Here is a 44,690-nt window from a genome sequence, read left to right as displayed (position 1 = left end):
ACCTCCATGACCGCGCCGGAGCCGAACTCCTGCTGGAGGGTCTGCAGAATCTGTTTCCGGCCATTGAGTTGATGTGGGCCGACACGGCTTATCGTGGGCTGAAGGACTGGCTCCAGAAGGCCCTGAGCTGGAGATTATCCATCCCGCAGCATTGGTGGAGCGGCGGAACCTGGATGCGGGCTGACGCGGAGCCGCCGACGCGACCGAGTGGCTTCCAGGTGCTCGCACGCAGGTGGGTTGTCGAGCGGACCATCGGTTGGCTCACCACCAACCGGCGGCTCGCCAAGGACTACGAACGCTTGGTCGAGACCGGTGAAATGCTGCTCTATCTCGCCATGAGCCGCATCCTGCTGCGTCGCCTCACGCGAAAGGAAAGATAATTGCTCACCAGCCTCTAAATGAGCCTCACGCTTCAGCCGGTGCGCGTTGCAACCGGCAGCGATGAAGAGGGCATGCTGGTCTTTGGCAAGGGGCAGCGGCTCGTGGCGGTGCTGACCCATCTTTCCGAGAGGAATGAGATTGCTCCCGGCCAATGGTTCCTGGAAGCGGGTTTTGGCCCGCTGGAAGGACCGAGCCACCCCACCTTCGTCGACTTGGAAGCGGCGCAGGCGTAGATCAACCAGCGCCTTGCCAAAGGGCGTTAGGTGTCTCTCCCCAGGTGCCAATGCTGTTTCTGCTCAATGACGTCCATTCCATGCTTCGTCAGCGTCTCTCCATGAGGACGTAGAGACCGGACACCGGCCGCCCTGCCTCAAGCCGAATGTTGCCTTCCACGGCTTCCATAATGACGAAATCGGCGGCCATCGCCTTGAGGTAGTCAAGAGAGTGAGCAAAGCGACCGGAGGGTTGCAGCGTAAAACCTTCCCGTGCTGCAACCTCAATGCTTAAGGCGAACAGCCCCCCTTGTACCATGGCCTCGGCAACGGCCCGCATAAGCGGCCCGAGTTCGCCAAAATAGATCAGCGAATCCGCCGCAAAGATGAGATCGAAGCGGTTTGGTGTCGTCTCGAGATAGGCAATTGCCTCCGACTTGACGAGTTCCGTGTATCCCCCTCGCTTTGCCGCTTCCGCCAGCATGCCCGAGGACAGATCGACCCCGATCAGGGGCTGGCCGAACGGCAGCAATTCCCCGGCTGCAAGTCCGGTGCCACAGCCCAGGTCGAGCATTTGCTTGAAGTCGGTCCGGTGCCCGGCCACAAGCTTCGCCATCCGGCTCGGGGCATTGTATTGAAGCGTCTCGAGCAGTTTGCTGTCGAACCGGGGAGCGAACTGATCAAAATAGCGTTCGATATATTCCGTGGGAGCGGCCGTCATGGACCGCCCGAGGACGGCGTCGAGCAGATAACGCCGGACTGGATCGTCCGGCTTCTCGGCAAGCCGCATCCGGCCAATTTCGGCGGCCGCTTCGAGGTGACCGGAGGCGCTGAGAACGGAAAAGGCATCTCGCACGATGACATCGAGATCCTCACGATCCTCGCCCGCAATCTGGCCGTAGTTTTGAAGGGCTTCTTGGACGCGGCCTTCGATCATGGCCTGAAACGTCAAAGCCCGCGCCCGCTTCTGCCGGGTTGGCGGATCGAGCGGCAGGGTCAGTCGAGCGGCTTCGTCGAACGCTCTCGCGCAACCCGCGAAATCGGATGCGATCAAGGACAGGTGGCCGAGAGCGAAATGAGCCAAGCCGTTGACGGGGTCAAGATCAACGGACATCCGCACGGCAGCCAGGGCCTCTGCATAGCTCTTGCGCCGGAACAACAGCAGGCCAAGCCCGAGATGGGCAGCGGCGGCTTTCGGATTCAGAGCGATCGTGCGGCGGTAGGCGCCTTCGGCCGCCTCAACGTCGTCCAGCCGGTCTGCCACACTGGCGAGGGTCTGCCAGGATTGAGCGCTGTGCGGATTGACTTCCAGGGACTTCCGTATCGCCGCCAGCGCCTGCTCGTCGCGATCCGAAGCGCTGTAGACGCTTGCCAGATCGCGCCAGAGGTCAGGATCTTCAGGCCTGAGAGAGAGTGCGGCTTCAAACGTCCGAGCGGCTGTGTCGAACCGTCCATTCTCCCAATGAACGAGACCGAGCTGTCGCAAGGCGGGGGCCGGATGCCCGAACTGATCGACGATGCGGCCGAAGTCTGGCAGGTTCGCCTGTAAGCTGGCCACCAGCGCCATCGTGACGCTGACGTCAGGAAGTTGGATGTTCGTCATGGAAAGGATCCGAATGTCATTTCTACCTGAAGCCAAATCACCTGCTCTAGGATTAATCGAGCTAGCTTTTCTGGGCCTTGCCGATCGATGCGTCGTATTGCCGAAGGCCGAGAATACCTTCACCTGTTCATGGGAAAGGGCGGAGATTGCCCAGACGCTTGTCCACAACAGGTCCGGAGGTCGGCTCCTGGCACCGGGCAGACCTCTTCGGAATTTCTGCATTGGTAACGTGAGCGGATCTTCATTGAGCGCATCGTGCAGAACCGGAGGTTCGCGTCAGCGAAAAGCAGCCCCGGTTTTCGGCGACGAACGATGCGCAAATTAAGATGCGGATCCGATGCTCCTGTCGGCTCTTGTTCGTCGGTTGATTTCGCCTGTCAGCCCGCCTCATCCTCAAAGGATACAAGTTCGGTAATCCGGTGGGATATCAGGAGCGGCCAGCCGGTCCCTGGACCCGGTCGGGTCTGGACGGCTGGCCCATTGCCTCCCAATCAGTCGGGCCAGTGCATGATCGCCTGAGAGGACCGGTTGCGACGCCCCTCGAGGGGCGTCGCAATGATCTCGTTGGATTGCCGGGCCTTCTCCAGTTCCTCGACGAGCCGCTCTGCGACGACGGTTTCCTGTCCCGGATGAAGATTGCACGGGTCGAGATAGAAATAGCCGTGCTCGACCTCGTGGTCGCGAACGATGATCGGCGTGCGCCCCGATGCGAGAGCGTCGGCGAGGTCCCAGGCTGTGATGTGGGCTCCCTTGGGCTCGATGGCGACCTTGAGACGATCGAGAGGGTTGTTGGTCGGATCCGCCTCGCGGATCGGTGTCACGCCGGGACGACCGGAAAGAGTCTGCTCCCAGAGCTGCAAGTAGCGCGTCTCGCGTTCGCGGACAGCCGCATGGTCCCGCTTCTCCCAGGCTTCGAGAGCGGCGATGGTGCCGAGAATGCCCTCTTTGCCGATCTTCATGCCGCGGCCGATGCCCATGTTCTGCATGTAGGTGGCGCGAACGAGCTCGGTGCGGCCGGCCACGATGCCGCCGGTCAGGCCGCCGAGGAATTTATGGGAGGAATAGAGCGCGATGTCGGCGCCGGCGGCCAGGAACCCCGTCAGGTCGTATTCCGAGGCCGCGTCCACGATCACAGGCACGCCCCGCGCATGGCAGATCTCGACGAATTCCTTGAGCGGGATCAGACCGTACTGCACCGTATGGTGCGATACGACATAGACCGCGGCGGCCGTCCGTTCATTGATGGCGCCATTGAGTTGGTAGCCATAGGCCGAGGTGGCTTGACCCACCGGCACGACCTTCGCGCCCGCGAGGCGGATGCCCTGCTCGACCGGTGCGCCGTAGCTGACCATGTGGCCGGTCATGAGCAGCACTTCGTTCTTGAGATCTTCCGTATTGGGAAGGCGCTCGACTGCAGCAAGATCGCAACCGGTCATGGCCCCCGCAACAGCAAGTGTAATCCCCGCCGAACAGGATGCCGTCACGAAGCCGGCTTCGGTGCCGCAGAGGCGCGCGATCACGCGGCTGGCCTTCTTCTGGAGATCGCCGATCTCGACGAATTGCGGAAGGATCGCCGAGACAGCGGCGACCGCTTCGGGCACGACGATGGATGCGCCGAGCGAGGTCATGGTGCCCGATACGTTGATGATGGGGCGGAGGCCAAGGTCCGAGCGGATGTCTGTCTGGGTCATGGGGCTCTTTGTCTCTATGTTTTATGTTGCCGGAATGGCGTATGTTCCATTATTGAGGAAGCGCGCGAGGGGATGCTGCCAGTCCTGACGGCGGGCCGCAGTTTCTGAAGATCCGGGAGAAGATCCAGTGGACACCAAGTTTCCTGAAGCCGTGAATGCTGCTGCACCCGAGAAGCGCAGCCGCGGCGCGCGCGTCAGCGGTATCGATCGTGCCTTGCAGATCCTGGATTTCCTCCAGGCGGAAATGAAACCGGTCGGTGCCTATGCTGTGGCCAAGGCTGTCGGGGCGCCACTCTCGACGGTTTACGTGATCATCGAGGATCTGGTCGAGAAGAGACTTCTGCAACGGCGCAGCGATGGCACGGTCTGGCTCGGACCGCGCCTTTATCATTACGGTTTGGCTTATGCCGAATCCCTCGACTTCCTGAACGTCGCCACGCACGAGATGCAGGATCTGTGCCGTGAGGTGGAGGAAACCATTCAGATCTGCGGGCGGGACGGAGACCATATGGTCGTGATGGCCATGGCGGACGGACCCGGGCATTTCCGGATCACGTCGAAGATCGGTTCGCGCGTGCCCCTGAACTGGACGGCCTCGGGCCGCCTTCTTCTCGGGCATCTTCCCGATAAGGAACGGCTGGAGGTCTTCAGGCACGCCTCGAAGGTGTCGCCCACAGGGCGTGCCAATACGAACCCGGAGGCACTTTGCGAAGCTTCTGCGAATGCCCTGCGGGAACGCCTGTCGATCCAAATCAACGAGTCGGATTTCTCCGTGGCCTGCATCGCTTCGCCGATCTGCCAGCCGTCCGGAGAGTGTCTTGCGACGATTTCCATTGTGCTGCCGGAGCATCGGGTCGTGCAGGATCGTGACCGCTACACCAATGCTGTCCGCAAGGCGGCCGAAAGGATCGAGGCAACGTTGGGCTGGCGCTGATCCAGGCATGAAGGAACGCCTCATTCCGCGAGAGCGATGATGGCTTCGATCTCGACCGTGATGTTGTTGGGCAGGGACCCGAAGCCGACGGCAGAGCGGGCGTGGCGCCCGGCCTCTCCGAAAACGGCCATCATGAGATCGGAGCATCCGTTGATCACCTTGGGATGCTCGCCGAAGTCGGGTGCCGCGTTCACCATGCCGAGGAGCTTCACGACGCGTTTCACGCGGGACAAGTCACCCAGCGCATCCTGCATGACGGCGAGCAGATTGATACCCGTCAGCTTGGCGTGTTCATAGGCCTTGTCCACATCGACATCGCGGCCGACCTTGCCGGTATGAAGGTAGCCATTCGCCTCCTGCGGTCCTTGTCCCGACAGGAACAGAAGGTTGCCTTCTTGAACATGCGTCACGAAGTTGGCGATCGGACTCGGAGGTTTCGGCAGCGCGAGGCCCAGTTCTTTCAGGCGCTCGTAAGGGTTCGACCCAGTCAGATATTGAACTTCGTTCACAATGTCAGTCCTTGAGAAATAACTTCAGGGTCGCCGTGGCGAATGCAGGCGACGTGATGGTTCGAGCCGACGTCCTCCAGAGGCGGAACGATCTCGGCACAAGCCTCGACGGCGTAACGGCAGCGTGTCCGGAACACGCAACCGGATGGCGGATTGAGGGGACTTGGAATATCGCCTTTCAAAACGATCCGCTGTCGGCTCGCGTTCGGGTCCGGCACCGGAGCAGCCGAGAGAAGCGCCTGCGTATAGGGGTGGCGCGGCATCGCATAGATCTCGCGGCTCGGACCGCGCTCCATGACACGCCCCAGATACATGACGACGACCTCGTCGCAGAGATATTCGACCACCGACAGGTCGTGAGCGATGAAGAGCATCGTCAGGCCGAAATCCTGCTGCAGATCCTGGATCAGGTTGAGGACCTGGGCCTGCACCGAGACATCGAGAGCAGAGACCGGCTCATCCGCCACGATGAAGTCGGGCTCCACCGCCAGGGCACGGGCGATGCCGATGCGCTGCCTCTGCCCGCCTGAGAATTCATGCGGGAAGCGGCGCGCGGCATCCGGATTGAGACCCACTCTCTGCAGCAGTTCTGCGATCCGGTCCCGCCGGGCGCTGCCCTTGACGGGCCGATGGATATCCAGCGCCTCACCGATGATCTGATCGATGCGAAGGCGGGGATTGAGGCTCGAATAGGGATCCTGGAAAATGATCTGGAGCCGGCTCCGATAGTCCCGCATCTCCCGTTCCCGCAAAGTGCGCAGGTCGACACCGTCGAAAAGGATCCGTCCCTCGTCAGGCTCGACGAGGCGGAGGGTGCAGCGGCCGGCGGTGGTCTTGCCCGATCCGGACTCACCGACGAGACCCACGATGGTGCCGCGCTTCACGTCGAAGCTGACGCCGTCGACGGCCTTGACCGTGCCGTTGCGGGTCTGGAACTGCTTGGTGAGCCCCTGGACGCTCAGGAGAGTTTCTGCACTCATAGGGCTTCATGCCTCCAGCACCGGCTGAGATGGGAGGGGCCTGCCGTCATCAGCGGCGGCGGCTCGTCGCAATGCGGGATGCGATAGGGGCAGCGTGGGGCGAAGCTGCATCCCGGCGGGAGTGCGGTCACAGGGGGCACATTGCCCGGGATAGGATTGAGGCGAAGCCTCTCGCCGACGGCGTTGCGATCCCGCGATGCGTTCGGGATGCAGGCCAGAAGACCGCGCGTATAGGGATGCTTCTGGTGCTCGAAGAGGCTGGCGACCGAGCTCTTCTCGACCACGCGGCCCGTATACATGACCACGACGTCGTGAGCGATCTCCGCCACCACGCCGAGATTGTGCGTGACGAACAGGATGCTCATGCCGATTTCGCGCTGCAGACGGCGCAGCAGATCGAGGATTTGCGCCTGAATGGTCACGTCGAGGGCGGTCGTGGGCTCGTCCGCGATCAGAAGGTTCGGATTGCAGGACAGGGCCAGGGCAATCATCACGCGCTGGCGCATGCCGCCCGACATCTGATGCGGGTACTCGTCGAGCCTTCGGTCGGCCGCCGGGATCTCGACGAGATCCAGCATCCGCTTCGCCCGTTGGCGGGCCTCGGCTGACGAGAGCGGCTCGTGAAGCCTGATCATCTCCACGATCTGGTCGCCCACCGTATAAAGAGGGTTGAGGCTCGTCATCGGCTCCTGAAAGATCATGGCGATCTCCCGGCCGCGGATCGCGCGCATCTTCCTCTGCGGCAGGGCCGCAATGTCGATCACCTGACCCTGGCTCGTGCGGTAGAGGATGTTGCCTCCGACGATCCGGCCCGGAGGCGAGAGAAGTCGCATGATCGACAGGCTGGTGACGGATTTGCCCGAGCCGGACTCACCGACGACCGCGACCGTCTCTCCGCGCTTCACGTCGAAGCTCACGCCATCGACCGACTTGGCGACACGGCTGCCGAGCTCGAAGTGAGTGCGCAGGTCCGAGACCTTGAGCACGGTATCGTCGGGCAATTCCGTCATCGGGCGTTGATCCACCCGCAATGCGGACAGGCGGAACTCTCCAGGGCGGACTTCTGGGGCGGGACGTAGCGACTGGCCTTGATGGCCTCCTGTCCTAGGATGGTCCAGACGGGTTCGATCAGGCGCGGCAGGTGCGCGTTGTAGCCCATGGAATCGACGATCCGGAGATCGCTGTCGTTGACCTCGAACACAGTGAACTCGGCCCCTGTGCCGGGAGAGAGAAGGTTCTCGGTCGGGAGACCGATCACTTCCATCGGCGCCCGTGTCGAAGCGTCGATGACGGCCTCGAACGGCATGCCGACGGAGAGAAGCTTCGACATGGTCGTGCCCATGTCCCAGACAGGATTGTCGAGGGAGCGCGCGTGCAGGTCGGTCGAGATCGAGAAGGGCAGGAGGCCGCGCTGAATGGCGAGTTCGGCCACCTTGAACGAGAACGATGCGCCGCCATGACCGACGTCGAGGCGGATCCCGTCCTTGGCGCAGCGTTGCGCCAGCAGGAACAGGTTCTCGTCCTCCATGATGTTCGCTGCGGCCTTGCCGTTGAAGCAGTGGGTCACCACGTCGCCGGGGCCGAGGATCTCGAGAACCTCGTCGAAGACCGGAGGCGGTTCGCCCACATGCACCATCAGCGGCAGCTTCAGGATCTTGGCGACCTTCTTGGCGATCTTCACGGGCGTGATGCCCCAGGCGCCGACGATCACGCCGCTCGCCCGCACCTTGATGCCGATAATGATGTCACGGTTGGCTTCGACGCAGGCAATGGTGCGGTCTATATCGATGGACCGCATGTCGATCAGCTCGCTGACGCGGTTGCAGGCGACAAGACCGATCGAGCCGATATTGAGGAAGGCCTTGATGCGCTCCTTGGCCGGTTCGATGATGTACTCGCGGAAGCCGTGGAAATTGGCCTCGCCGGCCGAGCCGGCGTCCACGATGGTCGTCACGCCCCGCTCGATGCCGCAGACCTGCGGCTTGATCGAGATATCGGTGCCTCCGTGCCAGACATGGGCATGGAGATCGACCCAGCCGGGTGAGACGTAAGCCCCTTTGGCATCGATGCGGCGGGCACCGTCCGGCGCCTGGAGCGAGTTGCCGACGCCGGCAATCTTCCCGTCGCCGCCGATCAGAATATCGGTGGCTTCCTGAGACACGCCTCTGCCGAAGCCGACTGGCTTCACGCCCGAGATCAGAAGAGGCGACGCTTCTGCGTGAAAAGTCATGAGATCAAAGATCCTTTCTCAGGCGCGGATCGAGAAGATCCCGGAAGCCGTCGCCGACCATTTGAAGTGAAAGAACGGATAGGATGATGGCAATGCCGGGAAACAGCGTCATCCAGTCGGCCTGTCCGATATATTGCCATCCGGCCGCAATCATCGTTCCCCAGGTCGGCACCTCGGGGCTTACGCCGAGACCGAGGAAAGACAGCCCCGCTTCCGCCAGCATGGCATAGGCAAAGATGAAGGTGCCCTGCACGAGAATGGGAGACACGAGGTTGCGCAGCACGTGCCGGGACATGATGCGCCAGGTCGGCACTCCCAGTGCACGGGCCGCTTCGACATAAGGCAGTTCACGGATGACGAGCGTGGAGGCTCGTACGATACGGGCAAGGCGCGGTGTGTAGACGATGCCGAGAGCCACGATGACGGTGATGAGGGACGGACCGAGGGCAGCGACGAGCGCAATCGCCAGGAGAATGTCCGGGAAGGCCATCATGGCATCGATGATGCGGGCAATCGGCATGTCGAGACGGCGGAAGAAGCCGGCAACGAGGCCGAGCGTCACGCCAAAAACGGCTGCGAAAGTCACGACCGAGATGCCGACGAGCAGCGAAAGCCGGCCCGCATAGATGGTACGGCTGAACACGTCCCGGCCGAACTCATCCGTTCCGAACCAGTAAATACTGCTCGGCGGCTTGAGCCGGTTCACCACGGAGAGACGGCTCGGCGAGTAGGGCGCAATCAACGGCGCCAGGATCGCCAGTGCCGCGACGATCACGAGGATCAGGAGGCCGAACATGACGGTCTTGCGGGTCACTAGCCGCGAGACGAAGCTCGCTTCGATGAGGGCGGGGGAGCTGACGGCAGCCATCAGTAACGCACCCGCGGGTCGATGAGCAGGTAGAGCATGTCGATCAGGAAGTTGATGAGAACATAGAGCGCCGCGACGATCAGGAGGGCACCCTGGATGACAGGATAATCGCGCCGCAACACGGCCGAGACGACGAGGTTTCCGACACCAGGAAGGCCGAATACGGTTTCCGTCACGACGGCACCGGACACGAGAAGCGCAGCCGTCAGGCCGATCACCGTCAATACCGGGATGAGCGCATTCTTGAAGGCGTGCTTCATGACGACCCGGAATTCGCTCATCCCCTTGGAGCGCGCGGTGCGGACGTAATCGTCGTTCAGAACGTCGAGCATGCTCGCCCGGGTGAAACGCAGGATCAGGGCAGACGACACGATGCCAAGGGAGAACGCGGGCAGTACGAGATGAGACAGCCGCGTGCCGATCCCCGCGCCGGGGCCGCCATATCCCGAGACCGGAAAGATTCCGAGTCGCACGGCGAAGAACTGGATCAGCAGCAGACCGAGCCAGAAGCTCGGCACGGACGCCGCGAGCATAGCCAGGGTCGTGGAGGCCTGATCGAAGAGCGAGCCGCGCCAGTAGGCCGACAGGACGCCGACCGGGATGGCGATCAGAGCGGCGATGAGGATGGAGAACAGCGTCAGAAAGAAGGTCGGCTCGGCCCGGTCTGCCAAAGCAGACAAGACAGGACGGTTCAGGAAGATGGATTCGCCCAGATCGCCCTGCAAAAGCTGACCGAAGAAGATGCCGTATTGAACGATGAGCGGCTGATCGAGACCGAGGCGCGTGCGCAGCATTGCGATGTCCTGAGCCGTCGCATCCGGCCCGAGCATCACGGCGGCAGGGTCACCGGGGGCGATGCGGACGATGATGAACACGATCGTGACGACCACGAACATCACGACCAGCATGCCGAGCAAACGTTGAAGGATGTATTGGCTCATGCGTCGATCTGCATAAAGGAGTGTTCGGGGAGCGCGGAGAGGAGCGCTCCCCAGCTTGCCGTGCGCTTACTTCTTCACCGTCACGTTCCAGAAGTAAGGCCAGGGCGCCGGCACGACACCTTCCAGCTTGGGAGACTGTGCCGACAGAGCATTGAAGTCGCCGATCTTGATGCTGGGGGTTTCGTCGTAGATGACCTTCTGAACTTCAGCCCAGAGAGCAGGGCGCTTCGCCGGATCGCTCTCCGTGTTGAAGGCATCGACCGCCTTCGAGCGGGCGGGGCTCGACCACCAGCCGGGCGAGCTCTCGGAGAGCTGGCCGATGAGGGCGGGTTCCGGAAGGAACGGGCTGTGGGTGATATAGATGTCCCACAGAGCCGGATCGCCGCGCCGCTGGGTCAGCGTTGCCCAGTCGACCACCTGCAGATCGACCGTGAAGCCAGCCTGCTTGAGGTACTCTGCCGCCACCTGGGCCATCTTGTAATGGAATTCGTACTGCCGGCTGGTGAGGATGCGCAAAGGCGCGCCGCTGTAATTGGCCTTCTTCAGAAGCGCCTTGGCCTTGTCCGGATCGGCGACATTGTACTTGCCTTCCACACCTGCCGTCGTGTTCCACACATAGCCCTTGGGATACATCGCTCCGTCGAGCGAATAGAACTCCGGATTGCCGAAGGCCGCAGCCAGCATGTCTTCCATGCTCAGTGCGAGACGCACGGCCATGCGGGAGTCGGCATTGGCCATCACGCCCTGCTTCGTGTTCATCACGAAGACGGGCCAGCCGAACGGCTTGAGAACGACCGGTTTCGAAGTCTGGAGATTCTTGATGCGGTCATAGGATTCGACCGGGATGGAATCGACGTAATCGAACTGCCCGGAAATCGCCCCTTCGACACGCGTATTCGGATCCGGAACCGGCACGAACCGGATCTCGTCGAGGATCGGCTTGCGTGCGCCGCCATAACCGTTCCCGGTGCCTTCGAGTGGCTTATAGGAGTCGTTGCGTACGAGCTGGATGTACTGATCGGGTTTGCGCTCCTTCAGCTTGTAAGGGCCCGTGCCGACCGGCTCCTTCATCGGAACGTCCATCTTCTCCGATGGCATGATCACCGCAGCGGAGTTGTTGAAGGACAGGAGCGCCAGGAGAGGAGCATAGGGCGTCTTCAGAGTGAGGCGCACGGTCGACGGATCCACAGCTTCCAGCTTGTCGACATTGCCGGCGACCTGCTTGCCGCGGGACGCCTGCTCCATCCAGCGCTTGAGAGAGGCGACGACGTCCTCGGACGTCATGTCCGAACCGTCGTGGAACTTGATGCCCTGGCGCAGCTTGATCGTGTAGACCTTGCCGCCCTCGGTGACCTCGGGAAGCGACGCCGCCAGGAGAGGGGTGACCTTCCAATCCTTGTCGAAGGTGAACAGCGTCTCAAAGAAGTGTTGAGTGACGATTCCAACCAGGTCTGCCGTCGAAACCATAGGGTCAAGCGTCGGCGGCTCGCCGATCGTTGCCACGTTGATGATGCCACCTGACTGAGCGAGAACCGGACCTGATGCAAGTATCGCCAAGCCGGTTAGTAATGCTTCTCTGATCCTCATAGTCACCCTCTTGCTCTATAATTATGTATTAATTGCTCTAGTTATGTCATAGTGAGCGAGCAAGGGCCCAAGGTCAATAGCGATGAAGAGGCGTAGCCTCCGCTGGATGGACACTGTCGTTCAGCAGAGACGTGCTCATTCCAGGCGAGCTGTGCCGTGATCATGTCTGGAAGAGCGCAGCACCGCTTTCGGGGCCCTGGGCTCGATCCTGGCGCCATGCCTTTCCTGTCCTGGGCGGCTTCCCGAACGAAAGAATTTGTCAGGTGTGACGCGCTTCACAGCGGTGTCGGTCAAAGTGGTTCAAAGTCCAATCATCGCCAACAGAGAGAGCATCTCAGGCGGTCTTGAGAGCAACGCCAACTTGAAGAGGCCCTATTATGGAAAATTTCCAGTTCTCCGCAAACGACATCGACCAGAGCGCCTTCAACACGTCCTTCGGCGGCAGCGCGACCTCGGCCCAGGTGGCCTCCATCTCGGACGGCGACACCCTCGTCGATGCCAGCCACGACTTCCCGGTCTACTACTAACCCATTCCTCCCGGAGCGCCACACGCGGCAAGCCGTGGCGCTCCACTCCAGCCCTCTCAGCACCCTGAGAGGGCTTTTGCGCGTGTCCTGCACGGTTCCGCTGCGCAAGCCGTCGAGCCTCTCTCGGAAATTCCCGGTCAATGAGAGCGATGTCCGGCTGTGACGCAACTCACAGCCCTATTCTCGAAAGTCATTCAAGGTTCATCGATCGCCGACTGAGAGAGTAGCTCGGGCGGTCTTGAGAGCAACGCCTACTTGAAGAGGTAATTTCATGCCGAATTTTCAGTTTTCCACAAACGACGTCAACCAAGCAGTCGCCAATACGGCCGTGGGCGGCAGCGCAACGTCGGCCCAGGTGGCCAGCATCCACGATCCCGATGCCCTGGTGGATTCCGGCGGCTATGACGGCTCTGCCGACTTAAACTTCCAGATCTCCACCAACCTGATCAATCAGACGGCGGTCAACACGGCCATCGACGTCGACGGCCTGTTCCCCTTCGGCTAACCCACGGCCGTCCCGGAGCGTCATTCTCGGAGCGCCATCGGCTGCCAAAGCCCGTGGCGCTCCTGATTCCCGACTTCCCGGGAACGCGGCAGGGTGACGTCGGCTATTTGATTCCGTTCAAGGCCAAATAAGAACGGATGACCTGGCTGTCATCTTCCTGACCGTCGCCGCGTCCGGAGGCTGCAAGGAACATCTGATGGGCCGCAGCGGCCAGGGGAAGCGCCGCCTTCGTGTCCCGGCCCGCATCGAGAACGATGCCGAGATCCTTCACGAAGATGTCGACTGCGCTGGTGACCTCGGGGGCCGACTGAAGCATGCGCGGTCCCCGGTCTTTGAGCATCCAACTTGAGGCGGCGGACCCGCTCATGATCTGCAGAAGGATATTGAGATCGACGCCGACCTTTGAGGCCAGGGCGAAAGCCTCCGCGACAACGGCAATGTGCACACCGCAGAGGAGTTGATTGACGGTCTTGACCATCGCGCCTTGGCCCGGGCGCTCACCAACATGAAAAACCTTGTCGCCCATTGCGTCGAAGACCGGTTTTACGACCTCGAACGTGTCGCGGGGCCCGGCCGCCATGATCGTCAGCGTTGCCGCCTTGGCACCCGCGACTCCGCCCGAGACGGGAGCGTCGATCAGACGCCTTCCGGCCCGACGCACCCGCTCTTCGATGGCTTCCACCGCTGCAGGAGGACAGGTTGCCATCAGGACGACCACGCCGTTCTCGCGCAGCGTCTCCAAAGCGCCGCCTTCGAAGAGCACGGCCTCGGCCTGTGCCGCGTTCACCACCATCAAAATCAGGGCATCCGCCTCGGTTGCCGCTTCACTGGCGCTTCCCGCGCGCTTCCCTCCGGCATCCTCGAGCGCGTTGAGGGCATTGGCGCTCAGATCGAACCCGGTGACCGTGAATCCTTTCCTGAGGAGGTTCGATGCCATCGGCAGTCCCATGGCACCAAGGCCGACAAATGCAACGCGGATCATTTCGTTCATCCTTCGCGGTAACGATTATCGATACTGTGCCGGCCGGATCGTCAAAAGGAGCAGAGCGTCCGACTCGTGCTTAAGTAGGACGCCCCTCGGCTCAGTAAATCGTCAGTGCCGGAATGTAGCTCACGGCAAGGAGGACCAGCATGGCGACACCGAAGTAGGGCCAGAGCTCGCGGGTGGTGTCCGCCAATGACGATCGTGTGATCGAGGAGGAGATGAACAGCGTGGTCCCGATGGGGGGAGTGTAGAGCCCGATGCCGAGGTTCAGCACCATGATGATCCCGAGTTGCACCGGATCGAGCCCGATCGTCGCCGCCAAGGGAACGAAAATCGGCCCGAGGAGCAGGATGGCGGGCGGCAGATCCAGCGGCATGCCGACGACGAGGAGCAGGATATTCATGGCCAGGATCACCAACAGAGGATTGCTGATCGTGGCCGTGACCCATTCGGCGAAGCGGATCGGCACCTCGTCGAAGGTCAGGATCCAGCCGACGATGGCGCTGCCCATAATCACGAGCATGACGACACCGGTCGCGATGCCTGACTCGATCAGGCTGTGATGGAAGCGTTTCCACGTCAGGTCGCGATAGAAGAGAGCGCTGAGGGCAAGCGCGTAGACGACAGCCAGAACCGAGATCTCGGTCGGTGTGGCGATGCCGAAGCGCAATCCGAGCAGGATCAGGATCGGCATCAGAAGGGCAGGGCCGCTCAGAACCGCAAGTTTGAGAAGCTCCATCCGACTGACAGCCGGATCCTCGGAATGGATGCCGCGCCTCCGCGCGATCCAGCTGCAGGTCATGATGAACCCGCCTGCCATGAGGATGCCTGGGAGAATTCCTGCCGTGAACAGGTCGGCGATGCTGACGCCGCTCACGAGAGAATAGAGGATCAGAGGGATCGAGGGCGGAGTCAGAATGTCGATCACCGCCGATGTGGCGTTGTTGGCCGCGCAGAGCCCGGCCGGATAACCCTGCCGCTTCTGCCAGGGGATGAGCACTGACCCGAGGGCGCTGGCGTTGGCGACCGCGCTCCCGGAGACCCCACCGAAGACCACCGAAGCGACGACCGTGGTCGAGAGCGGCCCTCCGCGCCAGCGCTGCATCGACTTGGTGGCGAAGGAAAGGAGCTCCTGTCCCAGCTTGCCGCCGAGCATCAGGCTGCCTGCCATCATGAAGAAGGGCAGGGCGAGCATCGGAAAGGATTGCGTCTGCTGATACATCTGCTGCGCGACGATCATCAGGGGCAGCTCTCTCTGCCAAGCCAGCGTCGCGCCGGCCGCGATGACCAGGGCATGGCCGACGGGGATCGCCAGCAGCATCAGGATTGTGAAGACAACGACGAGAACGATGCTCATATGCCGGTTTCCTCCGGATCAGGGGTCGGCATGGCTTCGGGGCCGATCACGGCGACCCGCAGGGCCAGGGCGAAGGTCGTCAGAATGACCGCAATGCAGCCGAGGGCGAGCGCATAGTAGCTGTAGCTGCTGGACAGGCCGAGCACGGGACTTTTTTCGATGGACACGATGTCGGCGACTCCCATCGCCTCCCAACCGAGGACAGCATAGGAGGCGATGTTGATGGCGTGACCGACGAGGAGCAGGATGCGGGCCCCTTGCCGGTTCAGGCGGGAGAGAACGGATTCGACCGCCATGTGGCCGCCCTTCTGAACGGCGAGCGCCACACCTGCCATGATGAACCACGGGAAGAGGCGCTCAGGAAGCTCCTGGGCGAAGCGGAAGCCGCCGCTCTCGAGGACGTAGCGGGCGACGACGTTCGCCGTGAGGATCGCGAGCAGTGCGATCCCCGTCAGCAGAATGACCGCTCGGCATGTGAAACCGACAACACGGTCTAGGACACCAGCCACAGCGAGCGCGCCGCCCCCCGTGGCCAGCTCTTGTTCGTGTGGGGGAGCGGGGCGACACGCGTCATGGCATCAGCTCCGGGCGGTTTTCGCAAGCCGATCGACGAAATCGCCGAAAGGCTTGGAGCGCCAGGTGTCGATCACCTTGGCGGACGCTTCCCGGAAGGCTGCCTTGTCGACTTCGTTGACCGCGAGCTTCGGATTGGCACGGAACTCGCTGTTGTACCTGGCCTCGTTCTCGGCGAACAACTTGCGCTGCAGGTCGCCGGCTTCCTTGGCGGCAGCCTTGACGATGTCCCTGTCGGCTGCGGGCAGCCGCGTCCAGGTGATCTGCGACATCAGGAAGGGAGAGCTCTCCCACTTATGGCCCGAGAGACTGATGAACTTGTTCACCTCGAAGAGCTTCGAGCTGGCGATATTGGTCAGCGGATTCTCCTGACCGTCCACGACACCCTGCTGCAGGGCGACATAGAGCTCGCCGAAGCTGATCTGCTCCGTTCCGGCCCCCAAAGCCTGGAAGATATCGATCGTCATCGGGTCCGGCGGCGTGCGGATCTTCAGGCCCTTCAGGTCGGCCGGCTTGGCGACCGGCCGCTTGCTGTTGGTGATGTGGCGTATGCCGTTGTCCCACCAGCCGAGGGGAACCATCTGGACCTTGGAAAAGCGCTGAGCGAGCTCCTCGCCGATCGGCCCTTCCAGCACCTTGAAGGCTGCGGCGCTGTCCTCGAACAGGAACGGCAGCCCGAGAGTCGCAATCTCCGGCACGAGAGCCGAGGTGGAGCCCTGGCTGTTGACGGTCATATCGACCGCACCGGTTCGGAGACTCGTCAGCAGGGACTGCTCGTTGCCGAGCTGCTCGGATCCGGCAACACGAACGCTGATGCGCCCGCCGGAGCGCTCCTTGACCAGCTCGCCGAAGCGCTCGGTCGCAATGCTTCTCGGATTGCCGGGGGCCGCGTTGTGGCCCAGCGTCAGATTTGTTGCGGCATGGGCGCCGCGGGGAAGCGACAGAACGGCCGGTGCCGCGAAGGCTCCGGCAATCAGGGTACGGCGCGAAATCGTGCTCTTCATGTGCGTTCTCCTCTGGGGTCCTGCCCGTTGGCCGGGCTTCTTGACTGTTGTGATGTTTGGCAGTTGCCACATGGGCTCTGCCGAACCTCGGAGCAGCCGGGGCGCTCCGAGGGAGATCATTCTAGAGCCAGCCTTTGATGCTGCGTGTCATGGCGCTGACGGACAGTCCGTAACGATCGTGCAATGTCGGAAGAGCGCCAGCATCCAGGAATTCATCGGGCAGGGCGATCTGGCGGAAGGCCGTCGGGAACACGCCTGAGCGCATCAGGAGCCCGGCGACCGCTTCGCCGAGGCCGCCGACGATCGTGTGGTTCTCCGCCACGACCACCATGCGGCCAGTCCGCGACGCTTCCTTCAGAATCGTCGCCTCATCCAGCGGCTTGATGGTGGGCACGTGCAGCACGCCGACGTCGACATTGTCATGGGAGAGCGCTTCGGCGGCCTCGAGCGCACGCATCGTCATCAAGCCGGACGAGACGATCAGCACGTCATGACCGTCCCGCAGCGTCTTGGCCTTCCCGAACTCGAACGTGTAGCCGTACTCGTCGAGAACGACCGGCACGTTGCCGCGCAGCAGACGCATATAGACGGGACCGTTGTGAGCCGCGATGGCCGGAACGGCCTGCTCGATCTCATGGGCGTCGCATGGATCGATAATGGCGATGTTCGGCATGCCCCGGAAGATGGCGATATCCTCGGTGGCCTGATGGCTCGGCCCGTAGCCGGTTGTCAGGCCGGGCAGGGCGCACACGATCTTCACGTTGAGGTTTTCCTCGGCGATCGCCATGCAGATGAAGTCGTAAGCCCTTCGCGCCGCAAACACCGCGTAGGTCGTGGCGAAAGGCATGAAGCCCTCCCGCGCCATGCCGGCGGCGGCGCTGATCAGGAGCTGTTCCGCCATGCCCATCTGGTAGAATCGGTCGGGGTGCGCCTTGGCGAAGACGTGCAGATCCGTGTACTTCGCGAGATCCGCCGTCAGCCCCACGATCTCCGGCCGGCTTTCGGCCAGAGCCGCCAGCGCGTGGCCGAACGGGGCCGGTTTCGTGCGCTGGTCCGGGCCGGCGAGCGAAGCGATCATCGCCGAGGTCGTCAGCCGCGGCTTGTCCGCCGTGTCCTGTCCTCCCTCGCCCTGCTCGCCGAGCCATGCTGGCCGTGTGTATTTCGAGCGCCTCATGCTGTCCTCCCGGCGTCGAGCAGTTCGAGGGCCTTCCGCCATTCGTGCGGCTCGACCCGCAGGAAGTGGTTGCGTTCGCGCTCCTCGAGGAATGGAACGCCCTTAGCCATCTTGGTGTCGCAGATGATGATGCGGGGCTTCGGCTCGGCGAGGTTTCGGGCTGCGTCGAAAGCCGCCACCAGGGCGTCGATATCGTTGCCGTTTACGCGCTGCACGTGCCAGCCGAACGACTCGAAGCGGGCTTCGAGGGGTTCGAAGCCCGTGACCTGGGAAGCGGGTCCGTCTGCCTGCTGATTGTTGACGTCGACGATCCCGATCAGGTTGTCGAGTTTCCAGTGACTGGCCGACCAGGCGCCTTCCCAGATGGAGCCCTCGCCCAATTCGCCGTCGGAAAACAGGCAATAGACGAAGGAGCTCGATTGCTTGCGCTTCAAGCCAAGGCAGAACCCGACCGCCAGGCCGAGGCCGTGCCCGAGGGATCCGCCGGTGATTTCCATGCCCGGCGTGTAGGCTGCCATGCCCGACATGGGCAAACGGCTATCGTCGGTCCCGTAGCTTTCAAGCTCGTCGTCGAGGATGATTCCGGCTTCGATCAAGGCTGCGTAAAGAGCGATGGCATAGTGGCCGATGGAGAGCAGGAAACGGTCGCGCTCCTCCCATTCCGGATTCTCGGGCCGGTAGCGCATGGCGTGGAAATACGACACCGCCAGAACGTCGGCGATTCCGAGAGCCTGGGCAATATAGCCCTGGCCCTGCACTTCGCCCATGCGCAATGCATTGCGGCGGATGCGATAGGCCCGGTCCACGAGGGATACGTTGGACAGGGCAGGCTGCGGAGCCCGTGGCATCGCTTGGCTCGTGCTCATGATTATCGATTTCTCCAGGTTTGGAGGGCGCGGGCGGACCGGCGCCCCATGCTGCCGGTCAGTGGATCAGCATTCCGCCGTTCACATCGATGACGGCGCCGGTGATGTAGGCGGACAGGTCCGAGGCGAGGAACAGGTAGGCTCCCGCCACATCCTCCGCATCGCCGAGACGGTTGAGAGGGATCCCTTTCAGGATGTCCCGGCGCATCTCATCAGTGAGCTTGCCGCCCGTGATGTCCGTCTGGATCAGACCGGGCGTGACGCAGTTGACGCGGATGCCGTCCGGCCCGAGCTCGCGCGCCATGGCCTTTGCAAGGCCGAGAACGCCGGCCTTGGCGGCCGAGTAGTGCGGGCCGCCGAAGATCCCGCCGCCGCGCTGAGCCGAAACGGACGACATGCATGCGATCGAGCCCCGGCGGCGGGAGCGCATATGCGGAATGAACGCCTGGCTCAGGTAGAGAACGCCGGTCAGGTTCACGTCGAGGATGCGGTGCCAGCTCGCCGCGTCGATCTCCATCGTCTTCACCGGCTGGGTGATGCCGGCATTGTTGAGAAGGATGTCGACATGCCCGAAAGCCGTGATGGCTGAATCGGCGGCGCGTCTGCACTCATCGAGGTCCGTGACGTTGCACCGGATGCCGATGTGGTCGGGTCCCAGCGACGCGGCCGCTTCCCTGGCTCCCTGTTCGTCAATGTCGAGAATGGCTACCTTCGCCCCGTGGGCGGCAAAAAGGCGGGCAGTCGCCTGTCCGATTCCGCGCGGGCTCGCCGCGCCGGAAATGACCGCGGTCTTTCCTTCGAGAAGCATTGTTTCCTCCAACGGAAATCGTCGTTCTTGTCTTTGTTGGGAGAATTATTTTCCACATTGATCCGTTGGACAAACGCGCCGTTTACACCCTCTGTTGAATCTGGTTCACTAATCCGATGCTTCAGCAGGTTCCGCTTTCCTTCCTGAGGATCTTTGAAGCGGCTGGCCGGACTGGGTCCTTCCGTGCGGCCGCCGCAGAACTCAACCTGACGCCCAGCGCGGTGAGCCACGCGATCCGGAAGCTCGAGCAGGTTCTCGGAATCCCTCTTTTCGACCGCGATACGCGCAATGTGCGGCTCAGCTACGAGGGCGAGGCGCTGATGCGCCACGTCGGCCGGGCGTTCGAAGAGTTGCGACGCGGCATGGAAGTGGTGTCCACCCGTGGTCCATTGCTCCTGCGTCTGCACTCTGCCCCGAGCTTTGCGGCGCAATGGCTGACGCCTCGCCTTGCCGATTTCCTGAAACGTTATCCCGGCATGGATGTCCGCCTCGCTGCAGGAACAGATTATACGCGGTTCAGCTCGGACGAGTTCGATGCGGACATCGTTTACGGGGCTCCACGCGTCGAGGGACTGATCGTCGTACCGCTCGGTGAGGAGACGATCACACCTCTGTGTGCTCCTGAACTCGCATCGACGCTCAACACTCCGGCGGACCTGTTCAATCATGTCATGATTCAAACCGACAGCAAGCAGATCCAGTGGGCGGACTGGTTTGCGGCGAATGGGCTTGCCGGACCGTCTCCGAATGGGAGCCGGTTCGATCGCAGCTTTCTGGCTATAGCGGCGGCAGCGGAAGGCCTTGGTGCCGCGTTGGAATCCACGCGTCTGGCGGAAAGGGAACTCGCCTCGGGACGACTGGTCATGCCGTTGGACGGGAAATCCAACTCGGTCCGGTACATCGGACATAATCTGGTTTTCCCCCGCTATGTTCGGCAACGCCGTCCTCTAAGAGCCTTTGCCGAGTGGCTTCTGGCCGAACTTGAGATCGAGGCTCAACTTCCTCAGTGGGATCTGAATCCCGCGCTTCGGCCATAAGGATCGCGACGGCGAGTCGATGGTCGCGGCAGCGCGAGCGCTTCGACGAATGCAATGTGGAAGGACCAACAATGGTCAGGTTCATTGACCTATGTACGGTGATTGTTGCTCATCTGTGAAAGCCGGAGACTTCACTGCTTGATATGAAGCAGTTCTTCCTAGAATATTCAGTCCAACAACACCTTGAGCCTGCATCAGATGGGCATTGGGAATGATCGGGGGCCGGGAGGAAGCGCATGCTTCGATGCGAGCGCGCGACTTGGACGTTTCAGACGTCTGCCGCCGGTCCGGATGAACCCATCCGGACAAACCATCGTGCGGACAGGTCATCATCCGGCCAGCCCGAAGCAGCAGGCTCATGAGTTCCCCCAAAATCCGGGCCGGCGAATTCGCTATTCTCGCCGGGCTCTCGGTTTCGGAGAACGCAGTCGGCGCCAGGGCGGGTGAAGGACACATCACCGACGCGTTCCCGCCCTTCGCAGAAGCGTCTTCGGGCGAACTTATCCACATCACGTTCGATCCGGTTCTCGTCCATGACCGCGGCTGGAGGACAGAACCGAGGATCGACTGACTTCAAGTGCGCGGCTCAGCCGGGGCGGCCACGCATGCCACCAGAGATCCCGGACTATGGAGGAAGCGAACGATGACCCTGTCTAGACGTGATCTGCTTCTTGGAACAGCGGGCCTCGCCGCAGGTGCGGCGGGAGCCCAGCTTCTGAATGCCGGGCCGGCTTTCGCGCAAGCAGCCGCCCCGCAATACAAGCCGGAGCAGGGCGCCAGCCTGCGCGTGCTGCGCTGGACACCCTTCGTGAAGGGAGACGAGGATTCCTGGCTCGCCAATACGAAAAAGTTCACCGAAGCTACAGGCGTCGAGGTGCGCGTCGACAAGGAAAGCTGGGAGGACATCCGCCCCAAGGCGGCTGTCGCGGCCAATGTCGGTTCGGGTCCGGACGTCATGCTCGTCTGGTTCGACGATCCGTTCCAGTATCCGGATAAGCTCCTCGATGTCACCGATATCGGAAGCAGCTTTGCCAGCAGGTATGGTGGCTATTATCCAGGCCTCGAAGGCTATGCCAAGCAGGGCGATAAGTTCATCGCGCTCCCCCTTGCGACGATCGGCAATGGCATTCTTTACCGCGACAGCATGGTCAAGCAGGCCGGCTTCTCGAAATTTCCCGAGAAGACAGATGAGTTCCTCGAGTTGTGCAAAGCCCTCAAGGCCAAGAGCAAGCCTCCCGGTTTCGCACTCGGAAAGGCCGTCGGCGACGGCAACAACTTCGCGCATTGGATCGTCTGGAGCCACGGCGGCAAGATGGTCGACGAGAGCGGAAAGGTCGTCATCAACTCGCCCGAAACCATCAAGGCGCTGCAATATGCCCGCGAGCTCTATCAGACTTTCATTCCAGGCACCGAAAGCTGGCTCGACATCAACAACAACCGGGTCTTCCTGGCCGGTGACGTCTCCGTGACGGCAAACGGCGTCTCGCTCTACTATTCGGCCAAGAACGATCCGAAGATGGCCGAGCTGGCACAGGATATCCGATCGACGACCCTGCCGGTCGGCCCTGTCGGCCAATCCGTGGAACTGCACCAGACCACCTCGGCGGTGATCTTCAAATACACGAAGTTCCCGAACGCGGCCCGTGCGTATCTACAATTCATGCTCGACAAGCCGCAGATGGATGCCTGGGTCACCGGAGCGAGCGCCTATTGCTGTCCACCCCTGAAGGGCCTGATCGACAACCCGGTGTGGACGTCCGATCCGGTGCACGAGCCCTACAAGCGTGCCTCGTCGACCCTGCGGCCCAATGGATACGCCGGTCCGCTCGGTTATGCCTCGGCGGCCACGATGGCGGACTACGTCATGGTCGACATGGTGGCCGAGGCCGCTACGGGACAGCGCACGCCTGAGGAAGCCGCCAAGCGCGCGGAGCAGCGGGCCAACCGCTACTACCGCGTCTGACGAACCTGAAGGGGCGGTGCACTCGCACCGCCCCTTGTCCTGTGTTGACGATCCCGGAGGTGCTCCATGGTCGATGCCGCCCTTACCCGCGCCGGCGCGACGGCTGCGACCGCACGCACGCCCCTGATGCAGAGCAAGCTCTTTCTCGGCCTGCTTTTCATGCTGCCGGCGGCCATATTTCTTCTGGTCTTCCTGTCCTATCCGCTCGGGCTTGGCGTCTGGCTCGGTTTCACCGACACGCGCATTGGCCGCGCCGGCGTTTTCGTCGGGCTGGAGAACTACCAGCTCCTCTGGGACGACAGCATCTTCTGGCTCTCGGTCTTCAACACGATTCTGTACACGGTGGTGGCCTCGATCCTGAAATTCATGCTGGGTCTCTGGCTGGCCCTACTCCTCAATGAACATCTGCCCTTCAAGGCCATCATCCGCGCCATCGTTCTCCTGCCCTGGGTGGTGCCGACCGTGCTTTCGGCAATCGCCTTCTGGTGGATCTACGACGCCCAGTTCTCGATCATCTCCTGGGGGCTCATGAAGCTCGGATTGATCGATTCGCCCATCAACTTCCTCGGTAACCCGAACAATGCCCGCGCAACCGTGATCCTCACAAATGTGTGGCGCGGGATTCCCTTCGTCGCGATCACGCTGCTGGCCGGCCTTCAGACGATCTCGCCGTCACTCCATGAAGCAGCGACTCTCGATGGCGCTACCTCCTGGCAGCGGTTCCGCTATATCACGCTGCCCATGCTCTCGCCCTTGATCGCCGTGGTGATGACCTTCTCCGTCTTGTTCACCTTCACGGATTTCCAGCTCATCTACGTGCTGACACGAGGCGGGCCTCTCAACGCGACACACCTCATGGCGACTTTGAGTTTCCAAAGGGCCATTCCTGGCGGCCAGCTGGGCGAGGGCGCGGCGATTGCCGTCGCGATGGTGCCCTTCCTTCTCGCTGCCATTCTCTTCAGCTATTTCGGGCTGCAGCGCCGCCGCTGGCAGCAGGGAGGAGCCGACGCATGACCTCTGGTGCCAGACCCGTCGATCCTGCCGTCACCGACGACAGCGTCGGCATGAGCTATCTCAACCGCACACCGCAGAGATTGCTCACGGTGTATCTGCCGTTGGCGGTCTTCGTGTTCGTCCTCCTGTTTCCCTTCTACTGGATGACGATCACGGCCCTGAAGCCCAATGCGGAGCTCAACAATTTTCGCGATTACAACCCGTTCTGGCCCTCCAGCCCGACACTGGAGAACATTCGTTACCTTCTGTTCGAAACGTCCTATCCCGGCTGGCTCGTCAACACGATGGTGGTGGCGGTAGGGTCGACTTTCCTTTCGCTCGCCGCATCGGTGTTTGCGGCCTATGCCATCGAGCGCATCCGCTTTCCCGGCTCCCGTTGGACGGGCCTGGGGATCTTTCTGGCCTATCTGGTGCCGCCCTCGATCCTCTTCATTCCACTGGCGGTGATGATCTTCAAATTCGGGATCTACGACTCGAAGCTCGCCTTGATCTTCACCTATCCGACGTTCCTCATCCCTTTCTGCACCTGGCTGCTGATGGGCTATTTCCGTTCCATTCCATACGAGCTGGAGGAATGCGCTCTCGTCGATGGAGCGTCACGCTGGCAGATCCTGACGAGGATCATGCTGCCGCTCGCGGTGCCGGGCCTCATCTCGGCTGGCATTTTCGCCTTTACCCTCTCCTGGAACGAATTCATCTATGCGCTCACCTTCATTCAGTCTTCCGAGAACAAGACCGTGCCCGTGGGGATGCTGACCGAGCTCGTGCGCGGCGACGTCTACGAATGGGGGGCGCTCATGGCGGGTGCACTTCTGGGGTCGCTGCCGGTCGTGCTGCTCTACTCGTTCTTCGTCGACTATTACGTGTCTTCAATGACCGGTGCGGTGAAGGAATAGCTGACGACAAACGAGCAGCCTCAAAAGCGGCGATCGCTACGCGTATTGACGGGCGATCACGAAAGCCAGGATTTGGACCTCTCCTGTCATCACTCGTTGCTTTGGTCACCGCCGTCGGGACACTCGGACCTGCGAGCAACGTCTCCTCCCGGCACGACCCGAGAGTCAGGCTTCGGTCCGCTCGCCTGGCTCAAGCAGACGTTCGTGAAGGGCAGGGGAGCGTCGGAGTCCGACCCGAAGCCGACCTTCATTGTTCAAGTTGGACGGTGTGTTGCTGCTGCAGCCCGTCTCGGCTGTTGAAGAAGAGCTCTATCGTGCGACGGGGCCCTCTTCGGTCTTGATATATCTCGGCCAGGTCGTGACGGCGGTCTCCGGAGACCGCCGTCCGTTGCATCATTGCTCCTCGTGAAGGGGACTCGGCGCGGTTGCGAGTTTCAGTTCTTGGGCTTCTCCAGAACAGGGAACTTGATGCCCAACTGGTCCAGATACGTCGCGTACTTCGACGGGTCGTAATAGTACTTCTTCATCTCGGGTCGGTAGGTCGCCATGATGTCGGCGTTGATCTGGATCTGGGGCTTGTCCTCGGCCGAGAGCATCGGAGTGTACTTCTGGTTCTTCTGCTGCTCGTTGGCGAAGTACTGCTTGGCCTGCACCAGCAGTTCCGGCTTCGAAAGCAGGTCGATGGCTGTCATCGCGATCACTTTCGATCCTGCAACGATTCCCTTGTGTGCGATAGGTGTCGCCATCGACATGGCGTTCGACCAGTGGTGGCCCGGCAGGTTCGGGATGTTGGACGGATAGTTCAACGTGATCGTCGGGACCGTCCAGGAGATGTCGCCGATGTCGTCCGAGCCGCCGCTCTCGGGCTTCTCGAGCGGCTGCTCGAGTTTCTTCAATTCGGTTGCGAGCCCTTCCTCCTTGTCCTTGACCGTGCGCTGCACCGCCTTGGCGAAGGCATGCTCATCCTCCGTCCACTTAGGAAGCCCGACCTGCTGGATGTTGGCGTATGCGGCCTCCGCAATCGGCTTGTTGAAGTGGCGCGGCGCCGCCGTGCCGATGACCTTTCGGGTGACAGTGGTGTCCGTCATTTTGGCAGCGGCCTCCGAGATGGTGTTGGCGGTCTCGAAGTTCTTGCGGATGTTCCCGAAATCCAGCTCGCGGATGAAGTACCAGACACTGGCGACCGACGGCACGACGTTGGGCTGATCGCCCCCGTCCGGGATCACGTAGTGAGAACGCTGCTCCGGCCGCAAATGCTCGCGGCGCATGTTCCAGGCGATGTTCATGAGCTCGACCCCGTCGAGCGCGCTGCGTCCCCGCCATGGGGCTGCGGCGGAATGCGCCGACTCGCCGCTGAAGGTGTACTCGACGGAGACCATGCCCGTGCCCCTGGGCTGGCCCCAGGTGGTCTCAAGATTGTTGCCGACATGGGTGAAGAGAACCGCGTCAACCCCGTTGAACACGCCATCACGCACCATGTATGCCTTGCCTCCGAGAAGCTCCTCAGCGACGCCGGGCCAGAGCATGATCGTGCCGGGGATCTTGTCCCGCTCCATGATCTCCTTGAGTGCGAGTGCCGCGACGACATTGAGGGCTTGACCGGAATTGTGCCCCTCCCCATGTCCCGGCGCCCCTTCGATCATGGGCTCACGGTAAGCCACGCCTGGCTTCTGCGATGCCTTCGGTATACAGTCGATGTCGCTGCCGAGGGCGATCACCGGACCTCCGGACCCCCACTTGGCAACCCACCCTGTCGGCAGTCCCGCGACGTTGCGCTGGACCGAGAAGCCGTTCTTCTCGAGAATGTCCGTGATGTACTTGGAGGTCTCGAATTCCTGAAACGCGAGCTCGCCGAAGCTGAAGATTGAGTCGTTCATCTCCTGGGCGAGCTTGGCGCGGGCCTCAACGCCCTCGACGGCGCGCTTCTTCAGTTCCGCGATGCGCTCGACCAATGCGGCATCCTGTTGGGCGGTCTGTGCAAGGACAGGTGCGGCGGTCGTGAGCAGAGCGGTGAGTACAAGGCTGGGCAATAGACCATGCTTCATGAGATCCTCCCGGGTCTTCCGATCGGCGCCGGCAAATCAGGCGGCGCAAACAACATCCGATCAGAACGCGAGTCTTTAGGCTTCGGCGTGGAATGCAGATCAGTCATCGGATAATTACATGGCTGTTGCTGGAACTTTTTCTGACGTCGCGAGATCACGACGCGTTTTGCCCAACGCATCAGAGGTGCCAAGCGGCCGATGGCGAGGTTGCAACTTGAATTGGAAGGGCGGCTTCCGGCACATCCCGGACGCAGGCCGACTGTCTGCTCAGGCAGAGAATACCGAACGTTCAGAAAAGGGAGGGGATTTCCTGGTTCGCTCCAAGTGGGATCTTCATCGGGACGAACTCCCGCGATGACGGTGCCGACCGATCGACCGAGACGCGATCGGGTTTGCCAATCTCAAGCACGCGTCGAATACCTTCGTGGTTCGAGTTCGGCTGCCGCGGCTCGACCATGACACGTCGGTGGTAAAGGACACGCCGGTTCGGTTGCCCTGATCAACTCAGCGTGGCAACGCTCATGTCTCCCTGCTCGGACAGGCGAGGGCCGAATTGGGACGTGCTGATGGTCGGCCGGCCCGTGATGAGTTCCGCGCAACGGCTTCCGAGCATCATCGCGGGCGCATTCGTGTTGCCCGCATTGATGTTGGGCATGGCCGACAGATCGCACACCCGCAGATTCTCGATGCCGCGCACGCGGAGCCTGGAATCGAGAACGGCCATGGGATCGCTCGCCGTGCCCATCCGGCAGGTTCCGCTGGGATGGTAGTTCGTCTTCACGAAACGCCGGCAATGCTTCATGATCGCCTCGTCGCTGAGATCGTTCGGATCGGGGATCGAGACGCGCTCGATCCGTTCCGCCAATGGACTGGTCTCGAACGCGCGAATGAAGAAGCGCTGTCCGTCGATCATCGCCTGGGCATCGTCCGGATGTTTCAGGAGATTGGGCGAGACCAGGGGCATGTCTTCCGGATCGGCCGAGCGCAGCCGAACGAAGCCGCGGGATTTCGGCTTCACCACGACCGTCGTGATCGTCAGTCCGTAGGTGTCGTCGACCAGCCCGAGCGTGTCCCGGTCGAGATAGATGATCGGCACGCAGAAGGCTTGGATCGTGGGCTCCGCATCCGGATCCCTGGGATTGACGAAAGCCCCGGCTTCGACGCCGGCCGAGAGGATCGGCCCTGAGCGAAACAGCCGGAAATGAAGGCCGTTGAGGAGCATCCGCCATCCGATGCCCTGCTTGTAATATCCATAGGGACCGTTGGCTTTCGCGATGAGGGGCACCTCCGGGTGATCGACCAGATTCTCTCCGATGCCCGGCAGATCGGCGATGCAGGGGATTCCGTGCTCTCGCAACTGACCGGCCGGGCCGATGCCCGACAGCATGAGAAGCTGCGGCGTGACAAGGGCTCCGGACGCAACGATCACCTCGCCATCCGCATAAACCCGGTGGTCGATGCCTTTCGCGTCACGATAGGTGACGCCGATCGCGCGGCCGTTCTCGATCTCGATCTTGCGCACCCGCGACTGCAGGCGGATGACGAGGTTCGGGTTGTCTGCGAGCGGCGCCAGGAAGGCATAGGCCGCGCTGCTCCGGCGGCCGCGCCGGTTCATGAACTGGTAGAAGCCGACACCCCGCTGCTTCGATCCGTTGAAGTCAGGGTTGAACGGTTCTCCAAGGGCCTGGATGGCCTGCACGAACCATCGTGACATGTCGTTGATGTGGCCGGGGTCCGATACCAGCAGCGGACCGTCGGCGCCGTGCAACTCATTGTAGAGCCTGTTGTTGCCCTCCATGGTGCGGAAGTGGGGCAGCACGTCGGACCAGCCCCAGCCCGGATAGTCGTTCTCCCCACGCAGCATCTCGTGCCATTCGTCGTAGTCCGACGGGCGGCCGCGCATGTAGACCTGCGCGTTGACCGATGAGCCGCCGCCGAGAACGTTGGCCTGAGGGATGTCATGCACGCGGCCGTCCAGATGTTCCTGCGGAATCGTGTGATGATACCGCATGTATTTGCTGCCGTTGATCATCTTGAAGATGCCGGGCGGCATGTCCAGGAGCGGATGGCGATGGGAATAGCCGCCCTCGAGCAACAGGACGCGCCTGCCTTCGTTGACAAGTCGCGCGGCCGCGACGGAACCGGAGGAGCCGCCGCCGACGATGATATGGTCGAAACGCTCTTTCATGGATGCACCTGCTTCGCTATCGGCCGATGATGTTCGGTGTCTCAGGCCCTGATCGTATCGAGACCCTTCCAATCGAAGGCGATGCCGTGGCCGGGACGATCCGGCGCCAGAGCGAACCCATCCTGGATCTTGAGCGGTTCGGCGATGTAGCGCTCGAGCCCGAAGCCGTGGGCTTCGAGGTAGGAGCGGTTGGGACAGGCTGCCAGCAGATGGACGGTCACGTCGTGCGCGCCGTGGCTGGTGACCGGAAGATTGAAGGCCTCCGCCAGATGGGCGATTTTCATGAAGGGCGTGACGCCGCCGCAATTGGTGACGTCGGGCTCGGGATAGGTCACGCCGCCGCCGGCCACGTAGAGCTTGAACTCCCAGAGCGTCCGCAGGTTTTCGCCCGCGGCGATCGGCAGCCCGCCCTCGCGCACGATGCGGGCGTGGCCTGCGGGATCGTCGGGAATGGTCGGCTCCTCGAGCCAGGTGAGGTCGAAGGGCTGCAGGGCCCGCGCGGCGCGGATCGCGCCGTCGACGCTCCACTTCATGTTGGCGTCCGCCATCAGCGGGAAGCCGGCGCCGAGATGCTCGCGCATCGCCTTCACCCGCTCCACATCCTCGAACAGGTTGGCGCGGCCGACCTTCATCTTGATGGCGCGGAAGCCCTTGCCGAGATTGTCGTCCGTCTGGCGCAGCAGCTTGTCGAGGGGCAGATCGAGATCGATGCCGCCGGCATAGCAGGGCACCTTGGCCTCGAAGCCGCCGAGCGCCTTCCAGAGGGGGAGATGGGCGCGCTTGGCCTTGAGGTCCCACAGGGCCATGTCGAAGGCGGAGAGCGCCAGGACCGTCGGCCCGCCACGGCCGCCGTAATGGAGCGCCCACCAGGCTTTGTGCCAGAGGCGCTCGATTTCATCGGCCTCTTCGCCGTCCATGATCTCGGGGAGCTCACGCGCCAGGATCGTGTCGATGGCGGCTCCGTTGCGCCCCACGGTGAAGGTGTAGCCGACGCCCTCGGCCCCATCGGAATCGCGAATGCGCACCGTGTTCAGCTCGAAGGCACGCATCTCGCCGTGCATGGAATCGGTCAGAACGGTCGGCAGCGGGATGCGGTAGAAGCCGGGTTCGATGGAGGTGATGCGGGGCATGGCTGTCCTTCGCTTGCTCGATGATCGAATGCGTGACCCTTCAGGAGGCCGCCTCTTCGGCGCGCATGCTCAACCTCGCCTGGATGGCGACGACGAGCAGCAGGAACGCGCCGCGGATGACGGATTGCCAATAGGCGGAGAGGCTGATCCAGCCGAGGCCGTTCTCGAAATTCAGGATGTTGAAGATCAGGCCGAGCAGGAGCACGCCCGCGAGCGTCGAGCCGACCGAGCCGACACCGCCCGTGAGGAGCGTCCCGCCGACCACCACCGCCGCAATGGCGAAGAGCTCCCAGCCGACGCCTTCGATGGGCTGGCCCGCGCCGAACTGCGCCGCGAGGATCACGCCCGCAAGGCCCGCGAGGCCGCCGCTCGCCAGGTAGACGAGCGCCTTCACCCGGGTGGCCGGAAGTCCCATGAGGCGCGCCGCATCCTCATTGCCGCCGATCGCCAGTACGGTGCGCCCGAAGGAGGTCAGGTTGAGAACGAGCGAGCCGACGAGATAGGCGACCAGCGCGATCCAGGCCGGAACGGGAAAGCCGAGGAAGTCGCCCTGGCCGAGTTCGGTGAAGCCTGATTCATAGGAGACCGAAACCGACTGGTTCTCCGCCAGCAGCAGCGCGCAGCCGCTCGCCGCCAGCATCGTGGCCAGGGTGGTGATGAAGGGCAGGATGTTGAGCCGCGTGATGATGAGGGCGTTGCAGGCCCCGACCGCCAGTCCCGCGGCCAGTCCGCCGAGCAGCCCGGGCAGGACGCCGTAGGGCGAAAGCAGGGCCGCCACGACGCTTCCGAGCGCTGCGGTCGAACCCACCGAGAGATCGATGCCGCCGGTGATGATGACGAAGCACATCCCGAGCGCGACCAGCGCGAACATGCTGTTGTAGCGCAGGACCGAGAGCACGTTGAACGCGCCGAGGAAGTTCTCGTAGCGCAGCCAGCCGACCAGGATCAGGGCGAGAAGCGCCAGGAGGACGCCGTAGCGTCCGATGCCGTGAAAGAGTTTGAGCGTGGTGGGATTCATCGACGACCTCAGCGATGGCTCTGCCGCTGCAGCCAGACGGCCAGCACGATGATGACGGCCTTCGCCACCAGCGCCGCCGCATCCGGCACGCCGTTGGCAAGCAGCGTGTAGCGAACGAGCTGGATGATGAGCGCACCCACCAAGGTGCCGATCACCGTGGCGCGGCCGCCGGTGAGAAGCGTACCGCCCACGGCCACGGCCGCGATGGCGTCGAGCTCCATGCCGAGACCGACGAGATTGGCATCCGCGGCGGAGTTGCGGGCGATGACGATGAGACCCGCGATCCCGGACAGAAGGCCGCTGATGAGATAGACCCGCTGCTTCACCGAGACCACGGGAATGCCCGCGAGCCTGGCGGCCTTCTCGTTGCCGCCGATGGCCAGGATCTGCCGGCCGAACACGGTGCGCCTGAGCATCCAGGCCGCGGCGGCGACGATGACGACCATCAGGATCGCCTGGAAGGGGATGCCGAATACGCGCCCGAGGCCGATGAACTGGAAGCTCGGCAGGTTGAACACCTGCAGATTGCCGTTGGTGAAGACCTGCGCGATGCCGCGCCCTGCGATGAAAAGCACGAGGGTCGCGATGATCGGCTGAATTCTCAGGCGCGTCACCAGCCAGCCGTTGAACCAGCCCAGCGCCGCCGCGACGAGAACGGGCACCACGAACGCCAGCGCAATGCCGACGGCCGGGTGGGGCAGGGGGAAGAGCTTGCCGAGGAAGATCAGCGGCGCCAGCGCTCCGGCGATGGCCATGAGCGCGCCGACGGAGAGGTCGATGCCGCCCGTGGCGATGACGAGGGTCATCCCGACGGCGACGATCACGATGGTGCAGACCTGGGTGAGGTTGACGTTGAGCGTCTGCCAGGTGGCGAAGTTCGGCGTGACGGCGAGATTGACCAGGATCAGCATCGCGAGAGCGATCCAGGCGCCGTAGCGCGTCAACCCGAGCCTGATGTCGAAGCGAGGCGCCCTTTGGGCGGGAGGAAGGGTGGTGGCGGATTCAGCCATGGGCCTCCTCCCGTGAATCCTCGTGCCCATGGGCCATGGCGGCCATGACGCTCTGCTCGTTCACCGCATCTCCTTTCAGCTCCGCGGCCGTGTGACCGTCGCGGAGGACGAAGATGCGGCTGGCGGCCTCCACGACTTCCTCCAGCTCCGAGGAGATCATCAGAACGCCGAGGCCCTGGCCGGCGAGCTCCCGGATGAGACTCAGGATCTCGGCCTTGGCGCCGACATCGATCCCGCGGGTGGGTTCGTCGAGGATGAGCAGTTTGGGGTTCATGCAGAGCCAGCGGGCAAGCAGCACCTTCTGCTGGTTGCCGCCCGAGAGCTCGCGAATGCGCTGTTCGGGTCCGGCACATCGGATGCCGAGGCGTTTGATGAAGCGGTCGACGATCTCCTGGCTGCGCCCCTCGTCCACGATGCCGCGTCGGGCCAGCTGCGGCATGAGCGCCAGCGTCAGGTTCTCGCGCACGGACATGTCGGGAATGATGCCCTCGAGCTTGCGATCCTCCGAGCAGAAACCCATGCCGGCCCGGATCGCATCCGAGGGGGCCGCAATCCGGTTGTCGCTCCCGGCGAAGGTGACGGTGCCGGCGTCCGGCTTGTCGGCTCCGAAGACGGCGCGCACGGATTCCGTCCGGCCCGCGCCGAGAAGTCCGGCGAGACCCACGATCTCGCCGGGGCGCACCTCGAAGCTGACGTCGCGAACCTTGCGACCGACAGCGAGGTTCGCGACTTTCAGAACCGGCTGACGGGCTTCGCTGTCGGGATCGCCGGCATCGTGCCCGTCCTGCAGAACCTGGGTCAGCTCCCGTCCCAGCATGGCGGTGACGAGATCGAGCCGCGACAGCTCCGCCAGGGGGGCCACCTGCACGGTGCGCCCGTCGCGCATGATGGTGACGCGGTCGCAGACGGCGTAAAGCTCGTCGAGCTTGTGGCTGACGAAGATGACGGAGACGCCCGCCGCCTTGAGCTGGCGGATAACGCCGAACAACACCTCGACCTCGCGCTCGTCGAGAGAAGACGTGGGCTCGTCCATGATGACGAGCCTGGCCTCGAACCCGATGGCGCGGGCGATGGCGACCATCTGCTGGATGGCTGTCGGATAGGCCATGAGCGGACGGTGCACGTCGATGTCGATGTTGAATCGGGCCAGGAGCGCGCGGGCCTCCGCGTGCATGGCAGGCCAATCGAGGAGGCCGAAGCGGCGCTTCTCTCGACCCAGACAGATGTTCTCCGTCACGGACCGGTAGGGCACCAGGTTGATCTCCTGATAGATCGTGCTGATGCCCGCGCGCTGCGCGTCCTGCGGCGAGGAGAATTCCGCCGGCTTTCCGTCGAACGAGATCTCGCCCGCATCCTTCCTGTAATAGCCGGTCAGGATCTTGATCATGGTCGACTTGCCGGCGCCGTTCTGGCCGATCAGGGCATGGACTTCGCCCTTCTCCACCACGAGTTCCGCCGCGCGCAGGGCCGGTATTCCGGCGAAGCGCTTGTCGATGCCATGCATGGTGAGAAGCGGCGCCATGAAACGTCCGTCGATCCGTTCGTCAAAGCGAGGAGGGGCGCTGCCCGTCGACATGACAGGCAGCGCCCTCGCGTTCAGTATGCGTCGGCGATGAGCTGGGTCGCGTTCGACTTGTCGAAGAAGCGGTCGGTGTTGATCACCCACGGCTCGATCTTCTCGCCTTTGGCATAGCGAGCCAGGGTCTCGAAGGCCTTCGGCCCGAACTTCGGATTGCACGCGACGGTCGCCAGCATCTTGCCGTCGATGATGGCCTGGAGCGCGTCGCGGGTGCCGTCGACGGAGACCACGATCACGTCCTTGCCGGGCTTCTTGCCGGCCGCTTCGAGAGCCGCGATCGCACCGATTGCCATCTCGTCGTTGTGAGCGTAGATGGCCGTTGCGTCGGGATGGGCCTGCAGCAGCGTTTCGGCAACCTGCCGGCCCTTGTCGCGGGCGAAGTCGCCCGACTGGGACGCGACGACCTTCATGCCGGGATGCGCCTTGATGTAATCCTCGAAGCCCTTGCGGCGGTCATTGGCCGGCGACGAGCCGGTGGTGCCCTCGAGCTGGATGATCTTGGCGTTCCCGTTCACGGCCTTGGTCAGCGCCTCGCCGGCGCGCTTGCCCTCATCCACGAAGTCCGACCCGATGAATGTCACATAATCCCGACCGGCCTTGGCGAGGCTCTGGTCCACATTGCGGTCGAGAAGCACCACCGGAATGCCGGCCTTCTTGGCCGCCATGACGGCGGGAATCAGGGGCTTCTCCTCGCGCGGAGCGAGGAAGATCAGGTCGACGCCCTGCGCGATCATCGAGTTGACGTCGGCCACCTGCTTGGCGGCGGAGCCGGCAGCATCCGTGTAAACCAGCTGGTGACCGAGCTTGGCGGCCTCGGCCTTCATGCTTTCCGTCTGCGCGATGCGCCACGGATTGTTCGACTCGGTCTGCGCGAAGCCGACCTTGTACTTCTCTTTTTGCTTCAGCTTGGGCAGGTCCTGCGCGGACGCGCCGCCAAGTCCAAGACCGATGGCAGCGACGCCCGTCGCGAGTGCAAGGAAAGTCCTTCTCAGCATTATCTTCCTCCATGAAGGTTTCGCCCCGTTTTCGGGGTTCTTTATGTCTTGCCGCAGCTCTCGTGGCTGCAGGTCGTCACCAGCGGACGTAGGTCGTCTGCTTCCGCAGGTATCCGTCGAAACCGTACTTGCCGTCCTCTCCACCAAGGCCAGAGTGCTTCCAGCCCGTGTGGAAACCTTGAACGAGCTCGCCGCAGGGACGGTTGACATAGAGTTCGCCGAAGGCGAGCTCCCGCGAGAGCCGCATCACCCGGCGAAGATCGTTGGTGTAGACATAGGCCGACAGGCCGTAGCTGGTATCGTTGGCGAAGCTCAGCGCCTGCTCGAAGCTGTCGACCGTCATGACCGGTGCGACAGGACCGAAGATCTCGCGCTGCATGACCAAGGCGTCGTTGGCGTCGACGCGCAGAACCGTGGGCTCGAACCAATGGCCGCGGGAAAAGTCGCCTTCCGTCAGGCGGTGCCCGCCCGCGAGAACCTCGGCGCCCGCCGCGATGGCGTCGTTCACGATCTCCTCGACCTTGTCGACCTCGGGGCGGTTCACCTTCGGTCCCATGTCGGGATTGGTCATGGGGTCGGCGAGACGCATCTGCTTCACCCGGGACACGAACTTGTCGAGGAACGGCTCCGCGATGTTCCGATGCAGATACATGCGCTCGTTGCAGGTGCAGATCTGCCCGCAATTGGTGAAACGCGAAACGATCGCGGCGTCCACCGCCGCCTCGATGTCCGCATCCTCGAGAACGATGAACGGCGCCTTGCCGCCGAGTTCGAGGCGCACGACCTTCAGTTCCTGCGCGCTCGCGGCGTAGATCTCCCGTCCGGCGCGGACGCTGCCCGTCATCGTGATCATGTCGCTCAAGGGGGATCGTACGAGCGTGTCGCCGACCGTGCGGCCATCGCCCGTGATCACATTGAGAACGCCCTTCGGGATGCCGACCTCATGGGCAAGGCGGGCGATCTCGAGAGCCGACAATGGTGTGGATTCATGACCCTTGACGACCATCGCGTTGCCGGCAACGAGGGCCGGGCCGATCTTGCGCGCCGCCAGGGCTGCCGGATAGTTCCAGGCCGTGAGGCCGACCACCACGCCGAACGGAACACGGCGGATCCAGACTTCCTCGTTCTGGAAATCGGACGGGAGAATATCGCCCTCGATGCGCCGCGCACTCTCGGCCGCGAAGGTCAGAAACGTGATGACGGCGTCGATCTCGCCTTCGGCCTGGTTCAAGGGCTTGCCCTGCTCCAGCACGACAATCCGGGCGAGACGCGCCTTCTCCCGCTTCACGGCCGCGGCGAGATCGTTGACGTAGCCGGCACGGACAATCGGCGGCAGGGCCGCCCATGCGGGCTGCGCGCGTCGCGCTGCCTCCAGGGCAGCCGTCGCGTCCTCCGCCGTTCCGGCCGGGACGGTCGCAAAGACGACCTCGTTTGCGGGATTCTCGACGTCCGACCGCCCGGAGGAACGTCCGTCCGTCCAGGCCCCGTCGATGTACATCTGATAGTGCGTCACGTCCTCAGCGCGCGTAGCCTGAAGCGAACTGGTCATAGGAGGCCCTCGCAAGATCCCCGACGGGGAGGCTGCGGATCGGAGTTCGACAGCGGAGTGCTTTGAAATGGCGTCACCAGTCTCTCTCCCTGTTTGCCCAAGCTGAGCATCTCGAACCAAACACCGTTTATCGGTCTATTTGGTTCGACCGAAATCAGGATGGTCGGACAGTCGAGGGCTGTCAAGTGTCATCATTTTCAGCCTCCAAGCGTCAATGTGCCGTGTTTTGTGGTCAAATCCGGAGGATCTTGACCACATGAGGTGCGGGCTGATGGATTTTGGTCCGACCATATGGTATCTCTCAGGGGCTTGAAGATCGGCTGTGGCTCGTTCCGGACAGGTTTTCGATCTCGAACGACGAAGAGGTGACCATGGACCTGAGCGAAAAGCTGGATGGCCACGGAACAGCAGGGACGTCAGGGCGTCGGTCGGATGTCGTTGCACTCGAACTCGCGCGCATGATCCAAACAGGGGACCTGCAGGAAGGCGTGCGCCTGCCGGCCGAGCGTGAGCTGATGCAGCGCTACGGCGTGAGCCGGACCGCCGTGCGTGAGGCCATCGTTTCTCTGGCCAATCGTGGTTTGATCGAAACGCGCCTCGGTCACCGACCGATCGTGCGTAAGGCCGATTACGAAATCGCCGTCGACAAGGTCGGAAATCTGGTCGGGCATCTCATGGTCGATCGCGAAGGCGTCTGGAACCTGTTCGAAACGCGAATCTTCATCGAAGGCTCGCTCGCGCGCTGGACCGCCAAACATGCGCGACGCGCCGATCTCGAAGAACTTCGCGCGGCCCTCGACAACAATCGCGAGGCGATCGGCGATCCGCTCCGGTTCGACGAGACGGATGCGGCCTTCCACGCGATCCTCTATCGTGTCCCGGGAAACCCGATCTATCCGGCCATTCACAAAGCCTATGTGGAATGGCTCACCCAACACTGGCGCTCGATGAAGCGCGGGGCAGGGATCGACCAGATGAACCATGCGGGACATGTGGCGATCTTCGATGCGATCGTGGCGCGCGATCCCGACAATGCCGAGGAATCGATGCGGCGCCACCTCGACGCCGCCTGGGAGTTCGTCCGTTCGACGTTTCCAACCGACAGGTAGGACGCGCCTGTGAGGCGATCGGGTGCTGGGCTTGCATCAAGGGAGATGTCGGCCCGCACGATCTTCCTGTCACAGGACCGCCCCGTCAGAGACACGCGCAGTGCTCGCCGGCAATCCCTGACGATCGCATCCGCATTTCACCAACCATTTCCTGACTCTTGCCCCGCGCGGACGACGTTACCCCGGCACGTGTCCCTTCACCGCATGCGCGCGTGCCCCGTAGGCGATGCGTCCGTCGGCATCTGCGGGCAGACGCGCGCGCACCCGGCTCTTGAGTGTCTCGACGTCTTCCGCCGTCATCGTGGCGATTGCAGCCCGCATCGAAGGGGACTTCAGGCTGGTCATCCAGAAGTCGTCGAAATCCGCGAAGGTCCGACGCACGGTGATCTCGCGCGTGTCCACGGCCTCGAGACCGGCGCCGGTCCACAGGTCGTGCATCACTTCCCGTCGTGACGCATCCAATTGCGGCGGGCGCGGGGGCGCAAGGTCCATCGCGCGCATCTCGACGAGGATCGGATCCAGTGGAAAGCCGCCGCCCAGCATGTCCCACATGTAGGCCGCGACCGTGCCGCCCGGCCTCACCACCCGAACCATTTCCGCGAGGCCTTTGGCCGGTTCGGGGACGAAGACAAGGACCAACGCCATCACGGCTGCGTCGAACCTGTCGGCGGGGAAGGGAAGTGCCATGGCGTCGCCCTGGCGGAACTCCGCCGCGCGAGACGCGGGTCGAGAGCGTGCAAAGGCCAACTGCCCTTCGGACGGATCGATCCCCAGGACCTCCACCGGGGCGCACCGCTCGACCAGCAGTTCGGTGAAGGCCCCGCTGCCGCATCCGACGTCGATCCATCGCCACCCCGACGGCGGCGCCAGCCAATCGAGGAAGATCTCGCCGGCAAACCGGCTCCAGATCCCCATCATCTGCTCGTAGGCGGCGCCGTCATCGAAGCGAATTTTCTGTTCGACCATTGGTGACGTCCTGCCATAGCCCGTCGGTCCACCGGCCTGAGAGTACCACCTTGCTCGTGTTTCCAGAACCCGAAAGCCGCAGCGTGCCAATCGTTCGCGCATGTTCTGTATAAAGAACAAATCGGTGCGTTGGGTGAGGAGGACGGGCGAGGGCTTCCCTCCGTCTCGAGCCGATCCGCAGGAAAACAGAACAAACATCTCTCATTCGGCCCGAAAAGAGAAGATTTTGCTCGTTCGGGTTGTTCTAAAAAAAGAACGTTCCAATTGCTTTTTCGGACGTTCCGCCGCGATAATCCGTTCATCGTTCGGCCTAATGACCAGCCGTGCAGGGGATGTATCGTGACACTCAAATCTCGCCTCACTAGCAAAGTCGGCCTTGCGGCCTTGGTTGGAGCCACGTTCCTGGCGGGCACCGCGCTATGGGGCAGTGGCGCGATGGCTGCCGGATCCGACGGCGCTCCCGTGAAGGGCGGCGCGCTGGTCTATCTCGAGCAGCAGCCCCACACCAACCTCTACCCGCCGGCGGGCGGCTTCTATCCGAACGGCGGGATCCTCAACCAGATCACCGACAAGCTGACCTATCAGAACCCCAAGACGCTTGAGATCGAGCCCTGGATCGCCGAGTCGTGGACGGTGAACGCCGACGCGACGGAATACACGTTCAAGATCCGCAAGGGCGTGACGTTCTCCGATGGAACGCCGCTCGATGCCGCCGCCGTGGCCAAAAACTACGACACGTTCGGGCGCGGCAACAAGGAGCTGAAGCTGCCGATCTCGGAGGTCATCAACAATTACGACCGCAGCGAGGTCATCGATCCGCAGACGGTGAAGTTCACGTTCAAGAAGCCGTCGCCCGGCTTCCTGCAGGGCACGTCCGTGATCGGATCCGACCTCGTGTCCCTGAAGACCCTCGCGCTGCCCTATGAGGCCCTGGGCGATGCCACGAAGATCATCGGCTCGGGCCCGTTCGTCGTCGCCAGCGAAACGCTCGGACGCGAGCTCACGCTGAAAGCGCGCCCCGACTACAATTGGGGTCCGGCCAAACTCGAGCACCAGGGCCGCGCCTATCTCGACGAGATCAAGTACATCGTCACGCCGGAAGACAGCGTGCGCATCGGCGGCCTGTTGGCCGGGCAGGCCGACATCATTCGCCAGATCCAGGCCTATGACGAGAAGCAGGTCGAGGATGAGGGATACCTGATCTACGCGCCCTCGACCCGGGGCGTGAACAACAGCGTCGTCTTCCGTCCCGACAACCCGATCGTGGCCGATGTCCGGGTCCGTCGTGCGCTGCTGCACGCCACCAACACGGACGAGATCGTCTCGACCCTGTTCTCGGACAATTACCCGAAGGCGAGCTCGATCATCGCCAAGACGGCGCTCGGCTATGTCGACCTCTCACAGAAGCTTTCCTACGACATCGAGAAGGCCAAGGCGCTGCTCGATGAGGCAGGCTGGAAGGTCGGCGCGAACGGCCAGCGTCAGAAGGACGGCAAGCCATTCGAGCTGTCGGCCTACGAATCCCTGCCGCAGCCGCAGAACAAGGAGACGCTGCAGCTGGTCGCCCAGCAATGGGAGAAGATCGGCGTGAAGCTGAACGTCCTCACGGCCGACTCGGGCAGCGCCGTCGTGAACAATCTCGATCCCGCCAAGGCGCCCGTCTCGCCGGCCATGGTGGGCCGCGCCGATCCGGATGTGATCAAGAGCCAGTACTATCCGACCAATCGCAATGTCCTGCTGCAGAAGGGCGGAAACAGCGACAAGGTCCAGTCCTTCGTCGACGAGAAGCTGAACGCGCTCCTGGATCAGCTCGCCTCCGAGCCGGATCGCGCCAAGCGCCTCGCGGTCGCAGGCGACGTTCAGAACTACGTGGTCGATCAGGCCTACGCCATTCCGATCTTCGAGGAGCCGCAGGCCTTTGCGGCCGCTCCTTACGTGAAGGGCGTGTCCTTCGAGGCAGTCGGTCGTCCCAGCTTCTACGACACCTGGCTGGCGCCGCGCCGCTGAAAAACCCTCTAGGTCGGCCGGGTGTCGCAGATGAACGACATCCGGCCCGCCATTCATCGATCCCATCGATTTCCAGACAGGATCTCTCATGTCGCGATACGTGATTGGAAGGATCGGGCAGGCGGCCCTCGTGCTCTGGGCCGCGTTCACCGTTTCATTCGTCCTGCTGCAGGCCCTGCCGGGCGATGCCATCCTCATCAAGTTCCTCAATCCCGAACTCGGCCTCGGCCCGGAGCAGATCGCGGATATCCGCGCATCCTATGCGGCCGACAGCCCGCTTTGGGTGCAGTATTTCAATACCGTCGTGAATTTCCTCACCGGTCATTTCGGCTATTCGATTCACGCGGGCGTTCCCGTCGGTGATCTGCTTCTCGCCAACCTGCCTCCGACCCTGTGGCTCGCGACGCTCGGCTTTCTGCTGTCGCTCATCCTCGCGCTAACGCTCGCCGCTCTCTCGGCGCTGTCTCCCTTCGCGTGGCTGCGCTCCTTTATCCAGTCGATTCCGGCGCTCTTCATCTCGACGCCCGTGTTCTGGCTGGGAATCCTGCTGATCCAGGTGTTCTCGTTCCAGCTCAAGCTCATTCCTGTGATCAATCCGGGACCGTGGGAGGCCCTGATCCTTCCCGTCGTGACATTGGCCGTTCCGATCTCGGCGCCGCTGGCCCAGATCCTGATGCGCAATATCGACGACGTCCTGATGGAGCCCTTCGTTGCGGTTGCCCGCGCCAAGGGAGCCTCCCATTGCTGGGTTCTGTGGCGGCACGTGGCAAAGAACGCCGTGCTGCCGACCCTGACCATCGGCGGCATCCTGTTCGGGGAGCTTCTGGCGGGCGCGGTCGTCACGGAAGCGGTGTTCGGCCTCAACGGCATCGGCGGGCTGACGCAGCGCTCCGTCGGCGATCAGGACATCGCGGTCCTGCAGGCGATCGTCGTGTTCTCGGCGGCGGCCTTCGTGCTCATCAATCTGACGGTGGACCTGCTCTACCCCGTCTTCGACCCACGCCTCAGAGTGAGACAAGGAGCTGTCGCATGACCGGCCTGAACGCGATCGGACGCAGTCTGCTGCGCGACGATGCGGATATCCTCAAAAGTGCCTCTCCGGGATCAACGCGGGTTTCATCGGGCGTGCGTTGGCTGAAGAGCATCAGGAGCATCCAGCCGGGTCTGGTGCTGGCCTGGATCGTCATGGCCATCGTCGTGCTCTGGGCGCTGTTCCCGCAATGGTTCACGGGCTACAGCGCCACCGCCGGGGTTGCGCGCCAGCAGCTTCGCGCACCAAGCGCCGAGCATTGGCTCGGCACCGATGCGCTGGGACGTGATCTTCTGGCCCGCATCATCTATGGCGCGGGCAATTCGCTCTCCGGAGGCTTCGTGGCCGTCGGCGTCGGCCTCGTGGTGGGCACGACGCTCGGCATCGTCGCCGGATCGGCGCGAGGCAGGATCGACGGCGCCATCATGCGCGGCGTCGACGTGCTGCTGTCGATCCCGCAGCTTCTTCTGTCGCTCAGCATTGTCATCCTCCTCGGGTTCGGCATCGTGAACGCCGCCATCGCGGTCGGTGTCACATCGATCGCCAGCTTCGCGCGGCTTGCCCGTTCCGAGGTGGTGAGGGTCCGGGCCAGCGATTACGTCGAGGCGGCCTTCGGGAGCGGCGGGACGTTCAGCCGCGTTCTGCTGCGCCATATCCTGCCGAACTCCCTGACGTCGGTGATCGCGTTCGCAGCCCTGCAACTCGGCTGGGCCATCCTGACCATCTCCACGCTGGGCTTCCTCGGCTACGGCGCGCCGCCGCCGACGCCGGAATGGGGCCTGCTGATCGCCGAGGGCCGGAACTACATCGCGCGGGCCTGGTGGCTGACGACCGTCCCCGGAATCGTCGTCATTCTCGTCGTCCTATCGGCGAACCGCATCAGCCAGTCCTTCGGAAAGGCCAAGGCATGACCGCCGCGCTCAATATCAGGCCTGCGTCCACGGATGCCCCGACCACACCGGTTCTCGAGATCGGCAATCTCGCCGTCGGTTATCGCGGCAGCGACGGGTTTCATCGGGTCGTCCACGACGTTTCGCTGCTGGTGCGTCCGGGCGAAGTCGTGGCGCTCGTCGGCGAGTCGGGCTCCGGAAAGACCACCACGGCGCAGGCGGTGATCGGACTTCTCGCGGAGAACGGCCGATTGGAGGCCGGGACGGTCCGGCTCAACGGCACCGATATCGCGGGCTGGTCGCAGAGGCAGCTCGATACCATTCGCGGCAGGAAGATCAGCCTGATCCCGCAGGACCCGACGAGTTCGCTCAACCCGGTCAAGACCATCGGCGCGCAGGTCGCCGAAGTGCTTCAGATCCACCGGCAAGGCAGCAGGACGGAAATCGACGCGCGCGTCGTCGAGCTGCTGGCGCGCGTCGGCCTCTCGCAGCCTGAGCTGCGCGCCAGGCAATATCCGCACGAGCTCTCGGGCGGCATGCGTCAGCGCGTCCTGATCGCCATCGCGATTGCCCTGCGCCCGGCCCTGATCATCGCCGACGAACCCACCAGCGCGCTCGATGTGACGGTGCAGAAGCGCATCCTCGACCTGATCGATGAGCTGCGCCGCGAAGACGGCACGGCGGTTCTGTTGGTGACCCACGACCTGGGGGTCGCGGCCGATCGCGCCAACCATATCGTCGTGCTCAAAGGGGGACGTATTCAGGAGCAGGGGCCGACCTCGGAGGTCCTGGGCTCTCCACGCAGCGAGTATACGCGCAAGCTTCTGGCCGATGCTCCCTCCCTCGGCAAGATCCGCTCCACCCCCCGGGCCAGGTCCCCGCGCGTCAGTGGGAGCGATGACGCCATCGTCGTCGAGAACCTCGTGCAGGATTTCTCGGTCCACGGCCGCCGGGAGGCCTTCCGAGCGGTGGACGACGTTTCCTTCACCGTCCAAAGGGGAACGACCCACGCCATCGTGGGCGAGTCCGGCTCGGGCAAGACGACGACCGCACGCGGCATCGTCGGCTTCCAAAGGCCCACTTCAGGGCGCATCCTCGTCGACGGTGTCGATGTGACGACCCTGCGCGGGGAAAACCTCCGCCGGTTCCGCAAGACGATCCAACTCGTCTACCAGAACCCGTTCGCCTCGCTCGATCCGCGGCAGACCATCTTCCAGATCGTCGAGGAGCCACTTCTGAATTTCGATCCCGTGCCGCGGGAGGATCGGGCGAGGAAGGTCCATGCCATTCTCGAGCGGGTCGGTCTTCCGCAATCGATTCTGACCCGCAAGCCTCGCGCCCTCTCTGGAGGGCAGCGGCAGCGCGTCGCGATTGCCCGCGCGCTCGTGCTCGATCCGCAGGTCCTGGTGCTGGACGAGGCCGTGTCGGCGCTCGACGTCACGGTGCAGGCGCAGATCCTGGAACTGCTCGAGGAACTGCAGCAGGCCCTTGGACTGACATATCTCTTCATTTCCCACGATCTCGCAGTGGTCCGTCAGATCTCGGACACAGTCTCGGTCCTGCACAACGGCCGCCAGGTCGACAGCGGCCGCGTCGAGGATGTGTTCCTGCGCCCGGGCAGCGCCTACACGCGCGAACTCATCAGCGCGATCCCAGGACAGCGCAATGCCAACCAATCCTGATCCCAGAAGATCAAGCGGAGCAAACCGATGACAAATTCCTCGCACCGACAACGCCTCGGGTTCTTCACCCGCCTTCTGGATCAGGCCAGTGCAGGCGAGCGCTACCGGTTGGCCGCCGAGCAAATCGGTCATGCGGAGCGGCACGGGTTCGACTCGGCCTGGGTCGCCCAGCACCACTTTCATGAGGCGGAAGGCGGTCTCCCTTCTCCGCTCGTCTTCCTGTCCCACGTGGCGGCGCGGACCTCGAAGATTCGCCTCGGCACGGGGATCATCACCCTGCCGCTCGAAAACCCCATTCGGGTGGCGGAAGACGCGGTGGTGCTCGACCTCCTGTCCGGTGGTCGTCTCGAGGTCGGCGTCGGAACCGGCGGCACGCCGTCGTCCTTCACGGCATTCGGCCTCGACAGCACCAACCGCTCGGAGATCTACGATCGAAATCTCGCCATCGTGCGGGACGCCTGGGACGGTCGGCCTCTCGAGGGAGGCGATTCGATCTATCCGGCTGCACCGGGCCTGAACGATCGCGTCTGGCAGGCGACCTTCTCCGTCGGAGGAGGAATCCGCGCCGGAAAGGCCGGCGACGGCCTCATGCTCTCGCGCACCCAACCCCGGCCCAAGGACGCGCCTCGAGCCTCTCTCCCGGACATTCAGCATCCCATCATCGATGCCTATCTCGAGGCGCTGCCCAAGGGCCGGGAGCCGCGGATCGTCGCCTCGCGTCGCATTGCATCGCCTGAATTGCTCCCTGATTTTGGATCGTTGCCTCATCTGATTTGCTCCCGAGCTCTGGCGAGCTGCGGGGGCGATGATGAGGCAGGTGAGCATGACAACACGCAATGAGCTGATC

Annotated in this window: 40 protein-coding genes and 1 pseudogene; 16 read left to right on the top strand and 25 right to left on the bottom strand. The window is 63.1% G+C overall.

Going from position 1 to position 44,690, the window contains the following annotated elements; genetic code table 11:
* A partial coding sequence (locus FS320_RS11740) for a transposase (protein ID WP_152711663.1) occupies positions 1 to 380 on the top strand: 380 nt, incomplete at its 5' end.
* An 18-nt stretch (positions 381 to 398) separates the two neighbouring features.
* Complete coding sequence (locus FS320_RS11735) at positions 399 to 614, top strand: hypothetical protein (protein WP_152711661.1); 216 nt, start codon at positions 399 to 401, stop codon at positions 612 to 614.
* Between the two features lie 88 nt (positions 615 to 702).
* Here the strand turns inward: FS320_RS11735 and FS320_RS11730 are convergent, their stop codons facing one another.
* Together FS320_RS11730 and FS320_RS11725 are read right to left on the bottom strand one after the other, a co-directional pair.
* Positions 703 to 2,196, bottom strand: a complete 1,494-nt coding sequence (locus FS320_RS11730; RefSeq protein ID WP_162002944.1) for a tetratricopeptide repeat protein — start codon at positions 2,194 to 2,196, stop codon at positions 703 to 705.
* A gap of 491 nt (positions 2,197 to 2,687) precedes the next feature.
* Positions 2,688 to 3,887, bottom strand: a complete 1,200-nt coding sequence (locus tag FS320_RS11725) for an aminotransferase class V-fold PLP-dependent enzyme (protein WP_152711657.1) — start codon at positions 3,885 to 3,887, stop codon at positions 2,688 to 2,690.
* Positions 3,888 to 4,014: 127 nt separating this feature from the next.
* On the opposite strand from FS320_RS11725, the gene FS320_RS11720 reads away from it, so the two are divergent.
* Entirely contained in the window at positions 4,015 to 4,821 is an 807-nt protein-coding gene (locus FS320_RS11720; RefSeq protein ID WP_162002943.1) for an IclR family transcriptional regulator domain-containing protein, read from the top strand.
* Positions 4,822 to 4,841: 20 nt separating this feature from the next.
* Here FS320_RS11720 and FS320_RS11715 read toward each other — a convergent pair whose 3' ends face one another.
* From FS320_RS11715 to FS320_RS11685, 7 genes are all read right to left on the bottom strand, one after another.
* Complete coding sequence (locus tag FS320_RS11715; protein WP_162002942.1) at positions 4,842 to 5,330, bottom strand: Atu1372/SO_1960 family protein; 489 nt, start codon at positions 5,328 to 5,330, stop codon at positions 4,842 to 4,844.
* Positions 5,327 to 6,310 carry an ABC transporter ATP-binding protein gene (locus FS320_RS11710; protein WP_152711655.1) on the bottom strand — a complete coding sequence of 328 codons (984 nt, stop codon included), beginning with the start codon at positions 6,308 to 6,310 and terminating at the stop codon, positions 5,327 to 5,329. The genes FS320_RS11715 and FS320_RS11710 overlap by 4 nt, the downstream gene beginning before the upstream one ends.
* On the bottom strand, positions 6,307 to 7,320 hold the full coding sequence (locus FS320_RS11705; RefSeq protein ID WP_152711653.1) for an ABC transporter ATP-binding protein: 1,014 nt from the start codon (positions 7,318 to 7,320) through the stop codon (positions 6,307 to 6,309). Before FS320_RS11705 ends, FS320_RS11710 begins: the two co-directional genes overlap by 4 nt.
* Positions 7,317 to 8,540, bottom strand: coding sequence for an amidohydrolase/deacetylase family metallohydrolase (locus FS320_RS11700; protein ID WP_152711651.1), 1,224 nt, complete (start codon positions 8,538 to 8,540; stop codon positions 7,317 to 7,319). Before FS320_RS11700 ends, FS320_RS11705 begins: the two co-directional genes overlap by 4 nt.
* 4 nt (positions 8,541 to 8,544) lie before the next feature.
* Positions 8,545 to 9,408: an ABC transporter permease gene (locus tag FS320_RS11695; RefSeq protein ID WP_152711649.1), complete on the bottom strand. Its 864-nt coding sequence runs from the start codon at positions 9,406 to 9,408 to the stop codon at positions 8,545 to 8,547.
* The gene (locus tag FS320_RS11690; RefSeq protein WP_162002941.1) at positions 9,408 to 10,349 is read right to left on the bottom strand and encodes an ABC transporter permease; all 942 of its coding nucleotides are present in this window, start codon (positions 10,347 to 10,349) and stop codon (positions 9,408 to 9,410) included. The genes FS320_RS11695 and FS320_RS11690 overlap by 1 nt, the downstream gene beginning before the upstream one ends.
* Positions 10,350 to 10,415: 66 nt before the next feature.
* Positions 10,416 to 11,936 carry an ABC transporter substrate-binding protein gene (locus tag FS320_RS11685; protein ID WP_152711647.1) on the bottom strand — a complete coding sequence of 507 codons (1,521 nt, stop codon included), beginning with the start codon at positions 11,934 to 11,936 and terminating at the stop codon, positions 10,416 to 10,418.
* 377 nt (positions 11,937 to 12,313) lie between these two features.
* Here FS320_RS11685 and FS320_RS45125 point away from each other — a divergent pair, with 377 nt between their 5' ends.
* Together FS320_RS45125 and FS320_RS11680 are read left to right on the top strand one after the other, a co-directional pair.
* The gene (locus FS320_RS45125; protein ID WP_153885298.1) at positions 12,314 to 12,463 is read left to right on the top strand and encodes a hypothetical protein; all 150 of its coding nucleotides are present in this window, start codon (positions 12,314 to 12,316) and stop codon (positions 12,461 to 12,463) included.
* Between the two features lie 271 nt (positions 12,464 to 12,734).
* On the top strand, positions 12,735 to 12,968 hold the full coding sequence (locus FS320_RS11680) for a hypothetical protein (protein WP_152711645.1): 234 nt from the start codon (positions 12,735 to 12,737) through the stop codon (positions 12,966 to 12,968).
* Positions 12,969 to 13,071: 103 nt separating this feature from the next.
* Here the strand turns inward: FS320_RS11680 and FS320_RS11675 are convergent, their stop codons facing one another.
* The 7 genes from FS320_RS11675 to FS320_RS11645 all read right to left on the bottom strand — a co-directional run bounded on the left by FS320_RS11675 (position 13,072) and on the right by FS320_RS11645 (position 19,735).
* Positions 13,072 to 13,959, bottom strand: a complete 888-nt coding sequence (locus tag FS320_RS11675; RefSeq protein ID WP_202882852.1) for an NAD(P)-dependent oxidoreductase — start codon at positions 13,957 to 13,959, stop codon at positions 13,072 to 13,074.
* A 91-nt stretch (positions 13,960 to 14,050) separates the two neighbouring features.
* A complete protein-coding gene (locus FS320_RS11670; RefSeq protein ID WP_152711641.1) occupies positions 14,051 to 15,310 on the bottom strand; it encodes a TRAP transporter large permease in 1,260 nt (419 codons plus the stop codon).
* Positions 15,307 to 15,819 (bottom strand): TRAP transporter small permease subunit, encoded by a 513-nt coding sequence (locus FS320_RS11665; RefSeq protein WP_162002940.1) that lies wholly within the window; start codon positions 15,817 to 15,819, stop codon positions 15,307 to 15,309. Before FS320_RS11665 ends, FS320_RS11670 begins: the two co-directional genes overlap by 4 nt.
* Positions 15,820 to 15,888: 69 nt before the next feature.
* A complete protein-coding gene (locus FS320_RS11660) occupies positions 15,889 to 16,887 on the bottom strand; it encodes a TRAP transporter substrate-binding protein (protein WP_152711637.1) in 999 nt (332 codons plus the stop codon).
* Between the two features lie 121 nt (positions 16,888 to 17,008).
* Positions 17,009 to 18,061: a transketolase family protein gene (locus FS320_RS11655; RefSeq protein WP_152711635.1), complete on the bottom strand. Its 1,053-nt coding sequence runs from the start codon at positions 18,059 to 18,061 to the stop codon at positions 17,009 to 17,011.
* A complete protein-coding gene (locus FS320_RS11650) occupies positions 18,058 to 18,927 on the bottom strand; it encodes a transketolase (RefSeq protein WP_244627097.1) in 870 nt (289 codons plus the stop codon). The genes FS320_RS11655 and FS320_RS11650 overlap by 4 nt, the downstream gene beginning before the upstream one ends.
* Before the next feature lie 58 nt (positions 18,928 to 18,985).
* The gene (locus tag FS320_RS11645; RefSeq protein ID WP_152711633.1) at positions 18,986 to 19,735 is read right to left on the bottom strand and encodes an SDR family NAD(P)-dependent oxidoreductase; all 750 of its coding nucleotides are present in this window, start codon (positions 19,733 to 19,735) and stop codon (positions 18,986 to 18,988) included.
* A gap of 116 nt (positions 19,736 to 19,851) precedes the next feature.
* Between FS320_RS11645 and FS320_RS11640 the strand changes: the two genes are divergently transcribed.
* The 5 genes from FS320_RS11640 (at position 19,852) to FS320_RS11620 (ending at position 24,645) form a co-directional block, all read left to right on the top strand.
* Complete coding sequence (locus FS320_RS11640; RefSeq protein WP_152711631.1) at positions 19,852 to 20,772, top strand: LysR substrate-binding domain-containing protein; 921 nt, start codon at positions 19,852 to 19,854, stop codon at positions 20,770 to 20,772.
* A gap of 358 nt (positions 20,773 to 21,130) precedes the next feature.
* Positions 21,131 to 21,343: a hypothetical protein gene (locus tag FS320_RS11635; RefSeq protein WP_152711629.1), complete on the top strand. Its 213-nt coding sequence runs from the start codon at positions 21,131 to 21,133 to the stop codon at positions 21,341 to 21,343.
* Between the two features lie 72 nt (positions 21,344 to 21,415).
* Positions 21,416 to 22,735 carry an ABC transporter substrate-binding protein gene (locus FS320_RS11630; protein WP_152711627.1) on the top strand — a complete coding sequence of 440 codons (1,320 nt, stop codon included), beginning with the start codon at positions 21,416 to 21,418 and terminating at the stop codon, positions 22,733 to 22,735.
* Positions 22,736 to 22,861: 126 nt separating this feature from the next.
* Positions 22,862 to 23,749: a carbohydrate ABC transporter permease gene (locus FS320_RS11625; protein ID WP_420846727.1), complete on the top strand. Its 888-nt coding sequence runs from the start codon at positions 22,862 to 22,864 to the stop codon at positions 23,747 to 23,749.
* Positions 23,746 to 24,645: a carbohydrate ABC transporter permease gene (locus FS320_RS11620; protein ID WP_152711623.1), complete on the top strand. Its 900-nt coding sequence runs from the start codon at positions 23,746 to 23,748 to the stop codon at positions 24,643 to 24,645. Before FS320_RS11625 ends, FS320_RS11620 begins: the two co-directional genes overlap by 4 nt.
* Positions 24,646 to 25,079: 434 nt before the next feature.
* Here FS320_RS11620 and FS320_RS11615 read toward each other — a convergent pair whose 3' ends face one another.
* The 8 genes from FS320_RS11615 to aldA all read right to left on the bottom strand — a co-directional run bounded on the left by FS320_RS11615 (position 25,080) and on the right by aldA (position 36,159).
* Positions 25,080 to 26,690, bottom strand: coding sequence for an amidohydrolase (locus FS320_RS11615; protein WP_152711621.1), 1,611 nt, complete (start codon positions 26,688 to 26,690; stop codon positions 25,080 to 25,082).
* Positions 26,691 to 27,189: 499 nt separating this feature from the next.
* On the bottom strand, positions 27,190 to 28,878 hold the full coding sequence (locus tag FS320_RS11610) for a GMC family oxidoreductase (RefSeq protein WP_152711619.1): 1,689 nt from the start codon (positions 28,876 to 28,878) through the stop codon (positions 27,190 to 27,192).
* Positions 28,879 to 28,919: 41 nt separating this feature from the next.
* Positions 28,920 to 30,008 (bottom strand): mandelate racemase/muconate lactonizing enzyme family protein, encoded by a 1,089-nt coding sequence (locus FS320_RS11605; protein WP_152711617.1) that lies wholly within the window; start codon positions 30,006 to 30,008, stop codon positions 28,920 to 28,922.
* 40 nt (positions 30,009 to 30,048) lie between these two features.
* Positions 30,049 to 31,026 (bottom strand): ABC transporter permease, encoded by a 978-nt coding sequence (locus FS320_RS11600; protein WP_152711615.1) that lies wholly within the window; start codon positions 31,024 to 31,026, stop codon positions 30,049 to 30,051.
* Between the two features lie 8 nt (positions 31,027 to 31,034).
* Entirely contained in the window at positions 31,035 to 32,036 is a 1,002-nt protein-coding gene (locus tag FS320_RS11595; protein WP_152711614.1) for an ABC transporter permease, read from the bottom strand.
* Positions 32,029 to 33,558 carry a sugar ABC transporter ATP-binding protein gene (locus tag FS320_RS11590; RefSeq protein ID WP_152711665.1) on the bottom strand — a complete coding sequence of 510 codons (1,530 nt, stop codon included), beginning with the start codon at positions 33,556 to 33,558 and terminating at the stop codon, positions 32,029 to 32,031. Before FS320_RS11590 ends, FS320_RS11595 begins: the two co-directional genes overlap by 8 nt.
* A gap of 74 nt (positions 33,559 to 33,632) precedes the next feature.
* Positions 33,633 to 34,610 (bottom strand): ABC transporter substrate-binding protein, encoded by a 978-nt coding sequence (locus tag FS320_RS11585; RefSeq protein WP_152711612.1) that lies wholly within the window; start codon positions 34,608 to 34,610, stop codon positions 33,633 to 33,635.
* A 76-nt stretch (positions 34,611 to 34,686) separates the two neighbouring features.
* The gene (aldA, locus tag FS320_RS11580) at positions 34,687 to 36,159 is read right to left on the bottom strand and encodes an aldehyde dehydrogenase (protein ID WP_152711610.1); all 1,473 of its coding nucleotides are present in this window, start codon (positions 36,157 to 36,159) and stop codon (positions 34,687 to 34,689) included.
* A 371-nt stretch (positions 36,160 to 36,530) separates the two neighbouring features.
* On the opposite strand from aldA, the gene FS320_RS11575 reads away from it, so the two are divergent.
* Complete coding sequence (locus FS320_RS11575; RefSeq protein ID WP_152711608.1) at positions 36,531 to 37,268, top strand: FCD domain-containing protein; 738 nt, start codon at positions 36,531 to 36,533, stop codon at positions 37,266 to 37,268.
* A gap of 177 nt (positions 37,269 to 37,445) precedes the next feature.
* Here the strand turns inward: FS320_RS11575 and FS320_RS11570 are convergent, their stop codons facing one another.
* Positions 37,446 to 38,234, bottom strand: a complete 789-nt coding sequence (locus FS320_RS11570) for a class I SAM-dependent methyltransferase (protein WP_152711607.1) — start codon at positions 38,232 to 38,234, stop codon at positions 37,446 to 37,448.
* A 435-nt stretch (positions 38,235 to 38,669) separates the two neighbouring features.
* On the opposite strand from FS320_RS11570, the gene FS320_RS11565 reads away from it, so the two are divergent.
* From FS320_RS11565 to FS320_RS11545, 5 genes and pseudogenes are all read left to right on the top strand, one after another.
* Positions 38,670 to 40,241 (top strand): TIGR04028 family ABC transporter substrate-binding protein, encoded by a 1,572-nt coding sequence (locus FS320_RS11565; RefSeq protein WP_210252205.1) that lies wholly within the window; start codon positions 38,670 to 38,672, stop codon positions 40,239 to 40,241.
* Positions 40,242 to 40,329: 88 nt separating this feature from the next.
* Positions 40,330 to 41,274: an ABC transporter permease gene (locus FS320_RS11560; RefSeq protein WP_152711605.1), complete on the top strand. Its 945-nt coding sequence runs from the start codon at positions 40,330 to 40,332 to the stop codon at positions 41,272 to 41,274.
* On the top strand, positions 41,271 to 42,182 hold the full coding sequence (locus FS320_RS11555; protein WP_152711604.1) for an ABC transporter permease: 912 nt from the start codon (positions 41,271 to 41,273) through the stop codon (positions 42,180 to 42,182). The genes FS320_RS11560 and FS320_RS11555 overlap by 4 nt, the downstream gene beginning before the upstream one ends.
* The gene (locus tag FS320_RS11550) at positions 42,179 to 43,843 is read left to right on the top strand and encodes a dipeptide ABC transporter ATP-binding protein (protein WP_152711603.1); all 1,665 of its coding nucleotides are present in this window, start codon (positions 42,179 to 42,181) and stop codon (positions 43,841 to 43,843) included. The genes FS320_RS11555 and FS320_RS11550 overlap by 4 nt, the downstream gene beginning before the upstream one ends.
* 27 nt (positions 43,844 to 43,870) lie before the next feature.
* Positions 43,871 to 44,569, top strand: a pseudogene (locus FS320_RS11545) (putative FMN-dependent luciferase-like monooxygenase); the annotation flags it as partial.
* Positions 44,570 to 44,690 lie beyond the last annotated feature (121 nt).

It is taken from the genome of Microvirga tunisiensis, assembly GCF_009296175.1.
Classification (GTDB): Bacteria; Pseudomonadota; Alphaproteobacteria; order Rhizobiales; family Beijerinckiaceae; genus Microvirga; species Microvirga tunisiensis.
Note: the sequence above shows the minus strand (reverse complement) of the source record. Positions and strands in the feature narration are given on the sequence as shown.

Excerpts from the sequence above, each read along its gene's own strand:
- FS320_RS11550 (WP_152711603.1), top strand. The coding sequence starts at position 42,179 with ATGACCGCCGCGCTCAATATCAGGCCTGCGTCCACGGATGCCCCGACC.
- FS320_RS11640 (WP_152711631.1), top strand. The coding sequence starts at position 19,852 with ATGCTTCAGCAGGTTCCGCTTTCCTTCCTGAGGATCTTTGAAGCGGCT.
- FS320_RS11705 (WP_152711653.1), bottom strand. The coding sequence starts at position 7,320 with ATGACGGAATTGCCCGACGATACCGTGCTCAAGGTCTCGGACCTGCGC.
- FS320_RS11695 (WP_152711649.1), bottom strand. The coding sequence starts at position 9,408 with ATGGCTGCCGTCAGCTCCCCCGCCCTCATCGAAGCGAGCTTCGTCTCG.
- FS320_RS11710 (WP_152711655.1), bottom strand. The coding sequence starts at position 6,310 with ATGAGTGCAGAAACTCTCCTGAGCGTCCAGGGGCTCACCAAGCAGTTC.
- FS320_RS11685 (WP_152711647.1), bottom strand. The coding sequence starts at position 11,936 with ATGAGGATCAGAGAAGCATTACTAACCGGCTTGGCGATACTTGCATCA.
- FS320_RS11600 (WP_152711615.1), bottom strand. The coding sequence starts at position 31,026 with ATGAATCCCACCACGCTCAAACTCTTTCACGGCATCGGACGCTACGGC.
- FS320_RS11620 (WP_152711623.1), top strand. The coding sequence starts at position 23,746 with ATGACCTCTGGTGCCAGACCCGTCGATCCTGCCGTCACCGACGACAGC.
- FS320_RS11590 (WP_152711665.1), bottom strand. The coding sequence starts at position 33,558 with ATGGCGCCGCTTCTCACCATGCATGGCATCGACAAGCGCTTCGCCGGA.
- FS320_RS11655 (WP_152711635.1), bottom strand. The coding sequence starts at position 18,061 with ATGAGGCGCTCGAAATACACACGGCCAGCATGGCTCGGCGAGCAGGGC.
- FS320_RS11735 (WP_152711661.1), top strand. The coding sequence starts at position 399 with ATGAGCCTCACGCTTCAGCCGGTGCGCGTTGCAACCGGCAGCGATGAA.
- FS320_RS11675 (WP_202882852.1), bottom strand. The coding sequence starts at position 13,959 with ATGAACGAAATGATCCGCGTTGCATTTGTCGGCCTTGGTGCCATGGGA.
- FS320_RS11625 (WP_420846727.1), top strand. The coding sequence starts at position 22,862 with ATGCAGAGCAAGCTCTTTCTCGGCCTGCTTTTCATGCTGCCGGCGGCC.
- FS320_RS11700 (WP_152711651.1), bottom strand. The coding sequence starts at position 8,540 with ATGACTTTTCACGCAGAAGCGTCGCCTCTTCTGATCTCGGGCGTGAAG.
- FS320_RS11595 (WP_152711614.1), bottom strand. The coding sequence starts at position 32,036 with ATGGCTGAATCCGCCACCACCCTTCCTCCCGCCCAAAGGGCGCCTCGC.
- FS320_RS11680 (WP_152711645.1), top strand. The coding sequence starts at position 12,735 with ATGCCGAATTTTCAGTTTTCCACAAACGACGTCAACCAAGCAGTCGCC.
- aldA (WP_152711610.1), bottom strand. The coding sequence starts at position 36,159 with ATGACCAGTTCGCTTCAGGCTACGCGCGCTGAGGACGTGACGCACTAT.
- FS320_RS11615 (WP_152711621.1), bottom strand. The coding sequence starts at position 26,690 with ATGAAGCATGGTCTATTGCCCAGCCTTGTACTCACCGCTCTGCTCACG.
- FS320_RS11660 (WP_152711637.1), bottom strand. The coding sequence starts at position 16,887 with ATGAAGAGCACGATTTCGCGCCGTACCCTGATTGCCGGAGCCTTCGCG.
- FS320_RS11605 (WP_152711617.1), bottom strand. The coding sequence starts at position 30,008 with ATGCCCCGCATCACCTCCATCGAACCCGGCTTCTACCGCATCCCGCTG.
- FS320_RS11725 (WP_152711657.1), bottom strand. The coding sequence starts at position 3,887 with ATGACCCAGACAGACATCCGCTCGGACCTTGGCCTCCGCCCCATCATC.
- FS320_RS45125 (WP_153885298.1), top strand. The coding sequence starts at position 12,314 with ATGGAAAATTTCCAGTTCTCCGCAAACGACATCGACCAGAGCGCCTTC.
- FS320_RS11730 (WP_162002944.1), bottom strand. The coding sequence starts at position 2,196 with ATGACGAACATCCAACTTCCTGACGTCAGCGTCACGATGGCGCTGGTG.
- FS320_RS11585 (WP_152711612.1), bottom strand. The coding sequence starts at position 34,610 with ATGCTGAGAAGGACTTTCCTTGCACTCGCGACGGGCGTCGCTGCCATC.
- FS320_RS11635 (WP_152711629.1), top strand. The coding sequence starts at position 21,131 with ATGAGTTCCCCCAAAATCCGGGCCGGCGAATTCGCTATTCTCGCCGGG.
- FS320_RS11565 (WP_210252205.1), top strand. The coding sequence starts at position 38,670 with ATGGCTGCCGGATCCGACGGCGCTCCCGTGAAGGGCGGCGCGCTGGTC.
- FS320_RS11560 (WP_152711605.1), top strand. The coding sequence starts at position 40,330 with ATGTCGCGATACGTGATTGGAAGGATCGGGCAGGCGGCCCTCGTGCTC.
- FS320_RS11670 (WP_152711641.1), bottom strand. The coding sequence starts at position 15,310 with ATGAGCATCGTTCTCGTCGTTGTCTTCACAATCCTGATGCTGCTGGCG.
- FS320_RS11555 (WP_152711604.1), top strand. The coding sequence starts at position 41,271 with ATGACCGGCCTGAACGCGATCGGACGCAGTCTGCTGCGCGACGATGCG.
- FS320_RS11610 (WP_152711619.1), bottom strand. The coding sequence starts at position 28,878 with ATGAAAGAGCGTTTCGACCATATCATCGTCGGCGGCGGCTCCTCCGGT.
- FS320_RS11575 (WP_152711608.1), top strand. The coding sequence starts at position 36,531 with ATGGACCTGAGCGAAAAGCTGGATGGCCACGGAACAGCAGGGACGTCA.
- FS320_RS11630 (WP_152711627.1), top strand. The coding sequence starts at position 21,416 with ATGACCCTGTCTAGACGTGATCTGCTTCTTGGAACAGCGGGCCTCGCC.
- FS320_RS11570 (WP_152711607.1), bottom strand. The coding sequence starts at position 38,234 with ATGGTCGAACAGAAAATTCGCTTCGATGACGGCGCCGCCTACGAGCAG.
- FS320_RS11645 (WP_152711633.1), bottom strand. The coding sequence starts at position 19,735 with ATGCTTCTCGAAGGAAAGACCGCGGTCATTTCCGGCGCGGCGAGCCCG.
- FS320_RS11690 (WP_162002941.1), bottom strand. The coding sequence starts at position 10,349 with ATGAGCCAATACATCCTTCAACGTTTGCTCGGCATGCTGGTCGTGATG.
- FS320_RS11650 (WP_244627097.1), bottom strand. The coding sequence starts at position 18,927 with ATGAGCACGAGCCAAGCGATGCCACGGGCTCCGCAGCCTGCCCTGTCC.